We start from the raw sequence: 56,058 nt of genomic DNA, 5'->3' as shown, positions 1-56,058 counted from the left end.
ACACCCCCCAGGTCACGGCCGAGATGATCGCCCCCATGTTCGAACCATGGCCGCCCGGCGTCGACGCCTGGTTCGGCCCCGCGAACGATGGCGGATTCTGGGCGCTCGCCCTCGCGAATCCTGACGGCGACCTCGTGCGGGGCGTTCCGATGTCGCGCGACGACACCGGCAGCATCCAGCTCGAACGCCTGCGGGATGCCGGACTCACAGTTCGCCACCTCCCCGAACTCACCGACGTCGACACGATCGACGACGCGATCGCGGTCGCGCGCACCGCCCCGCTCACCCGGTTCGCGACGGTTCTCGCCGGCCACCTCCCACTCGACGGGCGCCCAGCAGCAGCCGAGACGGCCCACTCGTGACCAGCGCCCGCAACACTGAGACCGAGACCGAGACCGAGACCTACGACCTCAGCGAGGGCGCGACGTTCGGGGCCGGAGGCACGGAACCCTACGCCGCGGCCCTCCGCCGCTCCCACTCCAACGTGCTCTACCTGCACGAGACCGACGACGGCGCGACCGACGACCGCCAAATCGGCGGCAGCGAGCGCCGCGGCGCCGCACCGATGGATGTGTCGCGCTGGCACGCCGACGCGGATGTCGCCGACCTGAGCCTGCTGCGCAGCGTGACCGGCCCCGTACTCGACATCGGCTGCGGCCCCGGCCGGATGGTGCGCGCGGCGATGGACCTCGGCATCGAGGCCCTCGGCATCGACGTCTCCCCCACCGCGATCGAGGTCGCGACCGAGTCCGGCCTCAGCGTGTTGCTCGGTTCGGTCTTCGAAGCGCTGCCCCTCGAGGGCAAGTGGCAGACCACCCTGCTCGTCGACGGCAACATCGGCATCGGCGGCGACGTCACCGCCATGCTCGCCCGCTGCGACGAGCTGATCGCCGCCGACGGGGAGATCGTGGTGGAGACGCATCCGGATGCCGCGCGCGACCGCACCTACACCGGACGCCTCGTCGATACCCATGGCCGGCAGAGCGACCCGTTTCCCTGGGCCGAGATCGGCGTCGACGCTCTCATCGCCTGCGCGGCGGCCATTGGGTTGGCGTCGCGGCAGGTCTGGCAGCTCGACGGCCGCACATTCTGCCGCCTCGCGCGGCAGCGGCATCCGAAATCCCCCAACGCCTCGTAGGCTCGGGTGAGGAAGTCGTCCGACCGGACGGCCTCCCACGAACGCTGAACGGGGCACCCATGTCGACGAAGTCCGCACCTGACATCACTGAGATCGAGCCCATCGCGAGCGGCAGCATCGTCGTCGGTCACGACGGCTCTGTCGACGCCCAACGCTCGCTCGAGCAGGCGTTCGAGCTGGCGGACAAGCTCGGCGCGCCGCTCTGCGTCGTGCGCACGTGGAGCATCGACACGGCGCCCCACGGCACGCTCGTCGACTTCGGCATCGTGTCGTCGTTCGCCCAGGTCTCCGAGAAGGTGTGTGCGCGGCTCGAGGCGGAGTCGAAGGGTGCCGCGGCGAAGCATCCGTCGGTCGAGGTCGCCTACCGGTCCGCGTTCGGCCACCCCGCCGAGATCCTCCTGGCACTGTCGGGTGAGGCGCGGATGCTCGTGGTCGGCTCCCGCGGGCTCGGCGGCTTCCGCAGCCTCCTGCTCGGCTCGGTGAGCGAGCAGTGCGTGCGGCACGCCGAGTGCCCGGTGTTGGTGGTGCGTCCGACGAAGGCGCGCAGCTAGGCGGTCGCGCTCTGGCGCCGCCTGTGCGGCCTGACCCGCAGGTAGACCGCGATCGTGACCGCGGTGACGGCCACGAGCACGCCGTAGAACAGCACGAGGTTGGCCACGTAGTCGAGGGGCAGGATCGTCGGGTTGAGCGTGCCGATGCCCTGCTTCACGATCTGCGGGAACACGATAAGCGACACGATCGCGCCGATCACTATCGCGCCCTGGACGATCGCGAGCACACCCAGCGGTATTCTCCGCCCCGCCTTCCTCAGGGTCAGGTTCACCCCGATCACGAGCCCGGCGATGATCCCGTCGTGGATGAGGATCGCGCCGGCGAGCCAGAGCAGAATGCCGCCGTAGCGCTTCGGCGCGACATCCTCGAGCAGCACCAGGCCGCCGACGACGAGGAGCGCAATGCCGACGACGACGAGGGCGATCCGCCAGATTTTCATCAGATTACCTCGATCATGCTCAGCCACTTGGTCTGTCTCACGCCGGGCCTGGCGGGGGCGATCATCCGCGCGGGGTAGCCGTGGTCGATGTCGAGCACCTGCCCGTTGACCTCGAGCGCGACGAGGGTGAGGTCGTCGCGCACGAACTCCGGACCCATGTCCATCAGGCGGAATCCGCCCTTCGGCTCGAGGCTTGTCGCCCGGATCGCTACGCCGGCATCCGCATCGACGGTGTCGAGAAGGTCGCGTAGCCGCGGTCCGCGCCACGACGCGCTCTGGCTCCAGCCTTCGACGCATGCGATGGGCAGCTCAACGTCGTATTGCGGAAGCGTGGCGAGCTCGGCGAGGGTGAAGCTGCGCGAGGAGTCGCCGTTGACCACGGTGAGCGCCCAGTCGGGGGCGACCGCGCTCTCGAGCACTCCGGCGGCACGCGCGGTGCGGTTGACGGGCAGCGCGTTCGGGCCGATGCCTGCCTTGCGCGGCGCGAACAGGTTGACGCCGTCGAGCGGGCGGAGCGACTGCCCCGCAGTGAACGCCACGACGGCCGCGGTCGCCACGGCGATGGTGGCGACGAATCCGCGGCGACTCGTGGTCGGTGACGGTGCCGGGGTCGCGTCGATCCAGGCGAAGATGCGGCCGGTGACCCCGGTGGCGGATGCCGGCTGTCCCGCGGATGTCGCGGATGTGGTCGCCGAGAGTACGCGTTCTGGCTCCTCAGCATCGGCCGGAGCAGCCGAAAGACGTACTTTCGGCGATTCGGGAAGCGAGAAGTCGACCACATTGCCGTCGGCGTCGTAGCTGTCTTTCTTGCGCCAGTACTTTGCGATCACGTCGAGCTTCACAGCGATGTGGATGGCGAGCGAGCCGATGATGACGAACGACAGCGCGAAGTGCGTCTGCTTGAACGGGAATGGGAACAGCGAATAGAACTGGAACGTATTGAGCAGCCCGATCGTGATCTCGACGAGCGACGCGGCGACGAACAGCGCGATCGAGGCGCGCTCGAGGAAGTGCGAGATCGATCGAACCGGCGGGGTCTGGAACAGCTCGGGGAAGACGACATAGAGCTTGCCGAGAATCAGCGGTACACACGCGATTCCGGCGGTGATGTGGATGCCCTGGCTCAGCTGGTAGAGGAAGGTCGGCCGGGTGGGGAACACCATCCACGGCAGCGGGTCCTGCAGAAAGTGGCTGTACAGCCCGGTGCCGAAGGTCACGATGAACGCGATGCCGAGCAGACGGCCGAGCACCGTCGCCATCCGCAGGTTGCGCGAGGGCGAGGCGAGGGAACGACGCAGGCCGTTGAGCATTCGGTGCACGCCGTCATTCCACCACGCGAGGCGGGCTTCCGGCGGATGCGGAGTCGTGTTCACACCGTGTGTTCGGAGCCGACCGCGAATCGGACAGGCGGGAATCGGACAGGATGGGATCGTGCGCATTCTTCTCACCTCGCTGCTGCTCGCCGCCAGCACGGTCACCACGGCCGTGTCGGTGATCGCGCTGCCCTTCTACGACGAGAAGAGCTGGCGGTCGCCGCTCGTGCTGCTCACCGCCGTGCTCTGGGCCCTGTTCGCCCTCTCGGTGCTCGCCCTGCGCCGGGTGCCGCTGCGCGCCGCGGTCGTGCTCGTGATCGCCGGGTCGGTCGCAATCGGCGGCGCGGCACTGGCCGGGCCGCCCAACACCAGTACCGACAGCGCCCGGTACGCGTGGGATGGGATCGTGCAGAACGCCGGCATCTCCCCCTACGACTATGTGCCGGCCGACCCGGCGCTGCGCGACCTGCGCACCGATTGGCTGTTCCCGGCGCCGGTGATCGGCGAGACCGGCGAGCCCGAGTGCGTCGGCGAACGCATCCTCACGAGCAACGAGCCCGGCAGTGACGAGATCGTCTGTACCGCGATCAACCGGGCGAAGGTGCCGACGATCTACCCGCCGACGAGCGAGCTGTTCTTCGCCGGCGTGCGATTTCTGACCGGACCCGAGCCGCAGTACTGGCCAATGCAGTTCGCCGGGCTGCTCATGAGCCTCGGCATCACCGGCATCCTGCTCCGCGCGCTGCACACCCGCGGGAGGGACCCGCGCTGGGCTGCGCTCTGGGGCTGGAGCCCGCTCGCGGCGACCGAGGGCGTCACCAACTCGCACATCGACATCCTCGCAGGGCTGCTCGTGCTCGTGGCCACCCTGCTCGTCGCGAACGGCCGGCGCTGGGGCGGCGGCATCGCGCTGGGCGCGGCGATCGCCGTCAAGCTCATCCCCGTGATCGCGGCACCCGCCCTGCTGCGCCGCCAGCCATGGAAGGTCATCGTGGGCTCCCTCGCGACCTTCGCGGTGCTCTACGTGCCCTACATCCTCGCGAGCGGCATCGGCGTGCTCGGCTACCTGCCCGGCTACCTGACCGAGGAGGGCTACTCGAGCGGCGAACGGTTCGTGCTGCTCTCGCTCCTGTTCCCCGGGGCGTCCGCGCTCGTGGTCGCGGCCGTGCTCCTCGCGGTCACGGCCGCCCTGGTGTGGTGGAAGACGAATCCGGATGACCCGTGGCTCGGCCAACTCGTGATGATCGGCGCGACCCTGCTGATCGTCTCGCCGCGCTACCCCTGGTACGCGCTTCTGCTCGTGCCGATCATCGCCATGACGGGGCGGTGGGAGTGGCTCGCGGTGCCGGTCGCCCTCACCGCCCGGTTGCTGGTGCCCTCGACCGATCTCGCGCGGGTGGCGATCGCGCTGGCGATCGGGCTCATCGCCTGGATGTCGTTCCGTCGCGCCGGTCCCGGGTCGGGGCGCGCCCTGCTGGTCTGGCTTCGGCATCCGTTCGCCGCGAAAACGGAACCAAACGCGACTTAGCGCCGCATTTACGGCATAAACTGGGGTGCATGACCGTGACTCCCCTGCGGGTAAGTGAAGCCGCCGCCCTCGTCGGCGTGAGCGACGACACCATCCGCCGCTGGGCCGACGCCGGCCGTCTGCAGCTCACCAAGGCCGACAACGGGCGTCTCGTCGTCGACGGCGCCGAGCTCGCCGTGCTCGTCCGCGAACTCGCGACCGAGTCGCCGCTTGCGCCGACATCGAAAGCATCGACGCGCAACCGGCTCACCGGAATCGTCACCCGGATCACCAAGGACACCGTCATGGCTCAGGTCGAGCTGCAGGCCGGTCCGTTCCGCATCGTCTCGCTGATCAGCCGCGAGGCACTCGATGAGCTCGGCCTCGAGGTCGGCACGATTGCCGCGGCGAGTGTCAAAGCGACCTCGGTCGGGATCTCCCTCCCGTGATGGGCTGCTCGTGACGGGGCGGCGCTCGCGTCGGCGACTCGTCGCGTCGCTCATCGCCGTCCCGCTCGGGGCGGCCCTTCTCGTCGGCTGCGTACCCGCGGCATCCGCACCAGCCAATTCCGACGACGCGATCACCGGTCCCATCGTCGTATTCGCGGCCGCCTCACTCACCGAGTCGTTCGCGCAGGTCGCGGATGCCTTCGAGGCCGAGAACCCCGGCACAACGGTGACGCTCAGCCACGGCGGCAGCTCCGCACTCGCCGCCGGCATCGAATCCGGCGCCCCCGTCGACGTGTTCGCCTCGGCCAACGCCGAGACGATGGCGACGATCACCGACGCGGGGCTTGCGAGCGGACCGCGAGTCTTCGCGCGCACCGAACTGCAGATTGCCGTGCCAGCCGGAAATCCGGGAAATGTGACGGGGCTCGCCGACTTCGCCGACCGCGACCGCACAATCGCGCTGTGCGCGCCGGAGGTGCCGTGCGGGTCGGCATCCGCGCGCGTCTTCGACATCGCCGGCATCACCCCGGCGCCGGACACGCTCGAGCAGGACGTGCGGGCGGCGCTCACCAAGGTCGAGCTCGGGGCTGTGGATGCCGCCATCGTCTACCGCACCGATGTGCTCGTCGCCGGCGACGCGGTGCAGGGCATCGACTTCGCCGAGGCGTCAGAGGCGCCCGCCGAGTACTCGGTGGTGGCGCTGTCCGGAGCCCCCAACTCCACCGCGGCGAGCGCCTTCACCGCGTTCGTGTTGGGTGACTCCGCGCAGCGCATCCTCGCCTCAGCCGGATTCACGGTCGACTGACATGGGTCTGCTGACGGGCGGGCGGCGGGATGCGGCGACCGACCCGGATCGCACCGAGGGTCGCGACTGGCGGAGCGACGCGACGCCGAGGAGGCCGGCGGACCGCGATACCCGCCCCACCGGCGTGCCCTGGGTGCTGTGGGCGCCCGCCGCGATCGCGGTCGCGTTCCTCGCCCTGCCACTGGTGGCGCTCGTCTCCCGCGTGCCGTGGGCCGACCTGCTGGAGATCCTCGCCGCGCCGGAGATCGGCACCTCACTCGGCGTCTCCCTCGTGAGCGCGTCGCTCGCGACCGCCGCAAGCCTCGTGCTCGGCATCCCGCTCGCCTGGGTGCTCGCCCGCTCCGGCGCGTGGCCGGTCGTGCCGCGTCGCCTCCTGCGCGCGATCGTCACGGTGCCGCTTGTGCTGCCGCCCGTCGTCGGCGGGATTGCCCTGCTGCTGCTGCTCGGCCGCCGCGGGGCGCTCGGGCAGTACCTCGATGCGTGGTTCGGCATCCAGTTGCCGTTCACGCTTCCGGCGGTCGTCATCGCGCAGACCTTCGTCGCGATGCCGTTCCTCGTGCTCGCGGTCGAGGGGGCGTTGCGCGGCGCGGACCGCCGGTTCGAGGATGCTGCGTCGACGCTCGGCGCCTCGCCGTGGCTGATCTTCCGGCGCATCACGCTGCCGCTCATCGCGCCCGGCGTCGCGGCCGGTGCTGTGCTGTGCTTCGCCCGCGCCCTCGGCGAGTTCGGGGCGACGATCACCTTTGCCGGCAACTTCCCCGGCGTGACCCAGACGATGCCCATCTCGGCCTACCTCGCCCTGCAGACCAATCCCGAGGCGGCCTATGTCATCTCGCTCGTGCTGCTCGTCGTGTCGATCGGCGTGCTCGTGAGCCTGCGAGACCGCTGGGCGAGCGGGGTCAGCGCATGAGCGGCGCCGGCCTCGACGCCCGGGTGGTCGTCGACCGTGGCGAGTTCCGGCTCGACGTCGAGCTCGTCGTTCCCCCCGGAACGGTCACGGCCCTCGTCGGGCCCAACGGCGCCGGTAAGACCACGGTGCTGCGCGCGATCGCTGGCCTCCTGCGCCCGACCGGGGGACGAATTGTGCTCGACGGACGGATGCTCGACGACGCGGCATCCGGCCGGCGCGTGCCCCCCGCGGGCCGCGGCATCGGCGTCGTCTTCCAGGACTACCTGCTCTTTCCACACCTGAGCGCGCTCGACAACGTCGCCTTCGGGCTGCTCGCGCGCGGCGTTCCGAGACGGAATGCCGCTGCCAGCGCCGGCGAGTGGCTCGACCGGCTCGGGATCGGTGCGCTCGGCGGCATCCGGCCCGCCTCTCTGTCGGGCGGCCAGGCTCAGCGCGTCGCCCTCGCCCGCGCCCTCGTGCTCGAGCCTGCCCTGCTGCTGCTCGACGAGCCGCTCGCGGCACTGGATGCCGCCACCCGGCTCGAGGTGCGGGCGGAGCTCGCCGACCAGCTGCGGGCGTTCGGCGGCTCGGCCGTCGTCGTCACCCACGACCCTGTCGACGCGATCGTGCTCGCCGACGAGATCGTCGTGGTCGAGCATGGCGTCGTCGTGCAGCGCGGCACCCCCGTCGACGTCTCGCGCAATCCCGCGAATGAGTATGTCGCGACGCTCGTCGGTCTCGACCTTGTGCGCCTGTCGCCGGGCCGCAGCGTCGTACTGGCGCCCACCGAGGTGCTGGTGTCGGTCGAGCGGCCGGCGGATGCTGTCTCCAGCACGATCTGGCAGTGCCGCGTGCGCGGCGTCGAGGAACTCGGCGGGCGGTCGAGGGTGCTGCTCGAGAGTGTCGTGGACGGGCACCGATTCTCTGCGGATCTCGCCCCGCGCGACCTGCCGCGCACGGCGATCCGCATCGGCGACTCACTCTGGGCGACGCTCCCGTTCGTCGCGTGAGCTGCGGTCCGAACTCTGCCGAATCGTGAAAACCCCGGGATTCCGGGCTTTTCGTCTCCGGAAGTCTGGACGTTTGCTGAGTTTGATAACGGAAAGGTCACGGAAGAGGCCGATTCCAAACCGATTCCCGATCAGGGCCGAACTCCTGTCAACACCAACCGCAAACACTTTCACAAAGGACATCTCATGCGTAAGTTCTACAAGAGCACGATCGGCATCGCAGCAGCAGCACTCCTCGTCGGCAGCCTCGCAGCATGCACCACCACCGAGGCCGAGGCCCCGGTCGCCGAAGACACCACCTCCGAAGAAGAGGTCATGGCCGACCCCGAGCCCCTCGCCTCGATCCCCGCCCTTGACGGCGTCGACACGCAGGTCACCCTCGACCAGGGCTTCGTTGACGCCCTCGGCTCGCTCGGCCTCACCCCCGGAGTGCTCGGCGGCGCCACGCTGACCGACGGCGTCCTCGCCTTCCCGATCACCGGCGGCAACGTGGACTACTACGACCCCGAGGAGGACTACCGTCCCTACGTCCAGGGCTCGGTTGAGCACGACGGATCCGGTATCTCGCTGACCGCCGGCGACATCGTCGTCGAGCTCACCGACTTCCGCATCGACCCGGGAACGTCGCAGCTGTTCGGAACCGTCACCGCCAACGGTGAAGAGGTCGGACAGGACATCTACATCTTCAACCTCGACGGCACCACGCTGAACCCGCTCGAGACCGACGCCGACGGCAACGCCGTGCTTGAGGGCACGACCGTTCTCATCAGCCCGGACGCCGCTGGCCTCCTGAACGACACCTTCGGAACCGACGCCGTCACCGACGAGCTCGTCGTGGGTATCGCCAAGATCACCGCCAAGGCTGCCGCGTAACTCACAAAATCACAGCACGAAGGCCCGCCACGCGAAAGCGCGGCGGGCCTTTTCGCGGTCCTCAACCTTTTTCGTATCATCCCGGAAGGGTTCCCCCGATGTCGAACAGAGCAGGTGCGGACGCAAGCCCCGCCGGTCGATTAGCCTTGAATGATGAGCTCCTCCCCCGGCACGCAGGTCAGCCAGCACGTGACCGTGCGCTTTTTTGCCTCGGCCAGGGCCGCCACCGGGGTGGACGACGTACGACTGGCACTTCCCTCGGGGGCATCCATCGCCGACGCCCTGCGGGAGCTGACCGCGGCCCCCGGCCAGCCCCTCGAGCAGGTGCTCTCGCGCTGCTCCTTCCTCGTCAATGCCGTCTCGACGACGGATCGCGCGACGAAGCTCTCCGACGGCGACGTCATCGACGTCATGCCGCCGTTCGCCGGCGGCTGAGGATGCCCGCGGGCGCCGCGGCCCACACCGCAACCTCACGCCGACTGTGCCCCTCCACAGCGTCAACCTCACGCCGACTGTGCCCCTCCACAGCGTCAGCCTCACGCCGACTGTGCCCCTCCACAGCGTCAGCCTCACGCCGACTGTGCCCCTCCACACCGACCGTGCCCGTTGCACCAAGCACACTCGGCGGCAACGCGCACACTCGGCGAACCCAGCGCACCCAGCGCACCCAGCGCACCCCCGACACCGGCCGCACTCGGCGCACTTGCGCCAGCACCACCCGGCTAGTAGCGCATCCCGCCCGGGTCGGTGAGGTCGAGCCAGGCCTGGATGCCGCCGCGCAACGACACCGCATCCGCACCGGCGGCACGCAGAGCCTCGGCGGCCCGCTGCGAACGGATGCCCGTCTTGCAGTAGACGACGAACGGACCCTCCCCGAGGGCGGCGGGGTCGTCGAGCAGCTGGGCGAGCGGCACAAACCGGGCACCGTCGATGTGCACGAGCTCGTGCTCGAACGGCTCCCGTACGTCGATGAGACTCGGCTTGCCCCCGGCGCTGAGCTCCGCGACACTGATCTCCCCCGCACAGAGCTCCTCGGCGCTGATCTCCAGATCGCCGTGCCCGCCGCCGCCCAGCGCACCGACGCTCGCCGCAGCCTCGCCCGACACCGGCCGTACGCCGCAGAACAGCTCGTAGTCGATGAGCTCGGTCACCGGCATCCGTCCGGCCCTGCGGGAGAGGCGCACCTCGCGCCAGCCGCCGGCGAGCGCATCGAGAACCTGGATTCGGCCGAGCAGCGGTTCGCCGATTCCGGTGATGAGCTTGATCGCCTCGGTTGCCATCATCGAGCCGATGCTCGCGCAGACCGCCCCGAGCACGCCGGCCTCATCGCACGACAGCACCTCGCCGGGCGCGGGAGGCACCGGGTGAAGGTCGCGGTAGTCGAGCGAGCGGCCGTCGGGGGCCGACTCCCAGAAGACCGTGACCTGGCCGTCGAAGCGGAAGACCGACCCCCACACGTAGGGCATGCCGAGGATGGCGGCCGCGTCGTTCGCGAGGTAGCGGGTGGCGAAGTTGTCGCTGCCGTCGACGACGAGGTCGTAGCCGGAGAAGATCTGAACGGCGTTGCCGGTGTCGAGCCGCACGGCGTGCTCCACCACCGCAACGAGCGGGTTCAGCTCGGCGATCGCGCGAGCCGCGCTCGCGGTCTTCAGCTCGCCGATGCTCGCGGTGCGGTGGATGACCTGCCGCTGCAGATTCGAGAAGTCCACGGTGTCGAAATCGACGATGCCGATCGTTCCGACCCCCGCCGCGGCAAGGTACTGCAGCACGGGCGATCCGAGCCCGCCGGCGCCGATCACGAGCACCTTCGCGGCGGCCAGACGGCGTTGACCCGACAGCCCGAAGCCCGGCAGCATCAGGTGACGCGATCCGCGCGCGACCTGCTCGGGCGTCAGCTCGGCCCCGAGGTCGACGAGGGGAGGCAGAGTCGACATGGCTGACCTCCTCACTGCCCAGAGCCGCACGCGCGGCGGGTCTCCAAGTCTATCGACGCGCATCCGCAGCCATCCCGCGCTCGCGCCCGCCCTCGTCGGCCTGCTCGGCCTCGCGATCTCGCTCATCGGCATCGGCATCCCGTCCCTCTGGTACGACGAGGCGGCCACCGTCACCGCGGTCACGCGCGACTGGCCCGAGCTGTGGCGCATGCTGGGCAACGTCGACGCCGTCCACGGCGCCTACTACCTGCTGATGCACGCCCTCGTCGACCTGTTCGGGTACTCCCCTGTGCTGTTGCGGATGCCGAGCGCGATCGCGGTGGGTGCCGCGGCGTCCCTCACCGTGGTGCTCGGCCGGCAGCTCGGCTTGGGCGGCGGCGCGGTTGTCGGCGGGCTGGTCTTCTGCCTGCTCCCCCGCGCGACCTGGATGGGCACCGAGGCCCGGTCGTACGCGTTGAGCGCCGCGCTCGCGGTGCTGCTCACGATCGTGTTGCTGCACGCTCAGCGGAGCAATCGGCGGCGCTGGTGGCTCGCCTACGCCGCGCTCACCGTGGTGTCGTGCTACTTCTTCATCTACCTCGCGCTCGTCATCGTCGCCCACGGCTTCTCCATGGCGTGGTGGCTCGCGAGCGCGCGTCGAACCGCCGTGGCGACGGCGCGCCGGTGGTTCGTGGCGAGTGCCGCCGCCGCCGTCGCCCTGCTGCCGTTCGCGCTCGCCGTAATCGGGCAGAACGCGCAGGTGTCGTGGATTCTCGACCTCGGTCCCGACACGCCCCGGCAGGTGCTGCGCACGCAGTGGTTCCTGTTCGACGGGCGGTTCGCGATCGCCGGATGGATCCTCATCGCGTTCGGCGTGATCGCGCTGCTCCGCACGGTGAGGGGTTTCTCGGCGGGCGCCGTGCTGCTGCCCGCGCTCGTGGTGCCGACTGCGGCGCTTCTGCTCGCCACCGAGCTGTACTCGCCGCTCTACACCCCGCGGTACCTCACGATGTGCCTGCCGTTCGTGGCCCTCGTCATCGGTGCCGCGATCGCCGCCGTGCCGACGAGGCCCCTCGCGGCCCTCACCCTCGCGAGCCTCGTGCTGCTCGCCATCCCGTCGATCGTGGAACAGCGCCAGCCGGATGCGAAGCAGGCGTCCACCTGGAAGGAGGTTGCCGCGCTCATCTCGGAGCAGCGCACCGAGGATGGCCCGGGAACGACGGCGATCATCTACGGGCCGGTGCGCTACCACGCGACCGCGACATCCCGGGTCATCGCGTACACCTACCCGGACGCCTTCGAGGGCAGCGTCGACGTCACGATCGACACGCCGGCCGGCCAGACTGGCCAGCTGTGGGAGACGCGCAACCGGCTCGACGAGTCGCTCGACCGGCTGGCCGGCTCAGATGTGGCCTATCTCATCACGAGCGTCAAGCGGGACCGGCGCGAGTCGACGACCCAGACCCTCGCCGGCGTCGGGTGGAGTCCGACCGACGAGTGGAACCTCAGCGACACCAACGTGGTTCGCTTCGAGCGCGACTGAGTCGCGGAGCACGAGCGGGAGCAGACTCGCCGCGGCTACGTGCTGAGGACTCGGGCCCCGTGCACCGGCCCTGTGGCCCGTACGACGTTCAGCCGCGCGGCGCTCAGCGCGATCTGCAGCTCGAGCGCGTTGTCGAGGTCGGCGGCGAGGAACGCGACGGTGGGGCCCGAGCCGGAGATCATGCCGGCGAGAGCGCCGTTCTCCTCGCCCAGCTCGATCACCTTCGCGAGCTTCGGCTCCATCTGCAGCGCCGGCGCCTGAAGGTCGTTGTGCAGCACCTCAGCGAGCATGTGCGGGTCGCCGGCGCGCAGCGCCTGCAGCACGTTCGCGTCGACGTGGGGGGCGACCTCGGCGGGGAAGATGTCCTGCGCGTGGCGGTCGCGGTGCCGGTCGAGTTCGCGGTACACCTCTGGCGTCGACATTCCGAAGTCGGCGAGGGCGAAGACCCACTGGAAGTGCCCCTTGGCCAGCGCGGGGCTCAGCTGGTCGCCGCGGCCGGTGCCGATCGCGGTGCCGCCGATGAAGGCGAACGGAACGTCGGCGCCGAGCTCGCCGGCGAGCTCGACGAGCTCCTCCCGGCCGAGGTCGGTTCCCCAGAGCGTGTCGCAGGCGAGAAGCGTCGCGGCAGCATCCGCCGACCCGCCGCCCATCCCGCCCGCGATCGGAACGTGCTTCTCGATCTCGAGGCGCACGCCGCCGCGGTAGCCGGCCCGTCGGGCCAGCAGCGTCGCGGCCTTGATCGCGAGGTTCGAGCCGTCGAGCGGCAGTCCGGAGGTGTCGACGCTGCTCGAGTTGGTGAATGTGACGGAGAAGTCGTCTGCGGGGTACGCTCGCACGTCTTCTGACAGCGAGACGGCCTGATACGCCGAGGCGACGTCATGGTAGCCATCGTCGAGCAGGGCGCCAACTTTGAGGAAGACGTTGATCTTGCCCGGGGCCCGGGCGTGCACCACGGTGGTGGGCGCCGATAAGGTCATTGCTCCAACCTAGTCGAGCGAGGGAGCGAGCCCGTTCACCACCGAGGCGAGCTCGCCCTTCGCGGTGCCGGCCCGGTCGGCGTCGCTGATCCTCGAGTGCGCCGCGGAGATGCTCGTTCTGGCGTTCTTCGTCGGGCTCGCGGTCACGAGCATCGACTCGCCGTCGGCGAGCTTCCACCGCGCCGTCGGATACTTCGCGGTGCGGTTGACCGATGCCGGCTCGATGCCGAGATGAGCGGAAAACACCGCGATCGCGCGGTCGAGGGCCTGCTGCTGGTCGCCGGGGATGCTCTTGCTCGCGCCGACCGTGTAGGTGCCGTCCGCCATCTGCCCAGGCGCCCGCATCCCCCTCGCCTGCTCGAACCTCACCGTGATCGACTGCGCCCACCACCCGTCGACGCGTTCGTGCTGCGAGAGCCAGCGGGCGATCTCGGCGTGGGACCAGGCCGCGGCGTGCTGCGCGTCGAGCAGCTCGAACCAGTCCAGCGGATGCCTGCCCGTCGCGGCCGACATCGCCGCATCACTCAGGGTCGATTGGTGGTCGGCTACCGGCATGGTTTCATCCTCGCCCACTGCTCCGCCAGCCGCTAGTACTCCTTGAGCACGCTCACCGAGCGGCTCGTCATCACGAACCCGATCCGCTCATAGAGCTCGACGGCTCCGGTCGGGCTGTCGGCATCGACGTCGAGCACCGCCTTCACCAGCCCGGCCTCGCGGTAGGCCTTGAGCAGGTGCGACAGCACGGCCGGCGCGAGCTTCATCCCGCGCCAGTCGCGCCGCACGCCCACGTAGGGGATATAGCCGAACCTGAAGCCGAGCTGGTCCCAGTCGTGCTCGTTGATGTCGGTCATCGCGAAGGCCGCGACCTGCTCCTCGCCCGTCTCGTCGGGCATGATCACGACGTAGGAGAGGTCGGCCCGGGCGATGGGCAGGCTGTCGTGCGAAAACCACTCCTGAATCGTGAGCGGCTGCGAGGCGAAGTGGTCGCGGAAGGCGTCATTGCGCGCGATGCGCGTCTTCTCGGCCCACTGCGGGCCGTATGTCTCGACGCGGGCGCCGTCGGGCAGCGGGATGTCGGGGATCGGCTCGGTCACGTCGCGCACAAGCTCGAACCAGTTGCGGCGGAAGTCGAACCCGCGGCCGCGCAGCAGTTCGAGCATCTCCTCGGCCTGCCGCGGAACGGCCGTCATGAACCAACCCGGGAGCGTCTTGTCGGAGGAGGCGAGCTGCTGCAGCCCGCGGTCCTCGAGCCAGTCGAGCAGCACCTCGTCGAGGCCCTCGCCGCGGCGGTCGGGATGCACGTGTCCCTCGAATGCCGAGCGCACGAGTGTGGCCTGGCTCGGCTGCAGCACGACGATTCCGTAGGCGACGGCGCGCCCGTTGACGTCGATGCCGATCACAGTGTCGTGGGCGCGATCGAGCTCGTCCGCGGTGATCTCGTGCTCGATCTCCTCGAGGGTGAGGGAGTAGCTCGGATGGTCGACGCGGCCGACGAGCTTGCGGAGCTCGAAGACGGGTTTGACGTCCTCGACGGTCATGGGCCGCCAGGTGACGCCGGCGAGCGGCTGCGGAAAGCGCACCTCGGCGGGAGCGGTGATGCGTTCGGACAGGGGCTGCGTTGTACTGGTCACTCCACCTAGTCTGTCACGGCCGCCCACCGGGCCGCCCAATCGGCCGCCGCGCCCGAGCACCGCCGAGTACCCGGTAGTGGTCGCTCCGCGGCCGCATCCAGCAGCTAGGCGACCGGCCGATTGCGGTAGCGCCCCACCAGTTCGGGTTCGGCGGCCTGCAGCCGCACGGGCGGCAAGCCCTTTTTCATCAGCTCGAGGTCGTCGCAGACCATGTCCCCTATTGACTGGAAGGCCTCCGGTATTCCCCCCGCTCGGTGCCCGGAAATGATCACGTTACCGAGAGCACGGAACGGGCTGTCAAGCGGAATCGGCTCGGTCGGCCACACATCGATGGCAGCGAGGAAGCGGCCTGCGGCGAGACGGTCGTAGAGCGCGTCGTAATCCACGACGGCCGCGCGGCTCACCAGCACCAACCGGGCACCGGGACGCAGCAGGTCGAGCTCCGCGGCCCCGAGCAGGTGCGCGCTCTCGGCAGTCGCCGTGGCCAGCATGAACACAAACGTGCTCGCCCTGAGGGTGTCCTCGAGCGAGGCTGCCTTCACCCCGTACTCGTCGAGGATCGCGACCGGCAGCCACGGATCGACGACGCGCACTGTCGGCGCGAACGGTTCGAGCAGTCGGTGAAGGCTCCGCCCGAGGTTGCCGAAGCCGATGAGCCCGACATCGGCGTGGCGCAGCAGGATCGAATCGGCGGTGCTCGCCGAGAGGTAACCCTCCTCTCCCGATCTGGCGGCGCGATCCTCACGTGAGATGCCGCGGGCGAGGTCGAGTGCGAGTCCCAAGGCAAACTCGGCGACGGCCTGCGCGTAGGCGGGGCCGCAGCCGAGAACGCGGACGCCTCGGCGAAACGCGGCCTGGTAGTCGACGTTCGGGAGGAAGTTGCCTTCCACGTTGATGATGGCCCGGAGGTTGTCCGCTCGGTCTATCGCGGCGGTGTCGAGGTCCGGCTGCCCTACCACGGCGAAGGCCGCAGGGAGCCGTCGGGCGAAGTCGAGCATATCCGGGCGCTCCTCGTAGTCGACGACGTCGAAATGCGAACGGAGCCGCGCCAGCGCGGCAGGCGTGAAGATGCGGTCCCGGCGCTGAGGTGCGGGGCTGAGCAGCACAAGCGGTTTTGCCATCGTGCGCTATCCCCGCCGTGCCAGAGTGGCACTCACTGGGCCGCCTCCGCGCCGGTCAGCAGGGCGACCAGTTCCTGGCCGCTGGTCTCGCTCGCCGTTCGCGAGGTCAGCGCCCGGCCCTGCCGCATCACCCAGATGAGGTCTGCGAGGCCCATGACCTCCTCGAAGTTGTGGCTGATGAGGATGACCGTGATGCCCTGGTCGCGGAGCGACGCGATGAGGGTGTGCACCTCGGCGCTCTCCTTCACTCCGAGGGCAGCGGTGGGTTCATCGAAGATAACGACTTTCGCCCCCCAGGCGACCGCCCGGCAGATCGCGACGGCCTGCCGCTGCCCGCCCGACATCCCGCCGATCTCCTGCGTGAGGGACAGCGTCGTGTTGCCGATCCGCTTGAGCATCTCGGCGGAGCCGCGCTTCATCTTCTTTCGGTTGAGCAGCTGGAACGGCCAGACGCCGATCCGCAGCTCGCGCGATAGGTAGAGATTCTCGACGACGGTGAGCGTGTCGATGACGGCGAGGTCCTGGTAGACGGTCTCGATGCCGAGGGCACGGGAGTCGCGGGGCGAGGCGATCTTGACCGGTGCGCCGTCGACGAGCAGCTCGCCCGAGGTCGGCTCGTGGATGCCGGAAAGACACTTGATCAACGTGCTCTTGCCTGCACCGTTGTCGCCGATGATCGCCGTGACCTTGCCCGCGGGCACGTTCATGGTGACCCCGCGCAGTGCCTGAACACCCCCGAAATGCTTCTCGACGTTTCTCAGTTCGATCATGTTCTCAGCCATGGGTGGCCTCCGCTGTGGTGTGTGGTGAGATTTCGCCGGAGAGGGGCACGCCGACGGCGTGCTCGATTATCGGAATGTCTTCCGGGGTGAGGAACGATTGAGAGCGGCCGCAGACGAGCGCGCCCGCGGCGTTCGCCACATCCAGGCATCGCTCGAGGGCGAGGCCGGCCGCGAGGCCGAGTACCAGGGCGGCAAGGAAGCTGTCGCCGGCGCCGACGGAGTTGACGACCTGCGTGCTCTGTCCGGCAACGCGCAGGACGACGCCATCCTGTCCGATCGCCGCCGCACCGGCGGCACCGAGAGTCAGTACGACCGTGCCGCCTCCCACTGCCTGAAGTGCGTGGAGGAGGGTGACGGGGTCGCCCTCCTCCGGCATCTCGAGGATGTGCCGCGCCTCGTCGGCGTTGAGGACGACGGTGTCGGCCAAAGGAAGGAACTCTCTGGCACGCTCGTGCACCGGTGAGAGGTTGAGCACGATGGTGCTGCCCCGCTCGCGGAACCGCTCGACAGCGTGCCTGACGGTGTCGAGCGGCACCTCAAGGTTCATGATCACGAACGCGGGCGTGCGGGCGGCCTCGAGATAGGAGTCGATATCGGATGCCGAGAGGTGGTCGTTAGCTCCCGCGATGACCACTGTGTCGTAGTCCCCCTGCGGGTTGACCCGCACGTGCCCCACTCCGGTATGTGCCGCGGGGTCACGGGTGATTGCGGCCGTGGACACGCCGCGCGCTTCGAGGGTGCTGGTGAGGAACCTGCCGAGGTCGTCGCTGCCGACGCGGCCGACGAGCGTCACCGACGGGTCAAGTGAGGCGACGCTCAATGCGGCATTGAGACTCTTCCCACCAGCGCACATCTCGAAGTTCGCTCCGATGGCATAGCTGGCTCCGCCACTGGTCGAATCGACGTAGGCGATCAGGTCAGCGTTGAGCGAGCCGACCACGCAGATGGCTCCGGCACTCATCTACGCGCCCAGCATCTTCGTCCACAGCACCGATGCCGAGTGCAGGGCGTCGCCGGTTGGCAGCGCGGGATCGTCGCGCACCATGTCCGTCGCCACCTCGATGATTCGCCCCATCCGCTCGATGTTCAACTCGCACTCGCGCACCGGATTCTCGCGCACCGGATCGGTGTCGAAATAGTACGTGCCGGCGTAGCCCTCCCGCACGAGGTAGTAGGCGAGCTCGAGGGTTTCGGAGAAGTGTATCGACCCGACCAGGAGCCCGTCGTCGGCGACTCCGTGCGAGTCGTTGAGCTGGAGCCCGAAGAGTTTCTGCTCGCGCAGGCACATCGCGGCCGACTGTGCCGGGTTCTCTCTCGCCATCAGCAGGTGCCCGAAGTCAAGCGTGACCCCCAAGTTCGGCCGGTCGCAGTCGCGGATCAGCTTGATGACGGCTCCGGTGGTGTTGAGCAGGGTGCGCCCGCGCGGTTCAGCCGGCTTGTATTCGATCGAGACGCGGATGCCGGGGTCGACGTCGGCGACCTCGCGAAGACATTCGACCATCCAGTCCCAGGACTTCATGTAGTCCATCTGCAGCGGGTACTCGTACCCGTCGTGCGCCGGCCAGAGCAGCACGTGGTCGGCGCCGAGCTCGCGGCAGATCCCGATCGCCTCTTTCACCATGGTGACGGCCGCACGGCGGATCTCGGGGTCGGGGTTGCTGAACGCTCCGTCGGCGAACATCGGGGCCGGCCAGCGCAGCTGCACTCCCTGCACGTCGAGTCCGACGTTGTCGAGCGCCGCGGAGATGTCGGCCACCGAGTCGGTGCCGAAATGCTCCGGATAGTTCAGTTCGAGGGAGGTGAGCCCGGTCACCTGGCCAGCGAGCGCAATGAGGTCGAGCGTCGATTCCTCCCCGGTGGGGTACTTGCGTCCCTTGCCGAGACCAAACGAGTTGAGCCGGGTGGAGTATTTGATGTCGGACATTATCGCTTCGCTTTCGATCGGGATGCTGCTCGGTCCACCAGCACGGCAAGAAGGATGATCACACCGGTGACCACCAGCTGGAGGAATGGATTGACGTTGAGGAGGGTGAGGCCGGTCCGGATGGAACCAAGCAGTAGTGCGCCGAGAACGGTGCCGACGATCGATGCGCGCCCGCCCATCAGGCTGGTTCCGCCGACGACGACGGCGGCGATGACGAGCAGTTCGTAGCCGGTGCCGGAAATGGGTTCAGCGGCGCCGATCCGACTCATCAGCAGGAGCGCGGCGAGTCCCGAGAGGGTTCCGGCGAGGACGAAGGCCATCACCTTGGTGCGGTTGACCGCGACGCCGCTCTTCCTGGCTGCATCCGAGTTGGTGCCCACAGCCTTGAGGTGCACGCCGAGACGGGACCGGTTGAGTATCAGATAGCAGATCAGCGTGACGGCTGCGACAAGGATGATCGGATTCGGGATGGGCCCGAGCCTGCCGCTGAGCAGGTCACGAAAGCCCTGGTCGAGCCCGAAGACGGGCCTGCCTCCCGTGTAGAGGAAGGCGAGCCCTCGGTACACGTTCAGGGTGGCGAGCGTGACGACGAAGGACTCGAGTGCGAACAAGGCGGAGAACGCGCCGTTGATGAACCCGAGCACGGCGCCGAGCGCGAGGCCGACGAGGATGGTCGGGAGCGTTCCCCAGGCAGCAAGGTTGGTCGCGCAGACGACGCTGACCAGGCCGACAATCGACCCGACCGAGAGGTCGATGCCCCCGGTCACGATGACCAGGGTCATGCCGAGGGCGATCACGGCGATGATCGACGATTGCACCCCCATCTCGAGCAGGTTGTTGACGGTCAGGAATGAGGGCACCATGATGCTGAAGAATGTGAAGGTCACCGCGAGGGCGATGAGAACTCCCAGAACGCGGTTGTTGGAGAAATCGAGCATGGATCGCAGGCCGGCTGCTCCCGCATATCGGGGTGCACGACTACTTGGCGGTTCGGTGGTGGGAGGTTTCCGACGGGAAAGAGTCACGTCCAAACCTTTCTCTAGTGGGTCGATTGGAGGGTCGGCGCGATGCCCGGTCGGGTGCCCGTGTCTCGGGGCACCCGACCGGCCTGCGCGCTAGTCGAGGGTGGGGGGCGCGTCGTCCACGTTCTCCTCGGTGATGAGTGCCTGCGGCGTGTACACCGCCCGCGGCACATCCTGACCGCCCAGCACGCGCAGTGCGACGTTCACCGAGACCTGGCCCGTGAGGTAGGGGAAGGAGTCGATGGTCGCCGTGAGATCGCCAGCGCGGATCGCGTTGTAGGCGTCCTCTACACCGTCGGTGCCGATGACCATGACCTTGCCCTTGAGGCCGGCGGAGTTGACGGCCTCTGCCACCCCGAGGGCCATTCCGTCATTGTTGGCGTAGATCGCCGCGATGTCTGGGTACTGCTGGATGATCGTCGCGGCCGCGTCCCTGGCCTTCGCGATGTCCCAGTCACCCGGCACACTGGCGACGACCTCGAGGCCACCGGCCTCGGCGGTCTCGGTGAAGCCGGCCGTGCGCTGCACGGCGGCGTAGACACCGGCCTGTCCTTCGATGATCGCGACCTGGGCGCCCTCGTCGGCGTTCGCGAGAACGAATTCGGCGGCGCTGATCCCGTTCTGGATCTGGTTCGGGCCGACCCACTGCTTCGCTCCGGGAAGCACGGCGTCGTTGACGTTCACGACGAGCACATCATCTCCCTCGCCCTGCTCGACGGCCGGGCAGAGATTGGTGTCAGTCTGCGGTGAGACGAGCAGTGCCGCGTAGTCGTTCTGCAGCATGGTTTCGGCGGAGTTGAGCTGGCCGACCTGGTCGGATTCGCTCGCGGCGGCCTGCACATCCACACTGACGCCGTAGAGCTCGGCCGCGGCCGACTGTCCCTCGGACAGTGCCAACCAGTACTGGTTGCCGAGGAACTTCATGATGGAGCCGATGGTGGTTCCGTCGGCCGGGTCCGGAACGGCGCCAAGCTCGCCTTCGAGGTCCGTGTAGTCGATGCTGTCTTCGGCGTCATCGGTGCTGAAGGGGGCATCACCGACCGTGCATGACGTCACCGCCGCGGCGTCGTCGCCGCTCGAGGTGTCATCGCCGGGAGGAGATGCTGCGCCGGAGCATCCGGCGAGGATGATCGCGAGGCTCGCGAAGGTCGCGGCTGCGCCGAACGGCGCCGCTCGTCTCGAGTTCGTGGTGGTGAGTGATTTCATTTCTCTCCCTGAGGGCGGTAGGTCAGCGGAGGAAGTCTGGAACTGACTTCAACGCTGAAGTGATGGTGATTGGGGAGTCTATGCACGCTCCACGCGCCAAAGTCCGCCGCGATTCAATCGTGGGTAACGATTCAGAACGACTGAGAAAATATTCAAAGCGGGAATGAAAACCGCTCACGTGATCCCGTCGTGCGGTCGCCGGGTTGCCGGGCGCGCCGAGGGCTGACAAGCTAAATACGGGCCTCAATCAGTCCTGCATGTATATTCATACCACCTGACGAAAGTGATTGAATGACGCGTTCTAGCGACCAGTCGAGCCTTCTCTCGACGAGCATCGACCAGCTTCGGTTGTTCACGAAGATCGCCGTCCTCTATCACGAGGAGCACCTCGCGCAGTCGGAGATTTCCTCTCGCCTGAACCTCTCCCAAGCGCGCGTGTCGCGCTACCTCGCGCGGGCGGTCGAGCTCGGAATCGTGCGTACGTCCGTGGTGCAGCCGTCCGGAATCTACGTCGGTCTCGAAAAGGCGCTGGAGGAGAAATATTCGCTGCGCGAAGTGGTCGTCGTCGAGGATGTCGAGGGGTCATCACTCGGAATGCGGCTCGGCTCTTCCGCCGCGACCTACCTCGAGACCACCCTCGACATCAACGATTTCGTCGGCATCTCCTCGTGGAGCACGACTCTTCTGGCGACCGTGGAAGCCATGCGCTCCCGCCCGAGGAAAAACGTCAAGGAGGTCATCCAACTCATCGGCGGGGTGGGCAGTCCGCAGGCGCAGGTGCAGGCGACCCGACTCGTCTCCCACCTGGCCGAGCTCACCTCGGCCAAGCCGTTCTATATGCCCGCTCCCGGCCTCGTCGCGAACCATGAGATTCGTCAGGCGTTCCTCGCCGAGCCAGCCGTCGGCGTCACGGCAGATGCGTGGACCCGCTTGACGACGCTTCTCGTCGGCATCGGGACGTTCCCGGCATCCGCTCTGTGGCGCGCCAGCGGCAACGCGCTCACGAGCGAGGAGGAGAACGGGCTCTCCCAATCGGGAGCCGTCGGCGAGATCTGCCTGCGCTACTTCGACGTTGACGGGGAGCCGATGAACCCGGCGATCGAGGAACGGATGATCTCAATCGATGCCGAGACGATGATGCGGGTGCCGCGGCGAATCGGTGTAGCCGGCGGGATGCGCAAGCTCGACGCGATCCGCGGGGCCGTGACGGGCGGCTGGGTGAACGTGCTGATCACGGATTCGCACGTGGCGCGGCAACTGCTGGAGCCGCCGCGGTTGGCGCCGTAGCCGATCACACGGCACTCGCCGAGCGCGCGGCTCAGGCCTTGGCGCGCGCGATCGCCAGGAAGTCGTCGACGGTGAGCTGCTCGCCGCGCGTTGTGGGGTCGACACCGGCCCGTTCCATCGTGGCGGATGCCGCGACGGAGGATCCGAACAGCTCGGCGAGCGCCTGCCGCAGCATCTTCCGGCGCTGTTGGAACGCGGCATCCACGAGGGCGAAGGTCGCGAGCCGCTCCTCCTCGGTGCCGATCGGCGTCTCGCGGAGAGCGAACGACACGAGGATCGAGTCGACGTTCGGCACGGGCCAGAACACCTGCCGGCTCACTGAGCCGGAGGTTTTCCAGTGCCCGAACCAGGCAGCCTTGACGCTCGGGCTGCCGTAGATCTTCGACCCGGGCGCGGCGGCGAGCCGCTGGCCGACCTCGGCCTGCACCATGACGAGCCCGGACCGGATGCCGCGGAACGTCTCGAGGAAGTGCAGCAGCACGGGAACCGAGATGTTGTACGGCAGGTTCGCGACGAGGATGCCGGGGGCGCCGGGCAGCTCGGTCACGCGCATGGCGTCTTGCGTGACCACGGTGAGCTGCGCGGTGGAGCTGGGGCGATCGCGCCAGCGATCGTGCGACCCCAGCGCCGAGGGAGCCTGCGACCGAGGGAAATACTGTTCGACCGTGAGCGGAAGCTGCGCGGCGAGGCGCTTGTCGATCTCGACGGCGACGACGGACGCGCCGGTCTCGAGCAGCCCGAGGGTGAGGGAGCCGAGTCCGGGGCCGATCTCGACGACGGTGTCGGCGCTCGTCACGCCGGCGGCCTTGACGATGCGGCGGACCGTGTTGGCGTCGATGACGAAGTTCTGCCCGAGCTTCTTCGTGGGCTGGATGCCGAGCAGCTCGGCGAGGTCGCGGATCTCGGCCGGACCCAGGAGCGCCATCAGGCGAGTTCGGACGGGTCGATGGCCTCGTCCCACGGCGAGGCGCCGCCGTTCGCCACGGGCTCCGCGTCCCAGCTCCCGTAGACGAGCTCGGTGTTCGAGGAGACCTGCGCGGCGAGCATCGCGACGTCGGTGCCGAGGTGCTCGGCCATGAACCGCAGCGTCACCGGGATCAGGTACGGGGAGTTCGGGCGGCCGCGGTGCGGGAGCGGGGTGAGGAACGGGGCATCCGTCTCGACCAGGATGCGGTCGCGCGGGATCACCTCGAGCGCCTCGCGCAGGTTCGACGCGTTCTTGAAGGTGATGTTGCCGGCGAAGGAGAGGTACCAGCCGTTGTCGGCGCAGATCCTCGCCATTGCGGCGTCGCCGGAGAAGCAGTGGAAGACGGTGCGCTCGGGGGCGCCGACCCGCAGCAGCGTCTCGATGACGTCGTCGTGCGCCTCGCGGTCGTGGATCTGCATCGCGAGATCGTGCTTGTTCGCGATGGCGATGTGCGCCTCGAACGAGTGGTGCTGGGCGGGGCGGCCCTCCTCGCCGGTGCGGAAGTAGTCGAGTCCGGTCTCGCCGATCGCGCGCACTCGCGGGCGGGCGGCGAGTTCGTCGATCTCGGCGATCGCGGCGTCGAGCGTGCCGGCTGCCGCGTAGGCCGGTGCCTCGTTCGGATGGATGGCGACGGCCGCCAGCATCCGCGGTTCACGGGCCGCCATCTCGGCCGACCAGCGGGATGTTTCGAGGTCTCCGCCGACCTGCACGACGCCGCGGATGCCGACGCTCGAGGCCATGTCGAGCTGCTGCAGGTAGTCGAGCGGGTCGTTGCCGTCGGCGATCTCGAGGTGGGTGTGGTTGTCGTAGCAGGGCACGACGAGCGATGGCGGCAGGGGAGGGTAGCTCAGGTCGCGCGTCTGGCCGTGCTCGGCGCGGGACTCGCGCTTGCGAATGTAGTTCGACGGATCGCCCGCGTGCTCGCTCATACTCCCGCCGGCTCCGGAGATTCGATGCGCGGGAACAGCGCGTCGATCGAGTGCACCCGGCTCGCGGGCGGCAGCTGGCCCCAGTGCCCGGCATCCACGATCACCTGGTCGGTGACGTGGCCGAGCTCGTGGGCGGCGCCGATCGCGCTCCACAGCTTGTGGGTCGAGTCGGGAATGACGGGCGATAGCAGCACGGCGAGCGCGCGGAGCCCCTCGGCGGCGGTGTACAGCACGGTGCCGAGGCGGGCGCGGTTGGCCTCGTCCTTGGCGAGCGCCCACGGCTCCTGGAGCGTGATGTAGCCGTTGAGTTCGTCGACGATCGTCCACACGCTGGCGATGGCCTCGTGGATGGCGAGGCGCTGGATGGCGGCATCCGCCTTCTCCGCGGCCTGCTTCACGACCGACTGGATGCCCAGGTCGGCCTCGGTGTACTCGGCCGGGCTCGGGATGGCGCCGTCGAAGTACTTGTTGACCATCGCGATGACGCGGGAGGCGAGGTTGCCGAAGCCGTTGGCGAGCTCGGACTGGTATCTCGCGGCGAGGTCCTCCCAGCTGAACGAGCCGTCCTGGCCGAAGTTGATCGCACTCATGAAGTAGTAGCGGAACGCGTCGACGCCGAAGGTCTCCGTGATCTGGCTCGGCGCGATGCCGGTCAGCTTCGACTTGGACATCTTCTCGCCGCCGACGAGCAGCCAGCCGTGGCCGAAGACGCGTGTGGGCACCTCGAGGCCGGCGGCCATGAGCATTGCGGGCCAGATGACGGCGTGGAAGCGGGCGATGTCCTTGCCGACGAGTTGCGTTGCGGGCCAGCGGCGACGGAAGTTGTCGTCGTCGGTGCCATAGCCGATCGCGGTGATGTAGTTGAGCAGCGCGTCGAACCAGACGTAGAGCACGTGGCTGTCGTCCCACGGGATCTTGATTCCCCAGTCGAAGCTCGAGCGGGAGATCGAGAGATCCTGCAGCCCCGACTTCACGAACTGGATGATCTCGTTGCGCACGCTGTCGGGCTGGATGAAGTCCGGGCGGGACTCGTAGAGGTCAAGCAGCTTCTGCTGGAAGTCGCTCATCCGGAAGAAGTAGTTGCGTTCTTTGAGAATCTCCACCGGGCGGGTGTGGATCTTGCAGACCAGCTGGCCGGCGTAGTCGCCGGACTCGGCCTCGAGGAGGTCGTCGAGCTGCTTGTACTCCTCGCAGCCGACACAGTAGTAGCCCTCGTATTCGCCCGAGTAGATGAAGCCGTCGTCGTAGAGCTTCTGCAGGAAGATCTTGACCGCGGACTCGTGCCGCTCGTCGGTCGTGCGGATGAAGTCGTCGTTGTCGATGTTGATCGTCTGCAGCAGCGGCAGCCACGACTCGTTGACGAGCTTGTCGGCCCAGGCCTGCGGGGTCGAGTCGTTCGCGACGGCGGTGCGCAGGATCTTCTGCCCGTGCTCGTCGGTGCCCGTGAGCAGCCAGGTGTCGTCGCCGCTCTGCCGGTGCCACCTGGCCAGAACGTCCGCCGCCACCTCGGTGTACGCGTGCCCGATGTGCGGAACGTCGTTGACGTAGAAGATGGGGGTCGCGATATAGAAAGAGTCTCCAGCGGCCATGCGCTCCATCCTATTCGGCGCACACCCGGTGTTATTGCCGGGCGCCGCGGGGCGAGACGCGGATCATAGTGTGTGCGCCTCGAAACTTGGTGTACTGTCCGACTAACAGGGGCAGGCGCGATGTTGGCGACCGGCAGTGGCTCACAACCGCGCTAAAGCATTTCGGGAGATCCACCGTGAAGAACTTCTCGTCCACGATTTCGGCACGTCGCCTGACGGCACTGACCCTCGCGGTCGCGGTCGCGGTCGGCCTGTCCACCGCGCCGTCCGCGCTACCCGCGTTCGCGGCCGAGGCGCCGGTCGGCCTCGGCACCGCCGAGAGTTTCGCCGTTCTCGCCGGCACGACCGTCACGAACACCGGCACCCCGACCGTCATCAGCGGCGACGTCGGCGTCAGCCCGGACGCCGCCGTGACCGGCTTCCCGCCGGGACTCGTGAACAACGGCGAGATCCACGCCGCGGATGCCGTCGCCGCCAGCGCGCAGGCCGACCTCACGATCGCGTTTGACGACGCGGCCGGCCGCCTGCCGGTCGAGAGTGGAATCATCGACCTCACCGGACGCGAGCTCGTGTCGGGCGTCTACTCGGGCGGAGACCTCGGGCTCACCGGCACCGTCACTCTCGTCGGCGACTCCAGCTCTGTGTTCATCTTCCAGGCCGCGAGCACCCTCATCACCGGGTCGGGCAGCCGGGTCGCCCTGCAGGGCGACATCAACCCCTGCAACGTGTTCTGGCAGGTCGGCAGCTCCACGACTCTGGGCAGCGGCTCGCAGTTCGTCGGAACGGTCCTCGCGCTGACCTCCATCACGGCCGAGTCCGCCGCTACGGTCGAGGGCCGACTCCTTGCCCGCAATGGTGCCGTGACGCTCGACGCCAACGTCATCACCGTTCCTACCGACTGCGCCGGGGACACCACCGCGGTCGACGACACACCCGTGGCGCCTCCGGCCGTGCCGGTCCAGGGCCGCGCGACGTTCACCGGATGATCCGAGGGGCGCGGCCCGCTCGGATGATTGCGGCGGCGGGGGTCTCTGCCCTGCTCGGCGCCGCGCTCCTCGCGGGCTGCGCGACGGAAGCGCCGGCCCGGCCCGCAGCATCCGCCCCTGCATCCGCGCCCGCATCGCCCGCCCCATCGCCCTCGCCGACCCCCGCTCCCGTCGGGATCGCGGCCACCGCCGGCGGCGCGAGCGTCGCCGTGCACTCGGCCCCGGAGGGCGAGCTCGTCGACACTCTCGCGAGCCCCATCTCCTCGGGTGCCCCGCTGACCTTCCTGCTGGTGGAGGACCGCGGTGACTGGCTGCGGGTCGCCCTGGCGCAGCGTCCGAATGGCAGCATGGGTTGGATCCGCGCGAGCGAGGTGAGCCTGGCTCGACTCGAGTACAGCCTCGTCGTATCGACCGCGGAGAACACGCTGTCGGTGTATCGCAACGACGAGCTCGTGGAGGCCTACCCGGCGGCGACCGGAACGGGTGGCACGCCGACGCCGCTCGGATCGTTCTACCTGACGGAGCTTCTCGAGCCGACCAACGCCGGCTACGGGCCGTTCGCCTTCGGGCTGTCGGCGTTCTCCGACGTGCTCACGAGCTTCGGGGGCGGTCCGGGCCAGATCGGGCTGCACGGCACCGAGGACACCGCGAGCATCGGCACCGCCGTGAGCCACGGATGCATCCGGCTCTCGAACGAGGTGATCACCGCCCTCGCGCAGGTTCTGCCGCTCGGCACGCCGATCACGATCGAGTGAGCGGGCGGCCTCCCCTCGCCGCCGCGCCTAGGCTCGCACAATGAGATATCGCCGCATCGGAGACGTCAAGGTCAGCGCCATCGGGCTCGGAGCGATGCCCCTGTCGGTTCCCGGGCGCCCGGATCGTGATGCCGCGATCGCCACGATCCACGCCGCGCTCGACGCCGGCGTCACACTGATCGACACCGCGGATGCGTACACCTCGGATGCGCAGGGACACAACGAGGAGCTCCTCGCGTCGGCGCTGGCCGGCCGGGGCGAGGAGGTGCTCGTCGCGACGAAGGGCGGACTCGTCTACCGTGCCGGCGGCCCCTGGGACCGCGACGGCACCCCGGAGCACCTCAAGGCGGCAGCGCGCGCCTCCGCGAAGCGGCTCGGCGTCGACTCGATCGGGCTCTACCAGCTGCACCGCCCCGACCCCGGGGTGCCGTGGGAGGAGTCGGTCGGCGCCCTGCGCGAGCTGCTCGAGGAGGGTGTCATCCGCCTCGCCGGCATCTCGAACGCGACAATCGCGCAGATCCGGTCCGCCGACCACGTGCTCGGCGGACGGCTCGCCTCGGTGCAGAACCAGTTCTCACCCTCCTACCGCTCGAGCGAGGACGAGCTCGACTACTGCGCCGAGCACGAAATCGCGTTCCTCGCCTGGGGCCCGCTCGGCGGCGCGTCCCGCGCGGGCGAGATCGCCGACGCGTTTCCGGTCGCGGCCGAGGTCGCGGCGGCGCTCGGCGTGAGCCCGCAGCGGGTCATCCTGGCCTGGGAGCTCGCGCTGCAGCACACGATGATCGCGATTCCGGGGGCGCGCCGCCCGGCCAGCATCCGCGATTCGGCCCTCGCCGCCGACCTCGTGCTGACCGCCGACCAGATCGCCCGCCTCAGCGCCTGACCCGCCGGCCGCTTCACTTTCATTATTCAGGAGTGATGAGGCAAGGGCGGCCCCGGGCGCGTCTTGGCTGCTCTCACGATTCAGGAGAGTTGACGGGGCGGCGTCGGAAACTGCGGGACGGATGCTGCAAGTGGCACGTCAACCGGCATCCAGCGCACGATTCTCGCGCGACCAGGAGTTTTCGTGCGCGCCGCCCGCCGCCGACTCCTATCCCCTCCTGAATTATGAAAGGGCCGCCGAGTCGACCGGCCGCCCCAACTCCTGAATGATGAAAGCAGAGCCACAATCTGTTTGTTGTTTTTTGTGTGAATGTGTTGCTTTGGTTGGTTTCAATCGCTAATGTCACATAAACACAGAAAGCGCACCGCACGCGCTTCCTGAAGTCGAAGGGGACAACAGGTGTACGCAGAAGAGCGACAGGACCGTGTCGAACGGCTCGTGACCGCGACGGGACGCGTCGCCGTCGTCGATCTGGCCCGCGAGTTCGACGTGACGAGCGAGACCGTGCGCCGCGACCTCGCCCAGCTCGAGACGCGCGGAGTGCTCCGCCGCGTCCACGGCGGCGCCGTCGCCGCCTCCCTGACCAGCCGACTCGAGGAGAGCGTCCCGTCGCGACTGAGCCGCAATGCCGACGCCAAGGAGCGCATCGCCGTAGCGGCCATGACCCTCATCCCGGCATCCTTCAGCGGCGCGATCGCGATCGACGCCGGCACCACGACGGGCCGGCTCGCCGAGCACATCGCGCGCTGGTCTCCGGAGGCCCCGCACCAGTCGCTCGTCGTCATCACCAACTCGGTGCGCATCGCCCTCACCGTCGCCGAGAACCCCGACATCGAGGTCAACCTGCTCGGCGGACGCCTCCGCGGCATCACCAGTGCCGCCGTCGGATCGACGACCATCGCGCAGCTCGCCCGCCTGCGCCCGGACATCGCCTTCATCGGCGCCAACGGGGTGCACGCCGAATTCGGGCTGAGCACCCCCGACGAAGAGGAGTCAGCCGTGAAGACCGCTTTCACCCTGGGCGCCCGGCGAGCGGTCGCGCTCGTCGACGCCACGAAGCTCGGCGAGGAGACGCTCGTCCGGTTCGCCGGCCTCGCCGACCTCGACATGCTCATCACGAACGACTCCCCCGCACCCGACCTGTCCGCCGCGCTCGACGACGCCGGAGTGGAGGTGATGGTCGCATGATCGTCACCCTCACCGCCAACCCGAGCCTCGACCGCACGATCGAGCTGACCGGCAGGCTCGCCCGCGGCGACGTGCAGCGCGCCTCGGCCACCCGCGAGCAGCCCGGCGGCAAGGGCGTGAACGTCTCGCGGGCGCTCATCGCCTCGGGCATCGACACGATCGCCGTGCTTCCGGGAGACGCCTCCGACCCCATGCTCGTCGCGCTGCGTGGCGAGCGGATCCCCGCCGTGAGCTTCGGCATCGCGGAGCGCATCCGCTCGAACATCACGCTGACCGAGCCTGACGGCACGACGACGAAGATCAACGAGCCCGGCCCGACGCTCACGGCGGCGGACGAGGCGGCCCTCATCGACGTCGTGGTGTCCCAGTCGCGCAAGGCCGAGTGGCTCGTCCTCGCCGGATCCCTGCCGCCCGGGCTCCCGGTCGACTTCTACGCGCGGGTTGTCCGCGCGGTGCGTGCCGCCGGCAACGGAAGCACCCCCCGCATCGCGATCGACTCCTCCGGCGCCCCGTTCGCCGCCCTCCTCGACTCCGGGGTGGGCGTCGACCTCGTGAAACCCAACGCCGAGGAGCTCGCCGAGCTCACCGGCTACGGCGATGAGGACAGCCTCGAGGCAGACCCGCTGCAGGCATTCGCCGCCGCACGGCTGCTCCTCGCCCGCGGATGCCGCGCCGTTCTCGCCACCCTCGGCGGCAGGGGAGCCGTGCTCGCGACCGAGGACGGCGGGTGGTTCGCGCGGATGCCTCCGATCGAGGTGCGCAGCACCGTCGGCGCCGGCGACTCCTCGCTCGCGGGATACCTGCTCGCCGACCGTCGCGGCGATTCGCCGCGGCTTCGCCTCGCCCAGGCGGTCGCCCACGGCACCGCCGCCGCCTCACTTTCGGGAAGCACCATGCCATCCGTCGACCAGACCCACCCCGAGACAGCGCTGGTCGAAGTCCTCACCCCGATCACCGCAGATCACTGAACCCCAGAGAAATTAGTCAGGAGAACACATTGTCGTCACTCATCACACCCGGGCTCGTGAGCCTGGATGCCGACCTCGGCACCGACCGCGCCGGCGTCATCCGGTACCTCGCCAGCCGCGTCGTCGAATCGGGCCGCGCGACCGACGTCGAGGCGCTGTTCGCCGACGCGTGGAAACGCGAGTCCCAGACCGACACCGGAATCCCCGGCGGCATCGCCATCCCTCACTGCCGCTCGTCGGCCGTGACCGAGCCGACCCTCGCGATGGCACGCCCCGCGCCCGGGGTCGACTTCGGCGCCCCTGACGGCCCGGCCGACCTGATCTTCTTAATCGCCGCACCGGATGGCGCTGACCAGGCCCACCTCACGCTGCTGTCGAAGCTCGCGCGCTCGCTCATCAAGCCCGAGTTCGTCGCCGCCCTCCGCTCGGCGAAGGCGCCGGAAGACATCGTGCGCCTCGTCGACGAGGCAGTCGCCGACGGGCCCGCCACCCCGGCCGCTGCCCCGGCGGCCGCCTCCGCAGCCCCGTCCGCACGCGCGGACCGCCCGGTGCTCGTCGCCGTGACGGCCTGCCCGACCGGGATCGCACACACGTATATGGCCGCCGACGCCCTCGTCGCCGCAGCCGACCGCGCCGACGTCACCCTGCACGTGGAGACGCAGGGCTCGTCCGGCGCCAAGCAGCTCGACCCCGCGCTCATCGCCGCGGCATCCGCCGTCATCTTCGCGGTCGACGTCGATGTGCGCGACAAGGGACGGTTCGCGGGCAAGCCCGTCGTCCAGTCGCCGGTCAAGCGCGGCATCGACGCCCCCGACACGATGATCGCCGAGGCGATCGCCGCAGCATCGAACCCCAACGCGGCACGCGTGGCCGACACCGGCCAGGCGGCCACGAGCGCAGGCGGAGGCGCGGACGAGCACGTCGGCCTGAAGCTCAAGCGCTGGCTGCTCACGGGCGTCAGCTACATGATCCCGTTCGTCGCCGGCGGCGGACTGCTCATTGCGCTGGGCTTCCTGCTCGGTGGCTATGACATCACCGTCAACGCCGCCGACATCATCGTCAACAACACTCTCTGGAACCTGCCCGATGGCGGAGTCGCCGCCTACTTCGGCGCCGTGTTCTTCATGATCGGTGCAGCGTCGATGGGCTTCCTCGTTCCCGCCCTCGCCGGCTACATCGCCTACGCCATCGCCGACAGGCCCGGGATCGCACCCGGGTTCGTCGCCGGCGCCGTGGCGCTGCTCATGAACGCCGGCTTCATCGGCGGCCTCGTCGGCGGCCTGCTCGCCGGTGCCATCGCCTACTGGATCGGACGCATCGACGTTCCGCGCTGGCTGCGCAGCCTCATGCCCGTTGTGATCATCCCGCTGTTCGCTTCGATTGGCGCATCCGGCCTGATGATCGTTCTGCTCGGCGGACCGATCGCGACGCTCATGGGCGGCCTCAACGACTGGCTGTCGAGCCTCACCGGCGTCTCGGCGATCCTCCTCGGCGTGATTCTCGGCACCATGATGTGCCTCGACCTCGGCGGTCCGGTCAACAAGGTCGCCTACGCCTTCGCCGTCGCCGGCCTCGCCGCAGGGTCGATCGACAACCAGGCACCCTGGAACATCATGGCCGCGGTCATGGCCGCGGGAATGGTGCCGCCGCTCGCGATGGCCCTGGCCACCGTGCTCGACCGCAAGCTGTTCAGCCCGATCGAACGCGAGAACGGCAAGGCCGCCTGGCTGCTCGGTGCCGCGTTCATCTCCGAGGGCGCCATCCCGTTCGCCGCGGCGGACCCGCTGCGCGTCATCCCTGCCGGCATCCTCGGCGGAGCAACCACGGGAGCGATCATCATGGCCGCCGACGTCACCTCGCAGGCGCCGCACGGAGGCCTGTTCGTCTTCTTCGCGATCGGCAACCTGGCGATGTTCGTGGTCGCCATCCTCGTGGGCATGGTCATCTCGGCCCTCACCGTGATCGCCCTGAAGCGCTGGACGACGAAGACCCCGGTCGCCGCCGTCGAGCCCGCCCGGGTTCCCGTCGCCGTCTGACCCTCCCGAGAACCCCCAACCAGAAGGAGACCACCATGGTCGAACGCAACGCCACCATCGCCAGCAGCGTCGGGCTGCACGCCCGTCCCGCCGGACTGTTCATCGCCGCAGTCAACACGCAGTCGGTGACCGTCACGATCAGCAAGGACGGCAGCGCGCCGATGAACGCCGCGAGCATCCTCTCGATCATGAGCCTCGGCGCCGCCCACGGCGACGTCGTGACCCTCGCGGCCGAGGGCGACGGTGCCGAGGCGGCACTCGCCGAGCTCGTCGCTCTGCTCGAGACGGACCTCGACGCGGTCGAGTAGCCCGCTTTCATTATTCAGGAGTTGGGCGGGGCCGGAGCGGCACGGTGACAGACACATCACCGGAACTCCGGCCCCGTCACTGCGTTCCCGGCCAGAAACCCCTGCTTTCTGGCCGTCAACTCCTGAATAATGAAAGCCCGGCGGCTCAGGCCGGCGGGGCGGCCTTCGCGGCGAGAGCGCCCTCGTACAGGTCGCGACGGCCGAGTCCCGTGGCCTCGGCCACCTCGGTCGAGGCGTCTTTGAGGCGGGATCCGGATGCGACGAGCGCGAGCACCTGCGTGACGCCCGACCCCAGGTCGGCCTCGCGCGGCGGCGCCCCCTGCACCACGATGCAGATCTCGCCCTTGACCCCGGATGACGCCCAGGCCGCCAGCTCCGCCGCGGTGCCACGCTTGACCTCCTCGAACAGCTTCGTCAGCTCCCGGCAGACGGCCAGCCGCCGATCGTCGCCGAACGCGCGGGCCATGTCGGCGAGGGCCTCCGCCAGCCGGTGCGGCGACTCGAAGAACACCATCGTGCGCTCCTCGCGGGCGAGCAGGTGCAGCGCGCCGAGCCGGCCCTTGCGCGGCACGAAACCCTCGAAGCTGAACCGGTCGGTCGGCAGCCCCGACAGCGCCAGCGCAGTGATCACGGCTGACGGCCCCGGCAGCGCGGTAACCGTGACCCCTGCGGCGGCGGCCGCCGCGACGAGGGGAAAGCCGGGGTCGGAGATCGCGGGCATCCCGGCATCCGTCAGCACGAGCACATCCGCCTCGCGCGCCAGCTCGACGATCTCGGCGGCCTTCGCCTGCTCGTTGTGCTCGTGCAGTGCGATCAGCCGCGGCCGGTTCTCGATGCCCAGCGCGCGCATGAGGTGGATCGTCACGCGCGTGTCCTCGGACGCGATCACGTCGGTGTTCGTGAGCGCCTCGATGAGCCGACGGGAGGCATCCCCGAGATTGCCGATGGGCGTCGCCGCGAGGATGATCACCCGCCCATTCTCGCACCGGGCGCGGATGCTGGACGTTGCGCGCCGGGCGCCGCGCTGCTCGGGCCGCCCCGGTGGCAATCCGCTCACGATTAGCATTGCCCTGTGACGCGCCCCTCCGACCTCGACGCCGTGGCGAGCGGCACCGGTCGGGCCGCCGCGCGCGTCACTGACTGGTTCGGCGCCCGGCGGCGCTTCTGGATGTGGGCCGGCCCGATCGGGGTGACGCTGCTCGCGGCGGTGCTCCGGCTCGTGAACCTGGGGAGCCCGCGGGAGCTCGTCTTCGACGAGACCTACTACGTCAAGGACGCCTATACGATGCTGACCCTCGGCTACGAGGGCCAGTGGCCCGAGGACGCCGACGCACTCTTCACCGCCGGCAGCGTCGATGTCTTCACGTCCGAGGCCGCGTACATCGCGCATCCGCCGCTCGGCAAATGGATCATCGCGCTCGGCCTCCAGGCCTTCGGTGCGGAGGACCCGGTCGGTTGGCGCATCAGCACCGCGATCGTCGGCGTGCTCGCCGTCGCGCTGCTCTGCGCGGTGGCCTTCGCACTTTTCAGGTCGTCGGCCCTCGCGACCCTCGCCGGTGGGCTCCTCGCGATTGACGGACTCGCGATCGTGATGTCGCGCACGGCGCTCCTCGACAACTCACTGATGCTCTTCACGCTGCTCGGCTTCGGCGCGGTGCTGCTCGACCGCCGGCAGAGCGCCGAGCGCCTTGCGAGGTGGGTCGCCGCGCGGACGGATGCCGCCAGGTCCACCGACTGGGGCCCGAGCCTCTGGTGGCGGCCGTGGCTGGTGACCGCCGGCCTGATGTTCGGACTCGCCTCGGCGGTGAAGTGGAGCGGCATCTACTTCCTCGCCGTCTTCGCCGTGTACACCCTCGTCGTCGACGCACTCGCCCGCCGGCGCGCCGGAATCGCGTTCTGGGCCAGCTCCACCGTGTTCCGCCAGGCTCCGGCGAGCTTCCTCCTGACGGTGCCGGTCGCCGCCCTCGCCTACCTCGCGACCTGGACCGGCTGGTTCGCCACGACCGGCGGCTACTACCGCGACTGGGCGAGCCAGAACGACACCGTCTCGTGGCTGCCGCAGGCGCTGCAGAGCTTCTGGCACTACCAGGTGTCGATCTACTCGACGAACCTCGGCCAAGACACCCCGCATGCCTACCAGGCCAACCCGCTCGGCTGGCTGCTCATGCTGCGGCCGACCGCGTTCTACTACCGCGGCAGCGCAGCGGGCGAGAACGGGTGCGACCACACCACCTGCGCCGAGTTCATCTCCTCGATCGCGAACCCGATTCTCTGGTGGCTCGGCGTCGCCGCGATCGTCTACCTCGTCTACCGCCAGATCCGCTGGCCGGACTGGCGGGTCGGGCTGATCCTCACCGGTGTCGCCGCCGGCTACCTGCCCTGGCTGCTCTACACCGAGCGCACCGTGTTCCAGTTCTACACAATCGTGTTCCTCCCATACCTGATCCTCGCGCTGGTGTACGTCATCGGACTCCTGCTCGGCGGGCGAGCGGATGCCGCGGGTCCGGCGCCCGCGGACTCCAGGCACACCCAGGCGCAGGTCGCCGTCACCGTCGCGCTCGGCCTGGTCGTGGCGACGAGCGCGTTCTTCCTCTCGGCCTGGGTGGGCGTCCAGGTCTCCGGCGTGTACCAGCAACTGCACTACTGGCTGCCGGGCTGGCGCTGAACCCGGCCCGGCCGGGCCCTCGCGCACGCTGACGCTGTCGTTGTTCAGTCCCGCGGTCGATATCGCACTAGCGCGAGTGAACAACGACCGCGCGAACGACAGCCACGTCCGCGACGCGCGCCGCAGGCTACCTTGCGTTACGCCCGACGGCCGGGCGCTCCGCCCCGCTCCGGTAGCGTTGCCGCATGGCAGATAGCGGCAGCAGCACGACAGACAGCACGATCGACGGCGCGGCGGTCAGCGCGACCGACACCGACACCGAGCGCGGTACGGCCGACCGCGAGTGGGGCTTCAGAACCCGCGCGATCCACGCCGGCAACATCCCCGACGCCGTCACCGGCAGCCGCGCCCTGCCGATCTACCAGACCTCCGCGTTCGTGTTCGACGACACCGCGGATGCCGCCGCCCGCTTCGCCCTGCAGAAGTACGGCAACATCTACTCGCGGGTGAGCAACCCCACGGTCGCAGCGTTCGAAGAGCGCGTCGCGAGCCTCGAGGGGGGCCTCGGTGCCGTCGCCACGGCATCCGGCCTCTCGGCACAGTTCATCACCTTCGCCGCCCTCGCCGGCGCTGGCGACCACATCGTCGCCTCGGCGAACCTCTACGGCGGCTCGATCACCCAGCTCGACGTCACCCTGCGCCGCTTCGGCGTCGAGACGACCTTCGTGCACGGGGCCGACCCTGAGGACTACGCCGCCGCGATCACCGACAGGACCAAGCTCGTCTTCGCCGAGACCGTCGCGAATCCCTCCGGCGACATCGCCGACATCGAGGGCCTCGCCGACGTCGCTCACGCCCGCAACATCCCGCTCATCATCGACTCGACGATCGCGACGCCGTACCTCAACCGTCCGATCGAGTGGGGCGCCGACGTGGTCGTGCACTCCGCCACCAAGTTCCTCGGCGGGCACGGCACGACCCTCGGCGGCGTCGTCGTCGAGAGCGGCCGATTCAACTGGGCCAACGAGCACTTCCCCCTCTTCGACCAGCCGGTGCCGAGCTACGGCGGGCTCAACTGGCAGGGCAACTTCGGCGAGTACGCGTTCCTCACGAGGCTCCGCGCGGAGCAGCTGCGCGACATCGGGCCGTCGCTCGCCCCGCACTCCGCATTCCTGCTCGCGCAGGGTGTCGAGACCCTGCCGTTCCGGATCCAGGCGCACGTCGACAACGCGAGAATCGTCGCCGAGTGGCTCGACGCCGACCCGCGCATCGAGTTCGTGAACTGGGCGGGCCTCCCGGCGCATCCGCACCACGCCCGCGCGAACAAGTACCTGCCCAAGGGCGCCGGGAGCGTCTTCAGCTTCGGGGTCCACGGCGGCCGCGAGGTCGGCCAGAGATTCATCGAGTCGGTCAACCTCGCAAGCCACCTCGCGAATATCGGCGACGCGAAGACCCTCGTCATCCATCCCGCGTCGACGACCCACGCTCAGCTCACGGAGCAGCAGCTCATCGACGGCGGCGTCGCCCCGGGGCTCGTGCGCATCAGCGTGGGAATAGAAGATCCCGACGACATTGTTTACGACCTTGACCAGGCGCTCACGATCGCCACGAAGGGCAAGTGATGGTTTCGACAGACTCGGTTTCGACAGGCGGGGCCGGCGAGGACGTCGTCACGACGCAGCTCGTCAACGGCCTCACCTGCTCGATGCCGGCGAACAGCCCGCTCGCGAAGCTGCTGAAGTCCCAGCGCAGCTGGGTCGGCCCGAACGCGAAGGAGCGCCTGGCGATCCTGCGGCGTGCCAAGTCGATCGCGATCGTCGGCGCCTCGCCGAACCCGGCGCGCTCGAGCTACTTCGTCGGCACCTACCTGCTGCAGTCGAGCGACTATCGGGTCTACTTCGTGAACCCCAACGCCGACACCATCCTCGGCCACACGGCCTACCCCGACCTCGCCTCGCTGCCAGAGGTGCCCGATATCGTCGACGTGTTCCGCAAGGCGAGCGACATTCCGTCGGTGATCGACGACGCTCTCGCGATCGGCGCGAAGACCGTCTGGGTGCAGCTGGGCATCTGGAACGAGGATGCCGCGGTCTACGGCGAGAGCCAGGGTCTCACAGTCGTGATGGACCGCTGCATCAAGGTCGAGCACGCGCGCTTCCACGGCGGGCTGCACCTGCTCGGGTTCGACACCGGCGTGATCACCTCGCGCAAGACGGTCCGCTGACCCGGGCGGGCTTCGTCCGAAACCCCAGCGAAGCGCGGATAGCATCGGTGGATGCCCCGATCCCGCCTGCTCCTGCTCCTCGGCGTGACCGCGCCCGCGCTCGCCTGCGCGCTCGTCGGTCTCACTCACCCGATGCGCCTCACCGTCGATACCGCGCTGTACTGGCGGAACGTGCACATCGCGCTCATATTCGTGTTCCCGCTCATCGGCCTCGCACCGTGGCTGATTGCCCGGCGCGTCAATCGCCGGCTCGGCTGGATCGCGGCGCTCGGCGGCTACGGCTTCGCGACCCTCTACACCGCTCTCGACATCCTCGCCGGGGTGGCCGCCGGCGCCCTCGCGCTCGGCGGAGAGGCGGATGCGACCGGTCCCGTCTACGCGATCGCCCGCGTTCTCGCGAGAATCGGCGTCTGGGCGCTCATCGCCGGCGTCGTCGTCGCGGGCATCGCGGCGTTCCTGCAGGCGCGCCTGGCGGCCGTTCCCGGCCTCGTGCTCGCCGCCGTCGGCGCGTACCTGGTCTACCCGGGACACATCTACTTCCCGGTCGGAACCGCGGCGATGGGGCTTCTCGCCGCGGGGTTCGCCCTGCTCGCCCTCGCGGTGACTCGGGCTCCCGCCCGGGTGGACGCGCGCGAGGCGACCGCCGCACCGTGACCTGCCCGGATCGCTAGTTTTCCGCGTCGAGCTCCTGGAACAGGGTGATCTGGAGCCCCGCCGGCGCGTTGAGCCGGGAGTTGAGTGAGCGCCAGGGGGTCACCGTCGGCTCGGCGACGAGTTCGGCCCCCGCCTCGACGAGCTCGGCGGTGCGGGTGGCCGTGTCATCCACCTCGAACGCGATGCGGATGCGCGGGGCGACCTGACGGCCGACCTCCACCTCGTCGATGAGGCGTTTCTGGGCCGGGTTCGCGATCTCGAGGGTGGCGCGGCCGGCCTCGAGGATCGTCACGAGGGCTCCCCCTGCGCCGGCGATCGCCGCCTCCTCGTCGAGCCCGAGCACGTCGCGGTAGAAGGCGACAGCCTCGTCGTAGTCTTCGGCCTCCACGACGATGCGCAGCTGCCTGATTCTCGGCGGTGTTCCCATGGGAGAAGGCTACGCGTCGGCCAGCTGGCGTTCGAGCTCGGCCGCCTCGACCACCGGGAGGCGGCAGACGAAGTCCCGGCACAGGTACGCGGTGGCCTGCCCGTCGCGAGCGACCCGTCCGTCGAACAGCTCGAATCCGGCCGCGGCGAAGGCGCCGGCTTGCTCGGTCGTCACGATCGCGACGATTCCGCCGGCCCGGTCCCAGCTCCTGGCGATGGACTCGATCGGTGCGGCATCCGTCCCCCGCACGACGACCAACTGCGTGCCGGGCGCCTGCAGGCGCGTCATGACGCCCAGCGACGCCCCGAACGAGATCGGGCGCGGCACGGCGAGGGGCGCGAACAGCTCCATCGCCGCGTTCGCCGCGCGCAGATACCGCTCGTCGGCGGTCAGCAGGTGCAGCGTGTGCGCGGCGGAGGCCATCGCGCTGAGGCCGGAGGGGTAGGCGCCCTCGGACGGGTCGACCGCGAGGGTGAGCCCCTGCGCCTCGAGCACCGGGTCGGCGCCGCCGGGCACGTGAAAGACGATCGCGAGATCGGCGGCGGCCCGGTCGTGCGCGCCGAGGTCGTCCACACCGAGCCCCGCCGCGGCATCCGAGCTCATCGACGCGTCAACGAGGTCGCGCGCCACAATCGCATAGGACACCTCGCCCGTCGCGACCGCGAGCCGCAGGAGGGCGGAGGCGAACATGCCGTAGTCCTCGAGGGTTGCTTTGGCTTGAGAGATCCGATCGCCGATCGAGGCCCGCACGAGGGTTCCGTCGTCGCGGATGTGGCGCTCGATCAGGTAGTCCGCGGCGCTGCGGGCGAGCGCGACCCAGTCGGCGCGGTTGTGCCGGGTGCCGGCGTCGGCGAGCGCCTCGATCGCGAGCCCGTTCCAGCCCGTGAGCACCTTGGCGTCGAGCGCCGGCGGCGTCTGCCCGGCGCGCCCGGCGGCGTCCAGCCGGTAGTAGCCGCCCTCGACACGCTCGCCGTCGACGGTGCTCTCGCTGTCCTGGGCCGAAGCGAACCCGCCGCCCTCGATCCGCATCACCGAGCCGAGGAACCCCGCGATGCCCTCGGCAATCGGCAGGCCGCCCGGCATCCGGGAGTAGGTGCCGAGCAGCACGGCGTTGTCGTAGAGCATGCGCTCGTAGTGCGGGTCGGTCCAGTCGCGCATGGTCGAGTAGCGGAAGAAGCCGCCCTCGACGCGGTCGCGCAGTGCCGATGCGGCCATGGCTGTGAGGGCTCGGAAGGCGAGCGCGGCGGCATCCGCACTCTCCGGGGCGTCGGCCGAATCGCGGTCGAGGAGGAACGCGAGAACGGGCGCGACGGGGAACTTGGGCGCGCCGCCGAAGCCGCCGAACTGGGTGTCCTCGTACTCGACGAGCTCGCGGACGACGCCCGCCCACGCGTCGGGCGTCGGCAGGTTGCCGGCCAGCGGAACGGACTGCTCGGCGAGGGTCGCGGCGATCATCGACGCGTTCGATTCGACCTCGTCGCGGCGGTTCCGCCACGCATCGATCACGGCGTCGAGAACCTGGCGGAATGCCGGATGCCCGTGGGCCGGCCGCGGCGGCCAGTACGTTCCGGCGTAGAAGGCCTTGCCCGTCGGGGTCACGAAGACGTTGAGCGGCCAGCCGAGCTGGCCGGTGAACGCGCCGGCCGCAGCGAGGTAGCTGGAGTCGACGTCGGGATACTCCTCTCGGTCCACCTTGATCGCGACGAGGTTCTCGTTGAGGTGGCTCGCGATCTCGGGGTCGCTGAAGCTCTCGCGCGCCATCACGTGGCACCAGTGGCAGGTGGAGTACCCGATCGACACCATCACGGGAACGTCGCGCCTGGCGGCCTCGGCGAACGCCTCCGGCCCCCACTCGCGCCAGTCCACCGGGTTGTCGGCGTGCGATCGGAGGTACGGACTCACGGCGTTGACCAGAGAATTGACCATGACTCCAGCGTAGGCTCGGGCTGTGTCTACGACAGCCATCACATTCATCGGCGGACCGACCGTGCTCCTCGAATACGCGGGGCTGCGGTTCGTGACCGACCCCACCTTCGATGAGCCGCAACGCTACTCCGAACCGGGGTCGACGACGCTCGTGAAGACTCGGGGGCCGGCCGTGTCCCGCGCTGCCGTCTGGCCCGTCGACGTCGTGCTGCTCTCCCATCACGGGCACAAGGACAACCTCGACTGGGAGGGACTCGAGCTCATCGCCCAGGGCCCGGTGACGCTGAGCACCATGAGGGCGGGCGGCGACCTGTGGGGCGGCAGCGTCATCGGCTTCGACGATTGGGAGTCGTACGAGGCCGGGCCGGTGACGGTCACGGTGGTGCCGGCCCTGCACGGCCCGCCCGGCTCCGAGGCGCGGGTCGGCCCGGTCGTGGGATTCGTGCTCGAGGCGCCGGGCGAACCGACCGTCTACGTGAGCGGCGATAACGCCTCGCTGCCCCTTGTGCAGCAGATCGCCGAACGCTTCCCCCATATCGACATCGCACTGCTGTCGGCCGGGGCCGCGAGGGTACCCGGCATCGCTGCTCCCCTGACCCTCACCTCCACGGAGGCCGTCGCCGCGGCACGCCTGCTCGGCGCCTCCCGCATCGTCGGCCTTCACACCGACGACTGGGAGCACTTCACCGAGAACCGCGACGACCTGGAGTCCGCCTTCGAAGGCACCGGACTGCTCGTCGGCACCCCGCGCGGAGAGCGCGTCGAGCTCTGAGCTCGCCTCGCACGCAGCATCCGGCCCCCGCACCACCCAGCCGCGTCGCTCAGCCCCTCGCCCCCGGGGTGACCTTGTCGTCAAAGTCGGAGTCCGTCGCGGGTCGCCCGGACATGCCGCCTCCAACGTCCGACAACCCGGCACCGGCGGGCGGGTCGCGGATGCCGGGGCGGACGGTTCCGACTTTGGCGACAGGCTCGAACGCCAGCGAGCTCCGCTCGGCGGGGACCGTACCCCGCCGAGCAGCACACCCCATCGCCGGTCGGTTGTCGGCGGATCGCACCGGGCGCTCCCCGCAGGAGCGGCTGCCGCCCGGGGGCTAGTTCACCTCGTTGGGGTCGCCGCCGACACGGCCGCCGCGCTCGAGGCCACCGATCGCGGACTGCTCCTCGGGCGTGAGCTCGAAGTCGAACAGGTCGAAGTTCTCGGCGATCCGCTCGCGGCTGTTCGACTTGGGGAAGATCACGTGGCGCTGCTGGATGTGCCAGCGCAGCACGATCTGGGCGGGCGTGCGATCGTGAGCCGCTGCCGCCGAGGTGATCTCGGGCAGCTCGAACAGCGGGTACTTGCCCTGGCCGAGGGGGGCCCATGCTTCAGTGACGATGCCGTGATCATGGCCGTACGAGGTCTCGGCGAGACGCTGGTGGTACGGGTGAAGCTCGATCTGGTTGACCGCGGGGATGGTGTCGCTCGCCGCCTCCACCCTCTCGAGGTGCTCGACGAGGAAGTTGCTCACGCCGATCGACTTGGTCTTGCCCGCGGCCTTGATCTGCTCGAGCGCCTTCCAGCTCTCGACGTACAGGTCCCGCTTCGGTGTGGGCCAGTGGATGAGATAGAGATCGACCTGCTCGAGGCCGAGCTTGTCGAGGCTCACGTCGATGGCTTTGTGCGCCGACCCCGTGCCCTGGTCGGCGTTCCACAGCTTGGTCGTGATGAAGAGCTCGTCACGCGGGATGCCGGATGCCGCGATCGCGCGCCCGACGCCCTCCTCGTTGCGGTAGATCGCGGCGGTGTCGATGTGGCGGTAGCCGATCTCGAGCGCGTCGAGGACGATCCGCTCGGTGTCGGCTGGTTCGACGAGGAAGACGCCGAAGCCGAGCTGGGGGATTTCATTGCCGTCGTTGAGCGTGAGCGTGGGAACTGTCATGACCCAATGCTTTCACGCCGCGGGCACCTCGTCAGCCGATGTGGCGTTCCTCCGGCCCGTTGTAGAGGCTCAGCGGGCGAATCAGGGCGTTGGATGCCGCCTGCTCCATGATGTGGGCGGTCCACCCGGTGACGCGGCTCGCCACGAACAGGGGCGTGAACATTGCGGTGTCGAAACCCATCAGGTGATACGCGGGCCCGCTCGGGTAGTCGAGGTTCGGCTTGATCGCCTTGCGCGCACCCATCGCGGCCTCGAGCCGGTCATAGAGCTCGGCGAGATCGGGCCGGTCGTAGGCCTCGATGAGGGTGGCGAGCGCGGCCTTCATCGTGGGCACTCGGGAATCGCCGTTCTTGTAGACCCGGTGCCCGAATCCCATGATCTTGCGCTTCTCGGCGAGCGCGGTGTCCAGCCACCCCTCGGCCCGGTCTGCCGAGCCGATCTCGTCGAAGACGTGCATCACGGCCTCGTTCGCGCCGCCGTGCAGCGCCCCCTTGAGTGCTCCGATCGCACCGGTCACCGCCGAGTACAGGTCGGACAGTGTCGAGGTGATCACGCGCGCGGCGAAGGTCGAGGCGTTGAAGGAGTGCTCCGCGTAGAGGATCATCGACACGTCGAAGGCGCTGACCACGGCGAGCTCCGGCACCTCCCCGAAGGTCATGTGCAGGAAATTCGCCGAGTAGGCGAGGTCATCACGCGGCTCGACGAGGTGCAGGTCGCGGCGGCGGCGCTGGTCGTACGCGATGATCGCGGGAAGCGCCGCCATAAGGCGGATCGACTTGGCCAGGTTCTCCTCCGGCGAGGAGTCCTCGGCACGCGGGTCGCGCGCGCCGATCACGCTGACGGCGGTGCGCACGACATCCATCGGGTGGCAGGTGAGCGGCAGCTCGTCGATCACGCGCTTGACGGCGTGGTCGAGGTGCCGCATCGACCGCTCCAGGGTCTCGAACTCGAGCAGCTGGTCCGGCGTCGGGAGCTCGCCATGCCAGAGCAGGTAGGCGACCTCCTCGAAGATGCAGGATGCCGCGAGCTCCTGCACGGGGTAGCCCCGATAGAGAAGGGAGTTGGTGTCGGGATTGACCTTGGAGACGGCGGTGTAGTCGACGACCACACCGTTCAGGCCCTTGCGGATTTCGGGGTCAGGCATCGTTTCGCTCCTTTGCGGCGCAGCTGCGGTCGGCGAGGTCATCGCGCGACCGTGAAATTGAACACGCTCGAGTCGAACGCGTTGTAGCCCTCGTAGTCAAGCAGTTCGTAGAGCCTCGCGCGGTGTTGCATTTCGGCGACGACCGGCTCGAGGGTGCCCTCGCTGCGGAGAACGTCGAGTCCGCGCTCCGCGGCACCCATCGCGATCCTCAGCAGCGAGACGGGGTAGATCACGATGTTGACCCCGATATCGGCGAGCTGGCGGGTGGTGAACAGCTCGCTTTTGCCGAACTCGGTCATGTTGGCGAGGATCGGCACGTCCACAGCGGCCCGCATCGCCTCGAACTCGGCAAGGTCGGCCATCGCCTCGGGGAAGATCGCGTCGGCACCGGCATCCACCAGGGCCTTCGCCCGGTCGGTCGCGGCGGCGAGACCGTCGATCGCGCGAATGTCGGTGCGCGCCATGATGAGCAGGTTCGGGTCGCGACGCCCGGAGACGGCGGCGCGGATGCGCTTGATCGCGGTTGCCTCGTCGACGACGGCCTTGCCGTCGAGGTGGCCGCACCGCTTCGGGTTGATCTGGTCCTCGATGTGCAGGCCGGCGACGCCGGCATCCTCCAGCTCCTGCACCGTGCGGGCGACGTTCATCGGTTCGCCGAATCCGGTGTCGGCATCGACGATTGCCGGCAGGTCGGTCATGCGGGCGATCTGGCTCGCGCGGGTGGCAACCTCGGTGAGGGTGGTGAGGCCGATGTCGGGCAGGCCGAGATCGGCGCTGATCACCGCGCCGGAGATGTAGACGCCGTCGAAGCCCTTGTCCTGAATGAGTCGGGCGCTCAGCGGGTTGAACGCGCCGGGAAGGCTCAGCAGCTCCCCCGTCGCGAGGCGCTCGCGGAAGGCGGCGCGCTTGGCGGCGGCGGTCGTGGTGGCGTAGAGCATCAGAAGAGTCCCTTCGGGGTGGCGATGTGGTCGAACAGGCCGGCGCGCGGCATCAGGCTGAGCCCGCCGAGTTCGGCCGGGGTCAGCTGCGGCAGCCGCTGCACGAGCTCGAGGAACCGCTCGGTCTCGGCCTGCTCGAGCACGCCGTCGGCGAGGGTGCGGAACTTGGTCAGGTACTGCTCCCGGCCGAACGGGCGGGCGCCGAGCGGATGCGCGTCGGCGACGGCGATCTCGTCGACGATGCGGGTGCCGTCGTCGAGGGTGATCTCGACCCGCCCGCCGAAGGCCTTCTCGGCCGGGTCGGTGGAGTGGTAGCGGCGCGTCCACTCGGCATCCTCCGCGGTCGTCACCCGCTGCCAGAGCGCCACGGTGTCCGGGCGTCCCGCGCGCTCGGGGGCGTAGGAGCGCTCGTGGTGCCACTCGCCGTCCTGCAGTGCGACGGTGAAGATGTACGGGATCGAGTGGTCGAGGGTCTCGCGGCTTGCGGTCGGGTCGTACTTCTGAGGATCGTTCGCGCCGGAGCCGATGACGTTGTGGGTGTGGTGCGAGGTGTGGATCACGACGGCGTCGACGCGGCGCCCGTCGCGCAGCTCCGGGTGGTTCTCGTGGAAGCGGCGGGCCAGGTCGATGAGCGCCTGGGCCTGATACTCGGCCGAGTGCTCCTTGGTGTACGTGTCGAGAATGCCGGCCTTGGACTCCCCGCGCGCCGGCAGTGGCACCTCGTAGGCGGCATCCGGACCGTCGAGGAGCCAGGCGATCACGCCGTCCTCGCCCTCGTAGATCGGGGTCGGGCTCGTCTGGCCGCGCATCGCCCGGTCGACGGCCTCGACGGCCATCTTTCCGGCGAAGGCCGGGGCGTGCGCCTTCCAACTGGAGATCTCGCCCTTGCGCGACTGGCGCGTGGCGGTCGTCGTGTGCAGCGCCTGGCCGATGGCCTGGAAGATCGTCTCGGTGGGCAGGCCGAGCATGGTGCCGATTCCCGCCGCGGCGCTCGGGCCGAGGTGCGCGACGTGGTCGATCTTGTGCTTGTGCAGGCTGATCGCCCTGACGAGGTCGACCTGGATCTCGTAGCCGGTGACGACGCCCCGCACGAGCGCCTGTCCGTCGCAGCCGAGGTGCTGGGCGACCGCGAGGATCGGCGGGATGTTGTCTCCGGGGTGCGAGTACTCGGCCGCGAGGAAGGTGTCGTGATAGTCGAGCTCGCGCACGGCGACACCGTTGGCCCAGGCCGCCCACTCGGGGCTGTGGCGTTCGGCGAGTCCGAAGACGCTCGATCCCGCTCCTCCGGTCGACACCGGGTGCGCCGCAGCCTGGCTGCGTGCGGCCACCACGGGGCCGCGTGCGAGCGAGGCCGTCGCGACGGCAGCGTTGTCGATGAAACGGTTGATGACCATCTCGGTCACCTCCTGCGTGACCTCGACCGGGTCGACGGCGACCTCGGCGATCTTCCAGGCGAGCTGGCCCTCCCGGGCGAGATTCTCATCGCTGCGGTGGACTCGAAGGTGGTGGAGCTGCACGGTGGTTCCTTTCGGTGGAGACGCGGGGCGGGTCGTGCGTGTGTCAGGGAGCCGGCTCGGTCGACGCGAGTGCGCTCGCGAGGGCGTGGTGAAGGTGCACGTGGGTGGCGTTGGCGGCGAGGTCGGCGTCGCCGGCGACCACCGCCCGCACGATGAGGAGGTGCTCGGCGGCCGCGGTCGAGAGCCGCGCCGGGTTGTCCTTCGCGAGCCGGCGCACGCGCACGAGATGGGTGCGCAGGCTGCGCAGCGCGGCGACGAGATAGGTGTTGGCGACGGCGTCATCCATCGCCTCATCGAAACGCTGCACGAGGCCGTAATAGGCGTGACGGGCGGGATCGTCGCGCTCGAGCAGGTCGGGCACCGCGACAAACTCGGCCTCGAGGGCCGCGAACGCGGCGGTGTCACCGCGTCGGGCGGCCAGTCGGGCCGCCTGCATCTCGAGCGCCTCGCGCACCTCGAAGAGTTCGCGGATGTTGTCGATCGAGATGTCCGTGACGACGAGCCCTCTGCCCGCCTGGGCCGCGACGAGTCCGTCGGCGGTGAGCCGGGCGAGGGCCTCGCGCACCGGGGTGCGGGACACCCCGAGCCGCGCCGCCTGCTCGACCTCACCCAGAATGCTGCCCGGCGGGAGCTCCCAGTCGATGATCTCGCCGCGAAGGGCAAGGTAGGCCCGATCACTGGCTCGTGCCGGCACCGCCATGCTTACCTCCAACCGCGACAAATGTATACAGTCCTTCGACCATATCGGCAGAATCACCAGAATGTGCCATACTTTAGCAACTTTCTGTATACACAGGGAAATTCGACGAGTCTCGACGGGGAGAATTTCGATGAACAGCAGCAGCAGTGGCCCGGCACCGTCCGGCGCCTACCGGCAGAGTGTGGCCCGAAGCGAGCGCGAGCCGGAGAGCTTCTGGCTCGACGCGGCGAGCGGAATCGACTGGGACACCCCGCCGACGGTCGCACTCGACGATACGGGCGCCCCGCTCTACCGGTGGTTCCCCGACGGCGTCATGAACACGTGCTTCAACGCGCTCGACCGGCACGTTCTCGCCGGCCGCGGCGAGAACTCGGCTCTCATCTACGACTCCCCGGTCGTCGGCAAGAAGAAGAGCTACAGCTACGCGACCCTGCTCGACAAGGTCGCGCGGTTCGCCGGGGTGCTCGCCGATGCCGGAGTCGTCAAGGGCGACCGCGTCGTCATCTATATGCCGATGATGCCGCAGGCCGTCACCGCAATGCTCGCCTGCGCGAGGCTCGGCGCCGTGCACTCCGTCGTCTTCGGCGGCTTCGCCGCGAAGGAGCTCGCGGCCCGGCTCGACGACGCCCAGCCGAAGGTCATCGTCACGGCATCCGGCGGCATCGAGCCGAGCCGCGTCGTCGAGTACCTCCCGACGATCGTCGACGCTCTCGCCCTCAGCAGCCACTCGGTCACCACGGTCATCGTCAAGAACCGCACCGAGGTGCCCGGCTCGGCCGCGGAGTTCAGCTACCCCGGAACGCAGTGGTGGGACTGGGACGAGCGGTCCCCCTTCGCCACCCCGCATCCGCCCGTCGGGGTCGCGGCGACGGACCCGCTGTACATCCTCTACACCTCCGGCACGACCGGAGCACCGAAGGGCGTCGTCCGCGACAACGGCGGGCACGCGGTCGCGATGGCCTGGTCGATGGCGAACATCTACGACATCCACCCGGGCGACGTGATGTGGACGGCGAGCGACGTCGGCTGGGTCGTCGGCCACTCCTACATCGTCTACGGGCCGCTCATCGCGGGCGCCACGACCGTGCTGTACGAGGGCAAGCCCGTGGGCACCCCGGATGCCGGCGCATTCTGGCGCGTCGTCTCTGAGCACCGGGTCAAGGTGCTGTTCACCGCGCCGACCGCGCTGCGCGCGATCCGCAAGGCCGACCCGCACGCCACGCTCGCCGAGCAGTACGACCTCGGCTGCCTCGACGCGCTGTTCCTGGCCGGCGAGCGCCTCGACCCGGACACCTGGACCTGGGCGACGGCGCTGCTCGAGAAGCCCGTCGTCGACCACTGGTGGCAGACCGAGACCGGGTGGGCGATCTGCGCGAGCCCGCGCGGACTGGAGAATCTGCCGCTGCGGGCGGGCTCCCCGTCGTTCCCGGTGCCCGGGTTCCAGGTCGGGATCGTCGACGAACACGGCGCCCCCGTGCCGCACCTGGCCGAGGGCAACATCGTGATCAAGCTGCCGTTGCCGCCCGGCACCCTCGCGACCCTGTGGAACGGCGACGACCGGTACGTCGCTACCTACCTGTCGGCGTTTCCCGGCTACTACCTCACCGGTGACTCGGGCTACTTCGACCGCGAGGGCTACCTCTACGTGATGGGCCGCACCGACGACATCATCAATGTGGCCGGCCACCGGCTGTCGACCGGATCGATGGAGCAGGTGCTCTCGCAGCATCCGGCCGTCGCGGAGTGCGCCGTCATCGGGGTGCATGACGAGATCAAGGGGCAGAAGCCGGTCGGCTATGTCGTGCTCAAGCACGGGGTGACGATCGCCGACGACCAGCTCGCCGCCGAGCTCGTCGCGATGATGCGCGAGCAGATCGGCGCCGTCGCCGCCTTCAGAGACGCCGTGGTCGTGCAGGCACTGCCGAAGACGCGGTCGGGCAAGATCCTCCGCAAGACCATGCGGCAGATCGTGAACGGCGAGGACTACGTCGTTCCTCCGACGATCGACGACCCCGCGGCCATCGACGTCATCGCGGCGACGGTGGCGGCGGCGGTCTGACCGCACTTCGCGGCCACCCCGCGACGACGGCGCGTCTCCTGAACGGGGAGCGACTGTGTCAAGCTGGCGTCATGAGAACCGGATCCGCAAGGCTCCTGGTGTATGCGAGCGTCGTGACCGTGGGATCGCTCCTCGGCGGGTGGGGCGTGAACATCGTGCAGCTGCTCGTCGCCGGTGAAGGCTTCTCGCTGGCCGAAGCGGTGATCGCCGCGCCCCGTTCACTGCTCACGGGTTTCTACTTCCTCGTGCCCCTCGCCGCGCTCTACGGCATGCTCATCGCGGCCGTGCTCGCCCTCCTCCCCCGCATCCCTGTGACCGGCTTCGTCTGCGGCGTTCTCGTCTCGGGGCTGTTCGTGCTGCTCGGCGCCCTTCCCGGCTCCGCGATGAGCTTCATCGGAGGGCGGGAGCAGGTGCAGTCGTTGACGGTCATCGATGCGGTCGGCTCCATCGCCTGGATGCTGTGGAGCGGGCTGGTCGCCGCCGCGAGCATCGGCATCGCCTGGCCCAGAACTCGCGCGGCCGAGGCCCGCGACCTGCCCCTGGACTCGTCAGCCTGACCCGCACGTCTCGCTCGATCCAGCACGGCTTCACCTAAGCTGGAACCCGAATGGTGGGGGCCGCTGTGATTGATGACGCGTATCGGGTGCTGGTCATCGACGACGACCCGGACGTGGCCGAGTACACGCGGATCGTCCTCGAGAAGCGGGGCGGATGCCGCGTGCTGGTGGTGAACAATCCGCAGCAGGTGGCGGGCGTTGCCGCCGACTTCCTCCCGGATGTTGTCGTCACCGACATAGAGATGCCCGGCATGACCGGCTTCGAGGTCATCACGCAGCTCCGCGGCGCGCATCCGGGACTCCCTGTCGTCGTCATGACGGCCCACGTGTCGCTCGAGTACGCGATGCAGTCGTTCCGCAGCGAGGCCGACGAGTTCTTGACGAAGCCGGTCAAGTCCGCCCAGCTCGTCGCGACGGTGCTGAAGCTCGCGGACCGCTGGCGCACGAGCCAGGCGGCGAACAACGAGCTCGGCCGGGCGGCGGAGGTGCAGCGGGGGCTGCTCCCGGCGCAGCTCGTCAGTCTCCCCGGCTACCACCTCGTCGGCGGCTGCGCTCCGGCACGGGCAGTCGGCGGCGACTTCTTCGACTGGTACGCCGTCGACGGCGGGGCCGTCTTCTCTCTCGCCGATGTAATGGGCAAGGGCATCGGAGCGGCGATCATCGCCGCGACCGTGCGCGCCGTGCTGCGTTCCGCGGCCGGCGAGAGTGACATGAGCCGCGCCGTGGTCGCCGCGGCCACGGCGCTCGCATCCGACCTGGACCAGGCCGAAGCCTTCGTGACCCTGTTCCACGCGCGGTTGGATGCCGACTCCGGCAGCATCCGGTACGTCGACGCCGGCCACGGTCTCTCGCTCGTGGTGCGCGCGACCGGCGGCGCGAAGCGGCTGCGGACGACGAGCCTGCCGCTGGGCATGGGTCTCGAGGTCGGCTGGCGCGAGCACACGGTCGAGCTCGAGCCCGGCGACACCCTGGTCTCGGTGAGCGACGGAGTGCTCGACCTCTGGGGCGGCGACCTCGGCAGCCTCGACGAGGTCGAGCGGATCGTGCGCTCCGCACCGCACGCCCAGGACATCGTCGACTCGCTCCTCGCGATGGCGATCTCCGGTGCCGACGACGACGTCACCGTCGTCGTGCTCCGGCGCGACTGACCCGCGCTCAGCTGTCGTACTTCGCCACCAGCTCGCGCTTGAGCACCTTCCCACTCGGTCCGAGCGGCAGCGCGTCGACGATCTGGATGTGCCTGGGGTACTTGTACGACGCGATGTGCTCCATGGTGAAGTCGATGAGATCCTGGCCGGTCGCGACGGCTCCCGGACGGAGCATGACCGCGGCCATGATCTCCTGTCCGTGGGTCTCGTGCGAGATCCCGAAGACGGCGCTGCCCGCGACTTCCGGATGCCGCGCGAGCACCTCCTCGACCTCCCGCGGGTACACGTTGTAGCCGTTGCGCAGGATCATGTCCTTCGTGCGGTCGACGATCGTGAGGTAGCCGTCCTCGTCAAGCGTTCCGAGGTCGCCGGTGCGGAACCAGCCGTCGACGATCGCCTTCGCTGTCTCCTCCGGCCGGTTGAGGTAGCCCTTCATGAGGTTGTGCCCGCGGATGAGCACCTCCCCGAGCTCGCCCGTCGCCAAAAGCTCGACCGACTCCTGCAGCTCAGGGTTGCCGATGCCGATCTCGACCCCCCACAGCGCCTGGCCGACGGTTCCGGGGCGCGGCACCCGGCCGACGTGGTTGAACGTCGCGACGGGCGAGGTCTCGGTGAGGCCGTACCCCTCGAAGATCTCGGCGCCGAACGCGTCACGGAACTTCTCGATCATCGCGACCGGGATCGCCGCGCCGCCCGAGACGGCGTAGCGCAGCGGGGGGCGTTCGAGGTTGCGGGATGCCGCGTCGAGCAGGCCGATGTACATCGTCGGCACGCCCATGAAGATCGTGCACTTCTGCTCGATCATCACGCCCAGCGCGGTGTCGCCGTCGAATCGCGGCACCATCACGATCGTGGCACCGGCCCGGAACGTGGCGTTCATCGCGCAGGTCTGGCCGAACGTGTGGAACAGGGGCAGGCATCCGAGCACCCGGTCCTCCGGCCGCAGGTCGAAGGTGCTGAGCAGCAGCACGTTCACCTGCTCGACCAGGGCGAGGTGGCACCCCTCGGCGCCCTTGGGCCGGCCGGTCGTGCCGCTCGTGTAGAGGATCGTCGCGGTGTCGAATGGATGCCGTGGTTCGTACGTCTCGACGGCGGTGGCCCCGCGCGCCTCGTCCTCGAGCCGCGCGAACGGGAGGGCGGCGACCTTGTCATCCGGGATCAGCACCGACACAAGCTCGACGGCCGCGAGCGCGGCGCCCTTGGCCCCCTCGCCGAGGAGGGGCGCGGCGCACACGATGAGCTTCGCGCCGCTGTCGCGCAGGACGTACTCGATCTCCTCTGACTTGAGGAGGGCGTGGATCGGCACGACGATGCCGCCGAGCGCGAGCACGGCGTAGTAGACCCGCGGGAAGTCGGCGACGTTGGGGATGAGCACCGCGACCCGGTCGCCGGGACCGATGCCGCGTGCCTTCAGAGCCCCCGCGTACTCGCGCGCCTCGCGCCAGAGTTCACGGTAGGTCGTCTCCTGCTGCCCGACCACGACGGCGACGGATTCCGGAAACCGGCTGGCGCTCTCGGCGAGAATTGCGGCGACGGACATCGTGGCGAATCCAGTGCTCATGCGTGTTGACCCCTTCGGTCATCGTTGACGTCAGTGCCCGCTGACGGGCCCATCGCATCCTAGGCTCGCGCCGTGGGAGAACCGCGGTCGGTGTCAGGTTTCCTCCAATGCATCGCCGCCCTGGTAGGCGTATTTGTCAGGTTGCCGAGCGCGGCGGGATTCCGTTATTCAGGAGTTCAGGCTTCTGTCGGGCTGCATTATTCAGGAGATCGGCGGGCCGAGAGCCGCACTCGCCCCCGAGCAACCGGGTATCGCCCCACGAAAGCAGGGGTCAACCCCGGCGACCAGCCTCCAGCCGGGCTGTAACTCCTGAATGATGACAGCCGGCCGGGCCGTCCACTCCTGAATAATGACAGCGCTCACCGGAACGGGATGGTGAGCCGGTACGCGAGGTCGGCGGCGTGCTCGCGCGCGATGGTGCCTTCGCGGTTCTGCCGCGACAGCTGCGCGGCCTCCGAGTCGACCGGCCGGGCGCGGACGACGCGCGGGCGCCGCCCCCACCGGATGAGGGCGAGACCGACGTGCAGCGCGAGCCGGTCGATCGGTGCCACATCCCGTGGGCGATGGGCCGACCGTTCGTGCTCCGCCGCAGGGGGCGGGTGTTGGTGACGACCGGGTGCGGTCGACAGAGTGCTGTTCATCAGGTGTTCCTCACGTGCTTGCGCGGCAGGCAGGCGGATGCGCGGGCATCCACGGTCGCTGAACCGACGGGCCGCTCTCGGCGGCGGAATACTGGCGACGTTGCCCGATCGGGCAGGTCAAACGGGGTGGATGCCCGGGCAGACGGATGCTGCGGCCGGGTCGGGCTTCGAGGCCGTCACCACCGCTTTACCGGTGGCAGAAGAAACCAGCCGACTAAGCGGTGAGGACGCCGACGAAGCCGGCGGTGGTGCGGGTCATTCCTGCAATAATCACGCTCGGCTCCTTTCGACTGATGGCGCACAAACTGGCGCGAACGCAACCGTAGTACCGGCGACACCCCTCGCGCAAGGAAAAGTTGAGCCTTTCGTCCCACCCGGCACAGGCGAACCATTGATTGATGGCAACGAAGGCGCCGCGAGCACCGCAGTCGCGAAGGCAACTCACCCGCACGAAACGGGCACGCGCAGATGCGGCCGGTCCGCGGACGGCTTTGTCACCGTCGGGGCCATCATCGCCGTCGGGTTCGCCAGCCAGCTGCGCCGGCCGCCGCGGATCGCCGGTGTGCAGCAGGCGGCAGTCGGCGCCCTCATGCTTGGCGCGGCGGGCCTGATCGGAAGCGGATCGAGCCACTGGTCGGGGCGCTCGCGCAGCTCGGGGCGGTCGCGGTGCTCGCCGGTCTGCATCCGCACCGCGACGACCTCGTCGCACCGGTGCGGTCGATGAGCCTCCCGCTCGCCGGGCTCGCGACCCTCGCCGCGCTCGTCGGGGCGGGGCACGCCGTGCGGATGCTGGGCATGGCGACGGATGCCGGCCCGTCGTGCTTTCTCGGGCGTTGCGCCGGCGGTGATCGTCTCGCCGAGATGGCGGCCGCGACCGTCGCCGTCGTGCTCGTCGGCTTCCTCGCCTCCGCGCAGACCCGCGGATGGCGCATCCCGCTGTGGAGCGCCGGCACCGGCTCCCGTTGTCATCGGGCTCGCGTCGGTGGCGTTGCCGGACGGGGTGGGATCCCCGGTCCTGCAGGGCGGCCTCTTCGCCGTCCTGTGGGGCATCGTCTTGGTGGCCTATGGGGAGCTGCGCGACACGGTGACGGGCATCGTGAGCATCAGCCCATGACGCCATCGGGCATCGGGACATCCGGGTCTTGCTGGAACAGCCCGACCATGTTGCCGTCCGGGTCGCGGAAGTGGGCCGACCACCGGAACGTCGGGATTTGCATCTTCTCGGTGAGCAGTGTGCCGCCGGCATCCGCGACCTTGGTCATCGCCGCGTCGATGTCGGCGACGCCGATGTAGATCACCACGCCCTCCGGCGCATCCGACCGAGGGGCGAGCGCCCCCTCCGCGCCCGGTCCGAGAGCCGCCCCTGTCGTCATCGTCCAGTAGTCGACCGGGCCCCACTTCGTGACCTCCCAGCCGAACACGTCGCGATAGAACGCGCCCGCCCGCTCGGGATCGTCGATGGGGATTTCGAAGTGCACCACGCGACTGGTCATGGTGGAACGCTACGAAGCGGCAGTGCGCGGCAGTAGGGCCGAAAGCCCGTGCGACGCGGGTCGGCGACGCGGTCAGCCGCCGGGCCCGTCCGGCAACACGATGCCGAGCACGACCAGCCACGCGAACAGTGAGGTCGCGACGACGCTGAGGATGACGTGCATCCGCTCACCGTCGAGCCGGTGCGCCCCGAGCACCACCGCGCGCTGCTCGCGCCACTGGGTGACGGCGAACGCGAACGCCGCCGCGAGCATGACCAGCGTCACCACCCGCACGATGACGCTCGGTCCGTCGCCGACAACTCCAGCACCCACCTGGTGGAACGCGATCACCCCCCAAGGGACGATGCCGACCGCCGCGCCGAATGCGAGCGGGAGCAGCGGATGCCCGGAACGCACGGTGCTCCGCTCCTGCAGCAGGCTGAACAGGGTCATGCCGCTCGTGATCGCGTAGATCACCACGAGCGCGCCGATGTCCGAGATCCCGTTGAGTTGAGCGACAAGGAAGACCGTGATGGAGGAGCTGAACGCGAACTCGGTCCACCGGGCGGCATGGTCGTTGGATCGAAGCCGGCCGGCGAGTCGCGTGCCGACGGCCGGGATGACCACCACCAGCCGGGCAGCAGCCACGAGCACGCAGAGCACCACGACGCCGACGCCGACATCGAGCTGGAACAGGTCCACCCGCTCGCCGGTGTCACCCGGGAAGTCGACGGTGATCGGCAGTGTCACGCGTTCGGCCCTGGTCGACAGGAGGCCAGCGAGGAGCATCGCCTGGAGCACCATCAGGAGTCCGGCGACGAAGGAGAGCCGCCGCAGGCCGCGCACACCCACCTCGAACTCGGCGTTGGGAACGCTCACCCGGCTCCCCGGGTCCGAACCCTCTGCGAGCGTTGCCGTTGCGCCATCCGCATCGTCCCGTCGTTTCGTGAAGACTCGTCCGATTCTATCCGCGGCGGCAAATAGCATGGACGGATGCCGTCGAGCCTGCGCGACTCCCCCGGGGCCAGGGTCGGGCTCTCGATCGCCATCGCGACCGGGCTCTACGGGACCTCGTTCGGCGCCCTGTCGGTGGCGTCCGGGCTCGACATCTGGCAGACCGCGGCGCTGAGCCTGCTGCTGTTCTCCGGCGGATCGCAATTCGCCTTCATCGGGGTGATCGCGGGCGGCGGAACCCCGGTCGCCGCGGCGAGCGCGGCCGCCCTGCTCGGCATCCGCAACGCCGTCTACGGGATGCAGCTGAACGCGCTGCTCCACCCGCGGGGCTGGCGACGCTTCGCCGCCGCACACGTGACGATCGACGAATCGCTCGCCACGAGCACCGGCCAGCCCGATCCGCTCGAGCAGCGGCGCGGGTTCTGGGTCGCCGGGGTCGGGATTCTCGTGCTGTGGAACGCGTTCACCCTCGTCGGTGCGTTCGCCGGCGACGCGCTGGGCGACCCGAAGCGCTGGGGCCTCGACGGGGCCGCGGTCGCCGCGTTCCTCGGGCTGCTCTGGCCCCGGCTGCGCTCACGGGAGGCCGGGGCGATCGCCGTCGTCTGCGCGCTCGCGACCGTTG

The 56,058-nt window shown here is 69.3% G+C and carries 56 protein-coding genes (2 of these 56 only partly in view); 28 read left to right on the top strand and 28 right to left on the bottom strand.

Annotated elements, in window-relative coordinates:
- The 3 genes in view from ABIB15_RS02735 to ABIB15_RS02725 are tightly spaced (at most 59 nt apart) and all read left to right on the top strand, a layout consistent with a single transcriptional unit that may run on beyond the window.
- A protein-coding gene (locus ABIB15_RS02735; RefSeq protein ID WP_354475050.1) for a TIGR04282 family arsenosugar biosynthesis glycosyltransferase crosses the window boundary here: on the top strand, positions 1–362 show its 3' portion. The gene continues 295 nt to the left of window position 1, outside the view; 362 of the gene's 657 nt are visible here — the last part of the coding sequence; its start codon lies off the left edge, out of view; its stop codon occupies positions 360–362.
- Positions 359–1,138, top strand: a complete 780-nt coding sequence (locus ABIB15_RS02730; protein WP_354475048.1) for a class I SAM-dependent methyltransferase — start codon at positions 359–361, stop codon at positions 1,136–1,138. Before ABIB15_RS02735 ends, ABIB15_RS02730 begins: the two co-directional genes overlap by 4 nt.
- Before the next feature lie 59 nt (positions 1,139–1,197).
- Positions 1,198–1,689 (top strand): universal stress protein, encoded by a 492-nt coding sequence (locus ABIB15_RS02725; protein ID WP_354475046.1) that lies wholly within the window; start codon positions 1,198–1,200, stop codon positions 1,687–1,689.
- Here ABIB15_RS02725 and ABIB15_RS02720 read toward each other — a convergent pair.
- Together ABIB15_RS02720 and ABIB15_RS02715 are read right to left on the bottom strand one after the other, a co-directional pair.
- Positions 1,686–2,129: a hypothetical protein gene (locus tag ABIB15_RS02720; protein WP_354475043.1), complete on the bottom strand. Its 444-nt coding sequence runs from the start codon at positions 2,127–2,129 to the stop codon at positions 1,686–1,688. The two genes, ABIB15_RS02725 and ABIB15_RS02720, sit on opposite strands and share 4 nt — an antisense overlap.
- The gene (locus ABIB15_RS02715) at positions 2,129–3,502 is read right to left on the bottom strand and encodes a molybdopterin-dependent oxidoreductase (protein WP_354475042.1); all 1,374 of its coding nucleotides are present in this window, start codon (positions 3,500–3,502) and stop codon (positions 2,129–2,131) included. Before ABIB15_RS02715 ends, ABIB15_RS02720 begins: the two co-directional genes overlap by 1 nt.
- A gap of 58 nt (positions 3,503–3,560) precedes the next feature.
- On the opposite strand from ABIB15_RS02715, the gene ABIB15_RS02710 reads away from it, so the two are divergent.
- The 7 genes from ABIB15_RS02710 (at position 3,561) to ABIB15_RS02680 (ending at position 9,410) form a co-directional block, all read left to right on the top strand.
- On the top strand, positions 3,561–4,970 hold the full coding sequence (locus tag ABIB15_RS02710; protein ID WP_354475040.1) for a glycosyltransferase family 87 protein: 1,410 nt from the start codon (positions 3,561–3,563) through the stop codon (positions 4,968–4,970).
- Between the two features lie 35 nt (positions 4,971–5,005).
- Positions 5,006–5,398, top strand: a complete 393-nt coding sequence (locus tag ABIB15_RS02705; protein WP_354475136.1) for a TOBE domain-containing protein — start codon at positions 5,006–5,008, stop codon at positions 5,396–5,398.
- 10 nt (positions 5,399–5,408) lie between these two features.
- Entirely contained in the window at positions 5,409–6,203 is a 795-nt protein-coding gene (gene modA / locus ABIB15_RS02700) for a molybdate ABC transporter substrate-binding protein (RefSeq protein ID WP_354475039.1), read from the top strand.
- A gap of 1 nt (position 6,204) precedes the next feature.
- Complete coding sequence (locus tag ABIB15_RS02695; protein ID WP_354475037.1) at positions 6,205–7,113, top strand: ABC transporter permease; 909 nt, start codon at positions 6,205–6,207, stop codon at positions 7,111–7,113.
- Positions 7,110–8,102 carry an ABC transporter ATP-binding protein gene (locus ABIB15_RS02690; RefSeq protein WP_354475036.1) on the top strand — a complete coding sequence of 331 codons (993 nt, stop codon included), beginning with the start codon at positions 7,110–7,112 and terminating at the stop codon, positions 8,100–8,102. The genes ABIB15_RS02695 and ABIB15_RS02690 overlap by 4 nt, the downstream gene beginning before the upstream one ends.
- Before the next feature lie 186 nt (positions 8,103–8,288).
- A complete protein-coding gene (locus ABIB15_RS02685) occupies positions 8,289–8,975 on the top strand; it encodes an ABC transporter substrate-binding protein (RefSeq protein WP_354475034.1) in 687 nt (228 codons plus the stop codon).
- A 153-nt stretch (positions 8,976–9,128) separates the two neighbouring features.
- A complete protein-coding gene (locus ABIB15_RS02680) occupies positions 9,129–9,410 on the top strand; it encodes a MoaD/ThiS family protein (protein ID WP_354475033.1) in 282 nt (93 codons plus the stop codon).
- Between the two features lie 287 nt (positions 9,411–9,697).
- Here ABIB15_RS02680 and moeB read toward each other — a convergent pair whose 3' ends face one another.
- Positions 9,698–10,909, bottom strand: coding sequence for a molybdopterin-synthase adenylyltransferase MoeB (gene moeB, locus ABIB15_RS02675; protein ID WP_354475031.1), 1,212 nt, complete (start codon positions 10,907–10,909; stop codon positions 9,698–9,700).
- On the opposite strand from moeB, the gene ABIB15_RS02670 reads away from it, so the two are divergent.
- Positions 10,908–12,431 carry a glycosyltransferase family 39 protein gene (locus ABIB15_RS02670; RefSeq protein ID WP_354475030.1) on the top strand — a complete coding sequence of 508 codons (1,524 nt, stop codon included), beginning with the start codon at positions 10,908–10,910 and terminating at the stop codon, positions 12,429–12,431. The two genes, moeB and ABIB15_RS02670, sit on opposite strands and share 2 nt — an antisense overlap.
- A 35-nt stretch (positions 12,432–12,466) precedes the next feature.
- Here the strand turns inward: ABIB15_RS02670 and ABIB15_RS02665 are convergent, their stop codons facing one another.
- From ABIB15_RS02665 to ABIB15_RS02625, 9 genes are all read right to left on the bottom strand, one after another.
- Positions 12,467–13,408 (bottom strand): 4-(cytidine 5'-diphospho)-2-C-methyl-D-erythritol kinase, encoded by a 942-nt coding sequence (locus ABIB15_RS02665; RefSeq protein ID WP_354475028.1) that lies wholly within the window; start codon positions 13,406–13,408, stop codon positions 12,467–12,469.
- Between the two features lie 9 nt (positions 13,409–13,417).
- Positions 13,418–13,963, bottom strand: coding sequence for a hypothetical protein (locus ABIB15_RS02660; protein ID WP_354475026.1), 546 nt, complete (start codon positions 13,961–13,963; stop codon positions 13,418–13,420).
- Positions 13,964–13,995: 32 nt separating this feature from the next.
- Complete coding sequence (locus ABIB15_RS02655; protein ID WP_354475025.1) at positions 13,996–15,039, bottom strand: GNAT family N-acetyltransferase; 1,044 nt, start codon at positions 15,037–15,039, stop codon at positions 13,996–13,998.
- A 104-nt stretch (positions 15,040–15,143) separates the two neighbouring features.
- Positions 15,144–16,160, bottom strand: coding sequence for an NAD(P)-dependent oxidoreductase (locus ABIB15_RS02650; protein ID WP_354475023.1), 1,017 nt, complete (start codon positions 16,158–16,160; stop codon positions 15,144–15,146).
- A 32-nt stretch (positions 16,161–16,192) separates the two neighbouring features.
- Entirely contained in the window at positions 16,193–16,942 is a 750-nt protein-coding gene (locus ABIB15_RS02645) for an ATP-binding cassette domain-containing protein (protein WP_354475021.1), read from the bottom strand.
- Positions 16,935–17,903 (bottom strand): PfkB family carbohydrate kinase, encoded by a 969-nt coding sequence (locus ABIB15_RS02640; protein ID WP_354475019.1) that lies wholly within the window; start codon positions 17,901–17,903, stop codon positions 16,935–16,937. Before ABIB15_RS02640 ends, ABIB15_RS02645 begins: the two co-directional genes overlap by 8 nt.
- Positions 17,904–18,866, bottom strand: a complete 963-nt coding sequence (locus ABIB15_RS02635) for a sugar phosphate isomerase/epimerase family protein (RefSeq protein ID WP_354475017.1) — start codon at positions 18,864–18,866, stop codon at positions 17,904–17,906.
- Positions 18,866–19,804 carry an ABC transporter permease gene (locus tag ABIB15_RS02630; protein ID WP_354475015.1) on the bottom strand — a complete coding sequence of 313 codons (939 nt, stop codon included), beginning with the start codon at positions 19,802–19,804 and terminating at the stop codon, positions 18,866–18,868. Before ABIB15_RS02630 ends, ABIB15_RS02635 begins: the two co-directional genes overlap by 1 nt.
- A gap of 177 nt (positions 19,805–19,981) precedes the next feature.
- Positions 19,982–21,094, bottom strand: a complete 1,113-nt coding sequence (locus ABIB15_RS02625) for a sugar ABC transporter substrate-binding protein (RefSeq protein ID WP_354475013.1) — start codon at positions 21,092–21,094, stop codon at positions 19,982–19,984.
- A gap of 291 nt (positions 21,095–21,385) precedes the next feature.
- On the opposite strand from ABIB15_RS02625, the gene ABIB15_RS02620 reads away from it, so the two are divergent.
- Positions 21,386–22,381, top strand: coding sequence for a sugar-binding transcriptional regulator (locus tag ABIB15_RS02620; RefSeq protein ID WP_354475011.1), 996 nt, complete (start codon positions 21,386–21,388; stop codon positions 22,379–22,381).
- Between the two features lie 31 nt (positions 22,382–22,412).
- Here ABIB15_RS02620 and rsmA read toward each other — a convergent pair whose 3' ends face one another.
- From rsmA to metG, 3 genes are read right to left on the bottom strand one after another with little or no spacing between them, the layout of a single operon-like run.
- The gene (gene rsmA / locus ABIB15_RS02615) at positions 22,413–23,306 is read right to left on the bottom strand and encodes a 16S rRNA (adenine(1518)-N(6)/adenine(1519)-N(6))-dimethyltransferase RsmA (RefSeq protein ID WP_354475010.1); all 894 of its coding nucleotides are present in this window, start codon (positions 23,304–23,306) and stop codon (positions 22,413–22,415) included.
- Positions 23,306–24,277 carry a TatD family hydrolase gene (locus ABIB15_RS02610; protein ID WP_354475008.1) on the bottom strand — a complete coding sequence of 324 codons (972 nt, stop codon included), beginning with the start codon at positions 24,275–24,277 and terminating at the stop codon, positions 23,306–23,308. The genes rsmA and ABIB15_RS02610 overlap by 1 nt, the downstream gene beginning before the upstream one ends.
- Positions 24,274–25,866, bottom strand: a complete 1,593-nt coding sequence (gene metG, locus ABIB15_RS02605; RefSeq protein ID WP_354475007.1) for a methionine--tRNA ligase — start codon at positions 25,864–25,866, stop codon at positions 24,274–24,276. The genes ABIB15_RS02610 and metG overlap by 4 nt, the downstream gene beginning before the upstream one ends.
- 176 nt (positions 25,867–26,042) lie before the next feature.
- Between metG and ABIB15_RS02600 the strand changes: the two genes are divergently transcribed.
- From ABIB15_RS02600 to ABIB15_RS02570, 7 genes are all read left to right on the top strand, one after another.
- A complete protein-coding gene (locus ABIB15_RS02600; RefSeq protein WP_354475006.1) occupies positions 26,043–26,852 on the top strand; it encodes an ice-binding family protein in 810 nt (269 codons plus the stop codon).
- Positions 26,849–27,607: a L,D-transpeptidase gene (locus tag ABIB15_RS02595; RefSeq protein WP_354475004.1), complete on the top strand. Its 759-nt coding sequence runs from the start codon at positions 26,849–26,851 to the stop codon at positions 27,605–27,607. Before ABIB15_RS02600 ends, ABIB15_RS02595 begins: the two co-directional genes overlap by 4 nt.
- Before the next feature lie 40 nt (positions 27,608–27,647).
- Positions 27,648–28,490, top strand: a complete 843-nt coding sequence (locus ABIB15_RS02590; RefSeq protein WP_354475003.1) for an aldo/keto reductase — start codon at positions 27,648–27,650, stop codon at positions 28,488–28,490.
- 399 nt (positions 28,491–28,889) lie between these two features.
- Positions 28,890–29,678 (top strand): DeoR/GlpR family DNA-binding transcription regulator, encoded by a 789-nt coding sequence (locus ABIB15_RS02585; protein WP_354475001.1) that lies wholly within the window; start codon positions 28,890–28,892, stop codon positions 29,676–29,678.
- Positions 29,675–30,646 carry a 1-phosphofructokinase family hexose kinase gene (locus ABIB15_RS02580; RefSeq protein WP_354474999.1) on the top strand — a complete coding sequence of 324 codons (972 nt, stop codon included), beginning with the start codon at positions 29,675–29,677 and terminating at the stop codon, positions 30,644–30,646. The genes ABIB15_RS02585 and ABIB15_RS02580 overlap by 4 nt, the downstream gene beginning before the upstream one ends.
- 29 nt (positions 30,647–30,675) lie before the next feature.
- Entirely contained in the window at positions 30,676–32,682 is a 2,007-nt protein-coding gene (locus ABIB15_RS02575; protein ID WP_354474997.1) for a PTS fructose transporter subunit IIABC, read from the top strand.
- Between the two features lie 35 nt (positions 32,683–32,717).
- Positions 32,718–32,990 (top strand): HPr family phosphocarrier protein, encoded by a 273-nt coding sequence (locus ABIB15_RS02570; protein WP_354474996.1) that lies wholly within the window; start codon positions 32,718–32,720, stop codon positions 32,988–32,990.
- 145 nt (positions 32,991–33,135) lie between these two features.
- Here the strand turns inward: ABIB15_RS02570 and rsmI are convergent, their stop codons facing one another.
- Positions 33,136–33,960, bottom strand: a complete 825-nt coding sequence (gene rsmI / locus ABIB15_RS02565; RefSeq protein ID WP_354474995.1) for a 16S rRNA (cytidine(1402)-2'-O)-methyltransferase — start codon at positions 33,958–33,960, stop codon at positions 33,136–33,138.
- Positions 33,961–34,062: 102 nt separating this feature from the next.
- On the opposite strand from rsmI, the gene ABIB15_RS02560 reads away from it, so the two are divergent.
- The 4 genes from ABIB15_RS02560 (at position 34,063) to ABIB15_RS02545 (ending at position 38,473) form a co-directional block, all read left to right on the top strand.
- The gene (locus tag ABIB15_RS02560) at positions 34,063–35,655 is read left to right on the top strand and encodes a dolichyl-phosphate-mannose--protein mannosyltransferase (protein ID WP_354474994.1); all 1,593 of its coding nucleotides are present in this window, start codon (positions 34,063–34,065) and stop codon (positions 35,653–35,655) included.
- Positions 35,656–35,840: 185 nt separating this feature from the next.
- Entirely contained in the window at positions 35,841–37,217 is a 1,377-nt protein-coding gene (locus tag ABIB15_RS02555) for an O-acetylhomoserine aminocarboxypropyltransferase/cysteine synthase family protein (protein ID WP_354474992.1), read from the top strand.
- An 83-nt stretch (positions 37,218–37,300) separates the two neighbouring features.
- Positions 37,301–37,819, top strand: coding sequence for a CoA-binding protein (locus ABIB15_RS02550; protein ID WP_354475135.1), 519 nt, complete (start codon positions 37,301–37,303; stop codon positions 37,817–37,819).
- 51 nt (positions 37,820–37,870) lie between these two features.
- Entirely contained in the window at positions 37,871–38,473 is a 603-nt protein-coding gene (locus ABIB15_RS02545) for a hypothetical protein (RefSeq protein WP_354474990.1), read from the top strand.
- A gap of 13 nt (positions 38,474–38,486) precedes the next feature.
- Here the strand turns inward: ABIB15_RS02545 and ABIB15_RS02540 are convergent, their stop codons facing one another.
- Both ABIB15_RS02540 and ABIB15_RS02535 read right to left on the bottom strand, forming a co-directional pair.
- A complete protein-coding gene (locus ABIB15_RS02540; protein ID WP_354474988.1) occupies positions 38,487–38,900 on the bottom strand; it encodes a VOC family protein in 414 nt (137 codons plus the stop codon).
- Between the two features lie 9 nt (positions 38,901–38,909).
- Positions 38,910–40,826, bottom strand: a complete 1,917-nt coding sequence (locus ABIB15_RS02535; protein WP_354474986.1) for a thioredoxin domain-containing protein — start codon at positions 40,824–40,826, stop codon at positions 38,910–38,912.
- A 22-nt stretch (positions 40,827–40,848) separates the two neighbouring features.
- Here ABIB15_RS02535 and ABIB15_RS02530 point away from each other — a divergent pair, with 22 nt between their 5' ends.
- Complete coding sequence (locus ABIB15_RS02530) at positions 40,849–41,598, top strand: MBL fold metallo-hydrolase (RefSeq protein WP_354474984.1); 750 nt, start codon at positions 40,849–40,851, stop codon at positions 41,596–41,598.
- A gap of 319 nt (positions 41,599–41,917) precedes the next feature.
- Here the strand turns inward: ABIB15_RS02530 and ABIB15_RS02525 are convergent, their stop codons facing one another.
- The 5 genes from ABIB15_RS02525 to ABIB15_RS02505 are packed head-to-tail and all read right to left on the bottom strand — an operon-like array spanning position 41,918 to position 47,044.
- Positions 41,918–42,745 (bottom strand): aldo/keto reductase, encoded by an 828-nt coding sequence (locus ABIB15_RS02525; RefSeq protein ID WP_354474983.1) that lies wholly within the window; start codon positions 42,743–42,745, stop codon positions 41,918–41,920.
- A gap of 31 nt (positions 42,746–42,776) precedes the next feature.
- Positions 42,777–43,889, bottom strand: coding sequence for a bifunctional 2-methylcitrate synthase/citrate synthase (locus tag ABIB15_RS02520; protein ID WP_354474981.1), 1,113 nt, complete (start codon positions 43,887–43,889; stop codon positions 42,777–42,779).
- A gap of 38 nt (positions 43,890–43,927) precedes the next feature.
- Positions 43,928–44,827 (bottom strand): methylisocitrate lyase, encoded by a 900-nt coding sequence (prpB, locus tag ABIB15_RS02515; RefSeq protein ID WP_354474979.1) that lies wholly within the window; start codon positions 44,825–44,827, stop codon positions 43,928–43,930.
- Positions 44,827–46,344, bottom strand: a complete 1,518-nt coding sequence (locus ABIB15_RS02510) for an MmgE/PrpD family protein (protein WP_354474977.1) — start codon at positions 46,342–46,344, stop codon at positions 44,827–44,829. Before ABIB15_RS02510 ends, prpB begins: the two co-directional genes overlap by 1 nt.
- Positions 46,345–46,387: 43 nt before the next feature.
- Complete coding sequence (locus tag ABIB15_RS02505; protein ID WP_354474975.1) at positions 46,388–47,044, bottom strand: GntR family transcriptional regulator; 657 nt, start codon at positions 47,042–47,044, stop codon at positions 46,388–46,390.
- A gap of 130 nt (positions 47,045–47,174) precedes the next feature.
- Here ABIB15_RS02505 and ABIB15_RS02500 point away from each other — a divergent pair, with 130 nt between their 5' ends.
- The 3 genes from ABIB15_RS02500 (at position 47,175) to ABIB15_RS02490 (ending at position 50,808) form a co-directional block, all read left to right on the top strand.
- The gene (locus ABIB15_RS02500; protein WP_354474973.1) at positions 47,175–49,103 is read left to right on the top strand and encodes a propionyl-CoA synthetase; all 1,929 of its coding nucleotides are present in this window, start codon (positions 47,175–47,177) and stop codon (positions 49,101–49,103) included.
- Between the two features lie 71 nt (positions 49,104–49,174).
- Positions 49,175–49,660 carry a hypothetical protein gene (locus ABIB15_RS02495; protein ID WP_354474970.1) on the top strand — a complete coding sequence of 162 codons (486 nt, stop codon included), beginning with the start codon at positions 49,175–49,177 and terminating at the stop codon, positions 49,658–49,660.
- Positions 49,661–49,725: 65 nt separating this feature from the next.
- Positions 49,726–50,808, top strand: coding sequence for a PP2C family protein-serine/threonine phosphatase (locus ABIB15_RS02490; protein ID WP_354474967.1), 1,083 nt, complete (start codon positions 49,726–49,728; stop codon positions 50,806–50,808).
- A gap of 7 nt (positions 50,809–50,815) precedes the next feature.
- On the opposite strand, the gene ABIB15_RS02485 is transcribed toward ABIB15_RS02490, so the two are convergent.
- From ABIB15_RS02485 to heR, 5 genes are all read right to left on the bottom strand, one after another.
- On the bottom strand, positions 50,816–52,369 hold the full coding sequence (locus ABIB15_RS02485) for a long-chain-fatty-acid--CoA ligase (RefSeq protein WP_354474965.1): 1,554 nt from the start codon (positions 52,367–52,369) through the stop codon (positions 50,816–50,818).
- A 359-nt stretch (positions 52,370–52,728) separates the two neighbouring features.
- A complete protein-coding gene (locus tag ABIB15_RS02480) occupies positions 52,729–53,010 on the bottom strand; it encodes a hypothetical protein (protein ID WP_354474963.1) in 282 nt (93 codons plus the stop codon).
- Positions 53,011–53,451: 441 nt separating this feature from the next.
- On the bottom strand, positions 53,452–53,979 hold the full coding sequence (locus tag ABIB15_RS02475; RefSeq protein WP_354474962.1) for a hypothetical protein: 528 nt from the start codon (positions 53,977–53,979) through the stop codon (positions 53,452–53,454).
- 134 nt (positions 53,980–54,113) lie between these two features.
- Positions 54,114–54,503: a VOC family protein gene (locus ABIB15_RS02470; RefSeq protein WP_354474960.1), complete on the bottom strand. Its 390-nt coding sequence runs from the start codon at positions 54,501–54,503 to the stop codon at positions 54,114–54,116.
- A 72-nt stretch (positions 54,504–54,575) separates the two neighbouring features.
- Complete coding sequence (gene heR, locus ABIB15_RS02465) at positions 54,576–55,361, bottom strand: heliorhodopsin HeR (protein ID WP_354474958.1); 786 nt, start codon at positions 55,359–55,361, stop codon at positions 54,576–54,578.
- A gap of 114 nt (positions 55,362–55,475) precedes the next feature.
- Here heR and ABIB15_RS02460 point away from each other — a divergent pair, with 114 nt between their 5' ends.
- Positions 55,476–56,058, top strand: partial view of an AzlC family ABC transporter permease gene (locus ABIB15_RS02460; RefSeq protein ID WP_354474956.1) — the 5' portion only. Its footprint extends 179 nt past the window's final position; the window shows 583 of its 762 coding nt (coding positions 1–583); it begins with the start codon at positions 55,476–55,478; its stop codon lies beyond the right edge, outside the window.

It is taken from the genome of Marisediminicola sp. UYEF4, assembly GCF_040546025.1.
In the GTDB taxonomy this organism is placed as follows: Bacteria; Actinomycetota; Actinomycetes; order Actinomycetales; family Microbacteriaceae; genus Marisediminicola.
This window is presented reverse-complemented; position numbering and strand designations above follow the sequence as displayed.

Bases quoted from the DNA above. Each gene is read 5' to 3' on its own strand.
- ABIB15_RS02570 (WP_354474996.1), top strand. From the start codon at position 32,718: ATGGTCGAACGCAACGCCACCATCGCCAGCAGCGTCGGGCTGCACGCC.
- ABIB15_RS02545 (WP_354474990.1), top strand. From the start codon at position 37,871: ATGCCCCGATCCCGCCTGCTCCTGCTCCTCGGCGTGACCGCGCCCGCG.
- metG (WP_354475007.1), bottom strand. From the start codon at position 25,866: ATGGCCGCTGGAGACTCTTTCTATATCGCGACCCCCATCTTCTACGTC.
- ABIB15_RS02680 (WP_354475033.1), top strand. From the start codon at position 9,129: ATGAGCTCCTCCCCCGGCACGCAGGTCAGCCAGCACGTGACCGTGCGC.
- moeB (WP_354475031.1), bottom strand. From the start codon at position 10,909: ATGTCGACTCTGCCTCCCCTCGTCGACCTCGGGGCCGAGCTGACGCCC.
- ABIB15_RS02590 (WP_354475003.1), top strand. From the start codon at position 27,648: ATGAGATATCGCCGCATCGGAGACGTCAAGGTCAGCGCCATCGGGCTC.
- ABIB15_RS02620 (WP_354475011.1), top strand. From the start codon at position 21,386: ATGACGCGTTCTAGCGACCAGTCGAGCCTTCTCTCGACGAGCATCGAC.
- ABIB15_RS02690 (WP_354475036.1), top strand. From the start codon at position 7,110: ATGAGCGGCGCCGGCCTCGACGCCCGGGTGGTCGTCGACCGTGGCGAG.
- ABIB15_RS02635 (WP_354475017.1), bottom strand. From the start codon at position 18,866: ATGTCCGACATCAAATACTCCACCCGGCTCAACTCGTTTGGTCTCGGC.
- ABIB15_RS02725 (WP_354475046.1), top strand. From the start codon at position 1,198: ATGTCGACGAAGTCCGCACCTGACATCACTGAGATCGAGCCCATCGCG.
- ABIB15_RS02645 (WP_354475021.1), bottom strand. From the start codon at position 16,942: ATGGCTGAGAACATGATCGAACTGAGAAACGTCGAGAAGCATTTCGGG.
- rsmA (WP_354475010.1), bottom strand. From the start codon at position 23,306: ATGGCGCTCCTGGGTCCGGCCGAGATCCGCGACCTCGCCGAGCTGCTC.
- ABIB15_RS02470 (WP_354474960.1), bottom strand. From the start codon at position 54,503: ATGACCAGTCGCGTGGTGCACTTCGAAATCCCCATCGACGATCCCGAG.
- ABIB15_RS02720 (WP_354475043.1), bottom strand. From the start codon at position 2,129: ATGAAAATCTGGCGGATCGCCCTCGTCGTCGTCGGCATTGCGCTCCTC.
- ABIB15_RS02520 (WP_354474981.1), bottom strand. From the start codon at position 43,889: ATGCCTGACCCCGAAATCCGCAAGGGCCTGAACGGTGTGGTCGTCGAC.
- ABIB15_RS02640 (WP_354475019.1), bottom strand. From the start codon at position 17,903: ATGAGTGCCGGAGCCATCTGCGTGGTCGGCTCGCTCAACGCTGACCTG.
- ABIB15_RS02495 (WP_354474970.1), top strand. From the start codon at position 49,175: ATGAGAACCGGATCCGCAAGGCTCCTGGTGTATGCGAGCGTCGTGACC.
- ABIB15_RS02610 (WP_354475008.1), bottom strand. From the start codon at position 24,277: ATGAGCGAGCACGCGGGCGATCCGTCGAACTACATTCGCAAGCGCGAG.
- ABIB15_RS02555 (WP_354474992.1), top strand. From the start codon at position 35,841: ATGGCAGATAGCGGCAGCAGCACGACAGACAGCACGATCGACGGCGCG.
- ABIB15_RS02630 (WP_354475015.1), bottom strand. From the start codon at position 19,804: ATGCTCGATTTCTCCAACAACCGCGTTCTGGGAGTTCTCATCGCCCTC.
- ABIB15_RS02525 (WP_354474983.1), bottom strand. From the start codon at position 42,745: ATGACAGTTCCCACGCTCACGCTCAACGACGGCAATGAAATCCCCCAG.
- ABIB15_RS02550 (WP_354475135.1), top strand. From the start codon at position 37,301: ATGCCGGCGAACAGCCCGCTCGCGAAGCTGCTGAAGTCCCAGCGCAGC.
- ABIB15_RS02580 (WP_354474999.1), top strand. From the start codon at position 29,675: ATGATCGTCACCCTCACCGCCAACCCGAGCCTCGACCGCACGATCGAG.
- ABIB15_RS02595 (WP_354475004.1), top strand. From the start codon at position 26,849: ATGATCCGAGGGGCGCGGCCCGCTCGGATGATTGCGGCGGCGGGGGTC.
- prpB (WP_354474979.1), bottom strand. From the start codon at position 44,827: ATGCTCTACGCCACCACGACCGCCGCCGCCAAGCGCGCCGCCTTCCGC.
- ABIB15_RS02500 (WP_354474973.1), top strand. From the start codon at position 47,175: ATGAACAGCAGCAGCAGTGGCCCGGCACCGTCCGGCGCCTACCGGCAG.
- ABIB15_RS02625 (WP_354475013.1), bottom strand. From the start codon at position 21,094: ATGAAATCACTCACCACCACGAACTCGAGACGAGCGGCGCCGTTCGGC.
- ABIB15_RS02665 (WP_354475028.1), bottom strand. From the start codon at position 13,408: ATGACCTTATCGGCGCCCACCACCGTGGTGCACGCCCGGGCCCCGGGC.
- ABIB15_RS02660 (WP_354475026.1), bottom strand. From the start codon at position 13,963: ATGCCGGTAGCCGACCACCAATCGACCCTGAGTGATGCGGCGATGTCG.
- ABIB15_RS02480 (WP_354474963.1), bottom strand. From the start codon at position 53,010: ATGAACAGCACTCTGTCGACCGCACCCGGTCGTCACCAACACCCGCCC.
- ABIB15_RS02475 (WP_354474962.1), bottom strand. From the start codon at position 53,979: ATGACAACGGGAGCCGGTGCCGGCGCTCCACAGCGGGATGCGCCATCC.
- ABIB15_RS02650 (WP_354475023.1), bottom strand. From the start codon at position 16,160: ATGGCAAAACCGCTTGTGCTGCTCAGCCCCGCACCTCAGCGCCGGGAC.
- ABIB15_RS02485 (WP_354474965.1), bottom strand. From the start codon at position 52,369: ATGAGCACTGGATTCGCCACGATGTCCGTCGCCGCAATTCTCGCCGAG.
- ABIB15_RS02540 (WP_354474988.1), bottom strand. From the start codon at position 38,900: ATGGGAACACCGCCGAGAATCAGGCAGCTGCGCATCGTCGTGGAGGCC.
- ABIB15_RS02685 (WP_354475034.1), top strand. From the start codon at position 8,289: ATGCGTAAGTTCTACAAGAGCACGATCGGCATCGCAGCAGCAGCACTC.
- ABIB15_RS02670 (WP_354475030.1), top strand. From the start codon at position 10,908: ATGGCTGACCTCCTCACTGCCCAGAGCCGCACGCGCGGCGGGTCTCCA.
- ABIB15_RS02695 (WP_354475037.1), top strand. From the start codon at position 6,205: ATGGGTCTGCTGACGGGCGGGCGGCGGGATGCGGCGACCGACCCGGAT.
- ABIB15_RS02535 (WP_354474986.1), bottom strand. From the start codon at position 40,826: ATGGTCAATTCTCTGGTCAACGCCGTGAGTCCGTACCTCCGATCGCAC.
- ABIB15_RS02505 (WP_354474975.1), bottom strand. From the start codon at position 47,044: ATGGCGGTGCCGGCACGAGCCAGTGATCGGGCCTACCTTGCCCTTCGC.